General features: G+C 44.9%; 47 protein-coding genes and 3 tRNA genes (2 of these 50 cut by a window edge). 38 read left to right on the top strand and 12 right to left on the bottom strand.

What is annotated here, in order from left to right:
• A protein-coding gene (gene gndA / locus NYP55_RS03965) for an NADP-dependent phosphogluconate dehydrogenase (protein ID WP_102704790.1) crosses the window boundary here: on the top strand, window positions 1-1,454 show its 3' portion. Its footprint begins 7 nt before the window's first position; only the last 1,454 of its 1,461 coding nucleotides appear in the window; the start codon falls outside the window, past its left edge; its stop codon occupies window positions 1,452-1,454.
• 100 nt (window positions 1,455-1,554) lie between these two features.
• On the opposite strand, the gene pgl is transcribed toward gndA, so the two are convergent.
• Genes pgl through NYP55_RS03945 form a run of 4 tightly spaced genes read right to left on the bottom strand, consistent with a single transcriptional unit; the run spans window position 1,555 to window position 7,333 of the window.
• Window positions 1,555-2,376, bottom strand: coding sequence for a 6-phosphogluconolactonase (gene pgl, locus NYP55_RS03960; protein WP_102704789.1), 822 nt, complete (start codon window positions 2,374-2,376; stop codon window positions 1,555-1,557).
• 42 nt (window positions 2,377-2,418) lie between these two features.
• On the bottom strand, window positions 2,419-3,417 hold the full coding sequence (locus tag NYP55_RS03955) for a glucose-6-phosphate dehydrogenase assembly protein OpcA (protein WP_472781597.1): 999 nt from the start codon (window positions 3,415-3,417) through the stop codon (window positions 2,419-2,421).
• Entirely contained in the window at window positions 3,414-4,994 is a 1,581-nt protein-coding gene (zwf, locus tag NYP55_RS03950; protein ID WP_472781596.1) for a glucose-6-phosphate dehydrogenase, read from the bottom strand. Before zwf ends, NYP55_RS03955 begins: the two co-directional genes overlap by 4 nt.
• A gap of 56 nt (window positions 4,995-5,050) precedes the next feature.
• The gene (locus NYP55_RS03945) at window positions 5,051-7,333 is read right to left on the bottom strand and encodes an acyltransferase family protein (RefSeq protein WP_102704787.1); all 2,283 of its coding nucleotides are present in this window, start codon (window positions 7,331-7,333) and stop codon (window positions 5,051-5,053) included.
• A 641-nt stretch (window positions 7,334-7,974) separates the two neighbouring features.
• On the opposite strand from NYP55_RS03945, the gene NYP55_RS03940 reads away from it, so the two are divergent.
• Window positions 7,975-8,469, top strand: coding sequence for an inorganic diphosphatase (locus NYP55_RS03940; protein ID WP_004105658.1), 495 nt, complete (start codon window positions 7,975-7,977; stop codon window positions 8,467-8,469).
• A gap of 222 nt (window positions 8,470-8,691) precedes the next feature.
• Here the strand turns inward: NYP55_RS03940 and NYP55_RS03935 are convergent, their stop codons facing one another.
• Complete coding sequence (locus NYP55_RS03935) at window positions 8,692-9,417, bottom strand: beta-carotene 15,15'-monooxygenase (protein WP_415694986.1); 726 nt, start codon at window positions 9,415-9,417, stop codon at window positions 8,692-8,694.
• A 158-nt stretch (window positions 9,418-9,575) separates the two neighbouring features.
• On the opposite strand from NYP55_RS03935, the gene NYP55_RS03930 reads away from it, so the two are divergent.
• The 4 genes from NYP55_RS03930 to valS all read left to right on the top strand — a co-directional run bounded on the left by NYP55_RS03930 (window position 9,576) and on the right by valS (window position 15,665).
• On the top strand, window positions 9,576-10,391 hold the full coding sequence (locus NYP55_RS03930) for a winged helix-turn-helix domain-containing protein (RefSeq protein WP_472781595.1): 816 nt from the start codon (window positions 9,576-9,578) through the stop codon (window positions 10,389-10,391).
• A 94-nt stretch (window positions 10,392-10,485) separates the two neighbouring features.
• Entirely contained in the window at window positions 10,486-11,112 is a 627-nt protein-coding gene (nth, locus tag NYP55_RS03925; protein ID WP_032819379.1) for an endonuclease III, read from the top strand.
• Between the two features lie 125 nt (window positions 11,113-11,237).
• Complete coding sequence (locus NYP55_RS03920; protein WP_004131625.1) at window positions 11,238-12,821, top strand: ABC transporter substrate-binding protein; 1,584 nt, start codon at window positions 11,238-11,240, stop codon at window positions 12,819-12,821.
• A gap of 69 nt (window positions 12,822-12,890) precedes the next feature.
• On the top strand, window positions 12,891-15,665 hold the full coding sequence (valS, locus tag NYP55_RS03915) for a valine--tRNA ligase (protein ID WP_472781594.1): 2,775 nt from the start codon (window positions 12,891-12,893) through the stop codon (window positions 15,663-15,665).
• Between the two features lie 141 nt (window positions 15,666-15,806).
• Here valS and NYP55_RS03910 read toward each other — a convergent pair whose 3' ends face one another.
• The gene (locus NYP55_RS03910) at window positions 15,807-16,073 is read right to left on the bottom strand and encodes a type II toxin-antitoxin system RelE family toxin (RefSeq protein ID WP_012913788.1); all 267 of its coding nucleotides are present in this window, start codon (window positions 16,071-16,073) and stop codon (window positions 15,807-15,809) included.
• Window positions 16,057-16,293: a type II toxin-antitoxin system RelB family antitoxin gene (gene relB / locus NYP55_RS03905; RefSeq protein ID WP_115794039.1), complete on the bottom strand. Its 237-nt coding sequence runs from the start codon at window positions 16,291-16,293 to the stop codon at window positions 16,057-16,059. The genes NYP55_RS03910 and relB overlap by 17 nt, the downstream gene beginning before the upstream one ends.
• A 112-nt stretch (window positions 16,294-16,405) precedes the next feature.
• On the opposite strand from relB, the gene argS reads away from it, so the two are divergent.
• A complete protein-coding gene (gene argS, locus NYP55_RS03900) occupies window positions 16,406-18,202 on the top strand; it encodes an arginine--tRNA ligase (protein ID WP_472781593.1) in 1,797 nt (598 codons plus the stop codon).
• 230 nt (window positions 18,203-18,432) lie between these two features.
• Entirely contained in the window at window positions 18,433-19,947 is a 1,515-nt protein-coding gene (gene brnQ / locus NYP55_RS03895; RefSeq protein ID WP_016831951.1) for a branched-chain amino acid transport system II carrier protein, read from the top strand.
• 109 nt (window positions 19,948-20,056) lie between these two features.
• Here brnQ and NYP55_RS03890 read toward each other — a convergent pair whose 3' ends face one another.
• Complete coding sequence (locus NYP55_RS03890; protein WP_472781592.1) at window positions 20,057-20,404, bottom strand: phenylpyruvate tautomerase MIF-related protein; 348 nt, start codon at window positions 20,402-20,404, stop codon at window positions 20,057-20,059.
• Window positions 20,405-20,540: 136 nt separating this feature from the next.
• Here NYP55_RS03890 and NYP55_RS03885 point away from each other — a divergent pair, with 136 nt between their 5' ends.
• From NYP55_RS03885 to NYP55_RS03845, 9 genes are all read left to right on the top strand, one after another.
• A complete protein-coding gene (locus NYP55_RS03885; RefSeq protein WP_180947209.1) occupies window positions 20,541-21,050 on the top strand; it encodes a GtrA family protein in 510 nt (169 codons plus the stop codon).
• A 35-nt stretch (window positions 21,051-21,085) separates the two neighbouring features.
• The gene (locus NYP55_RS03880; protein WP_346284236.1) at window positions 21,086-21,718 is read left to right on the top strand and encodes a histidine phosphatase family protein; all 633 of its coding nucleotides are present in this window, start codon (window positions 21,086-21,088) and stop codon (window positions 21,716-21,718) included.
• Between the two features lie 92 nt (window positions 21,719-21,810).
• Window positions 21,811-22,767 carry a hypothetical protein gene (locus NYP55_RS03875; protein WP_101889533.1) on the top strand — a complete coding sequence of 319 codons (957 nt, stop codon included), beginning with the start codon at window positions 21,811-21,813 and terminating at the stop codon, window positions 22,765-22,767.
• Between the two features lie 27 nt (window positions 22,768-22,794).
• Complete coding sequence (gene gltX / locus NYP55_RS03870; RefSeq protein ID WP_472781591.1) at window positions 22,795-24,357, top strand: glutamate--tRNA ligase; 1,563 nt, start codon at window positions 22,795-22,797, stop codon at window positions 24,355-24,357.
• A 159-nt stretch (window positions 24,358-24,516) separates the two neighbouring features.
• Window positions 24,517-24,589 (top strand) — tRNA-Glu (locus NYP55_RS03865).
• Window positions 24,590-24,629: 40 nt separating this feature from the next.
• A tRNA-Gln gene (locus NYP55_RS03860) sits at window positions 24,630-24,701 on the top strand.
• A gap of 418 nt (window positions 24,702-25,119) precedes the next feature.
• Window positions 25,120-26,568 (top strand): metallophosphoesterase, encoded by a 1,449-nt coding sequence (locus tag NYP55_RS03855; RefSeq protein ID WP_472781590.1) that lies wholly within the window; start codon window positions 25,120-25,122, stop codon window positions 26,566-26,568.
• Window positions 26,569-26,667: 99 nt separating this feature from the next.
• The gene (gene murA, locus NYP55_RS03850) at window positions 26,668-28,026 is read left to right on the top strand and encodes a UDP-N-acetylglucosamine 1-carboxyvinyltransferase (protein WP_004133526.1); all 1,359 of its coding nucleotides are present in this window, start codon (window positions 26,668-26,670) and stop codon (window positions 28,024-28,026) included.
• Between the two features lie 184 nt (window positions 28,027-28,210).
• Window positions 28,211-30,304, top strand: a complete 2,094-nt coding sequence (locus NYP55_RS03845; RefSeq protein ID WP_472781589.1) for a serine/threonine protein kinase — start codon at window positions 28,211-28,213, stop codon at window positions 30,302-30,304.
• Window positions 30,305-30,354: 50 nt separating this feature from the next.
• Here NYP55_RS03845 and NYP55_RS03840 read toward each other — a convergent pair.
• A tRNA-Ala gene (locus tag NYP55_RS03840) sits at window positions 30,355-30,427 on the bottom strand.
• 111 nt (window positions 30,428-30,538) lie between these two features.
• On the bottom strand, window positions 30,539-31,234 hold the full coding sequence (locus NYP55_RS03835; protein ID WP_004131648.1) for a DedA family protein: 696 nt from the start codon (window positions 31,232-31,234) through the stop codon (window positions 30,539-30,541).
• A 195-nt stretch (window positions 31,235-31,429) separates the two neighbouring features.
• Between NYP55_RS03835 and NYP55_RS03830 the strand changes: the two genes are divergently transcribed.
• From NYP55_RS03830 to rplA, 20 genes are all read left to right on the top strand, one after another.
• Window positions 31,430-32,086, top strand: a complete 657-nt coding sequence (locus tag NYP55_RS03830; RefSeq protein ID WP_018636838.1) for a hypothetical protein — start codon at window positions 31,430-31,432, stop codon at window positions 32,084-32,086.
• A 120-nt stretch (window positions 32,087-32,206) separates the two neighbouring features.
• The gene (rpsO, locus tag NYP55_RS03825) at window positions 32,207-32,476 is read left to right on the top strand and encodes a 30S ribosomal protein S15 (RefSeq protein WP_004131651.1); all 270 of its coding nucleotides are present in this window, start codon (window positions 32,207-32,209) and stop codon (window positions 32,474-32,476) included.
• 472 nt (window positions 32,477-32,948) lie between these two features.
• The gene (locus tag NYP55_RS03820; RefSeq protein WP_472781588.1) at window positions 32,949-35,717 is read left to right on the top strand and encodes a polyribonucleotide nucleotidyltransferase; all 2,769 of its coding nucleotides are present in this window, start codon (window positions 32,949-32,951) and stop codon (window positions 35,715-35,717) included.
• 138 nt (window positions 35,718-35,855) lie between these two features.
• Window positions 35,856-36,719, top strand: a complete 864-nt coding sequence (locus tag NYP55_RS03815) for an aldo/keto reductase (RefSeq protein WP_415697419.1) — start codon at window positions 35,856-35,858, stop codon at window positions 36,717-36,719.
• Window positions 36,720-36,785: 66 nt separating this feature from the next.
• A complete protein-coding gene (locus NYP55_RS03810; protein WP_415697420.1) occupies window positions 36,786-37,751 on the top strand; it encodes a purine nucleoside phosphorylase YfiH/LACC1 family protein in 966 nt (321 codons plus the stop codon).
• Between the two features lie 49 nt (window positions 37,752-37,800).
• The gene (locus tag NYP55_RS03805) at window positions 37,801-38,484 is read left to right on the top strand and encodes a pyroglutamyl-peptidase I (protein WP_016636472.1); all 684 of its coding nucleotides are present in this window, start codon (window positions 37,801-37,803) and stop codon (window positions 38,482-38,484) included.
• Window positions 38,485-38,591: 107 nt separating this feature from the next.
• Window positions 38,592-39,983 carry a coiled-coil domain-containing protein gene (locus NYP55_RS03800; protein WP_472781587.1) on the top strand — a complete coding sequence of 464 codons (1,392 nt, stop codon included), beginning with the start codon at window positions 38,592-38,594 and terminating at the stop codon, window positions 39,981-39,983.
• 139 nt (window positions 39,984-40,122) lie between these two features.
• Complete coding sequence (locus tag NYP55_RS03795) at window positions 40,123-41,457, top strand: C1 family peptidase (protein ID WP_415697422.1); 1,335 nt, start codon at window positions 40,123-40,125, stop codon at window positions 41,455-41,457.
• Between the two features lie 625 nt (window positions 41,458-42,082).
• Window positions 42,083-43,267, top strand: a complete 1,185-nt coding sequence (locus NYP55_RS03790) for a 3-deoxy-7-phosphoheptulonate synthase (protein ID WP_248901391.1) — start codon at window positions 42,083-42,085, stop codon at window positions 43,265-43,267.
• A 128-nt stretch (window positions 43,268-43,395) separates the two neighbouring features.
• Window positions 43,396-43,887: a hypothetical protein gene (locus NYP55_RS03785; RefSeq protein WP_116689339.1), complete on the top strand. Its 492-nt coding sequence runs from the start codon at window positions 43,396-43,398 to the stop codon at window positions 43,885-43,887.
• Between the two features lie 40 nt (window positions 43,888-43,927).
• Window positions 43,928-44,629, top strand: coding sequence for a 5'-methylthioadenosine/S-adenosylhomocysteine nucleosidase (gene mtnN, locus NYP55_RS03780; protein WP_248901390.1), 702 nt, complete (start codon window positions 43,928-43,930; stop codon window positions 44,627-44,629).
• Between the two features lie 283 nt (window positions 44,630-44,912).
• Window positions 44,913-46,091, top strand: coding sequence for a phosphate ABC transporter substrate-binding protein PstS (gene pstS / locus NYP55_RS03775; RefSeq protein ID WP_248901536.1), 1,179 nt, complete (start codon window positions 44,913-44,915; stop codon window positions 46,089-46,091).
• Between the two features lie 94 nt (window positions 46,092-46,185).
• Window positions 46,186-47,172 (top strand): phosphate ABC transporter permease subunit PstC, encoded by a 987-nt coding sequence (pstC, locus tag NYP55_RS03770; protein WP_248901389.1) that lies wholly within the window; start codon window positions 46,186-46,188, stop codon window positions 47,170-47,172.
• The gene (pstA, locus tag NYP55_RS03765) at window positions 47,169-48,194 is read left to right on the top strand and encodes a phosphate ABC transporter permease PstA (protein WP_174191234.1); all 1,026 of its coding nucleotides are present in this window, start codon (window positions 47,169-47,171) and stop codon (window positions 48,192-48,194) included. Before pstC ends, pstA begins: the two co-directional genes overlap by 4 nt.
• A 69-nt stretch (window positions 48,195-48,263) precedes the next feature.
• Window positions 48,264-49,043: a phosphate ABC transporter ATP-binding protein PstB gene (gene pstB, locus NYP55_RS03760; protein WP_004131665.1), complete on the top strand. Its 780-nt coding sequence runs from the start codon at window positions 48,264-48,266 to the stop codon at window positions 49,041-49,043.
• Between the two features lie 307 nt (window positions 49,044-49,350).
• Complete coding sequence (locus tag NYP55_RS03755; protein ID WP_032816763.1) at window positions 49,351-50,745, top strand: NCS2 family permease; 1,395 nt, start codon at window positions 49,351-49,353, stop codon at window positions 50,743-50,745.
• A 438-nt stretch (window positions 50,746-51,183) separates the two neighbouring features.
• A complete protein-coding gene (gene rplJ / locus NYP55_RS03750; protein ID WP_004112001.1) occupies window positions 51,184-51,705 on the top strand; it encodes a 50S ribosomal protein L10 in 522 nt (173 codons plus the stop codon).
• Between the two features lie 96 nt (window positions 51,706-51,801).
• Window positions 51,802-52,185, top strand: coding sequence for a 50S ribosomal protein L7/L12 (gene rplL, locus NYP55_RS03745; protein WP_004112006.1), 384 nt, complete (start codon window positions 51,802-51,804; stop codon window positions 52,183-52,185).
• A gap of 558 nt (window positions 52,186-52,743) precedes the next feature.
• Entirely contained in the window at window positions 52,744-53,175 is a 432-nt protein-coding gene (gene rplK, locus NYP55_RS03740) for a 50S ribosomal protein L11 (RefSeq protein ID WP_004112010.1), read from the top strand.
• A 15-nt stretch (window positions 53,176-53,190) separates the two neighbouring features.
• A complete protein-coding gene (gene rplA / locus NYP55_RS03735) occupies window positions 53,191-53,886 on the top strand; it encodes a 50S ribosomal protein L1 (RefSeq protein ID WP_115794021.1) in 696 nt (231 codons plus the stop codon).
• A gap of 85 nt (window positions 53,887-53,971) precedes the next feature.
• On the opposite strand, the gene NYP55_RS03730 is transcribed toward rplA, so the two are convergent.
• Both NYP55_RS03730 and NYP55_RS03725 read right to left on the bottom strand, forming a co-directional pair.
• Window positions 53,972-55,069, bottom strand: a complete 1,098-nt coding sequence (locus tag NYP55_RS03730; RefSeq protein WP_248901387.1) for a helix-turn-helix domain-containing protein — start codon at window positions 55,067-55,069, stop codon at window positions 53,972-53,974.
• A 56-nt stretch (window positions 55,070-55,125) separates the two neighbouring features.
• Window positions 55,126-57,138, bottom strand: coding sequence for a DUF6020 family protein (locus tag NYP55_RS03725; protein WP_472781586.1), 2,013 nt, complete (start codon window positions 57,136-57,138; stop codon window positions 55,126-55,128).
• 280 nt (window positions 57,139-57,418) lie between these two features.
• Here NYP55_RS03725 and NYP55_RS03720 point away from each other — a divergent pair, with 280 nt between their 5' ends.
• A protein-coding gene (locus NYP55_RS03720) for a hypothetical protein (protein ID WP_472781585.1) crosses the window boundary here: on the top strand, window positions 57,419-57,671 show its 5' portion. It continues 2,165 nt past the right edge of the window; the window shows 253 of its 2,418 coding nt (coding positions 1-253); its start codon is at window positions 57,419-57,421; its stop codon lies beyond the right edge, outside the window.

The following is a 57,671-nucleotide window of genomic DNA, read 5'->3' as shown; positions in this document are numbered from 1 at the left end:
AAACTCAAGCTAGAGCAAATATTGGCGTTGTTGGCTTGGCTGCAATGGGATCGAATTTAGCGCGTAATCTTGCGCATCACGGAAATACTGTTGCTGTTTATAATCGTCATTATTCGCGCACAGAAACCTTGATGAATGAGCACGGCAGCGAAGGTGCTTTCGTTCCTGCTAAAACCGTTGAAGAATTTGTTGCTTCGCTTAAGCGCCCACGCACTGCAATCATTATGGTAAAAGCTGGCGCTCCTACAGATGCTGTTATTGAAGAGCTTGCAAATGCTATGGAGCCAGGAGATATTATTGTTGACGGCGGAAACTCCTACTTTGAAGACACGATTCGCCGAGAGAAAAACATTCGCGCGCGCGGCCTTCACTACGTTGGTTGCGGTGTTTCTGGCGGAGAAGAAGGTGCGCTTCGCGGTCCTTCGATGATGCCAGGAGGCACGGAAGAATCTTGGAAAACGCTTGGTCCTATTCTAAAGTCGATTGCAGCCGTTGCAGAAGGCGAGCCTTGCGTAACGCATATTGGCACCGATGGTGCTGGTCACTTTGTAAAGATGGTTCACAACGGCATTGAGTACTCCGATATGCAACTTATTGCCGAAAGCTACGATTTAATGCTTCGCGGTTTGGGCATGAAGTCCGAAGATATTGCAGATGTGTTTAGCGAGTGGAACAAGGGCGAGCTTGATTCTTATTTGATTGAGATTACGGCGGATGTGCTTCGCCAGAAAGACGCTAAGACTGGTAAGCCTTTGGTGGAGATGATGGTAGACCACGCTGGAATGAAGGGCACGGGTACTTGGACTGTGCAATCTGCGCTTTCGCTTGGAATCCCTGTAACTGGTATTGCAGAAGCTGTGTTCGCTCGCGGACTTTCAAGCCAGGTTGCTTTGCGTGAAGCTGCAGAAAACCAGGGTTTGACTGGTCCAGATATGCATTTTGATTTTAGCGATTCTGAGCGTAAGGCATTTATTGAGGATATTCGCCAAGCTTTGTACGCTTCTAAGATTGTTTCTTATGCGCAAGGATTTGACGAGATTGCTGCTGCTGCAATTGAGCATGATTGGAAGATTGACCAGGCTGGTGTTGCTCGCATTTGGCGCGGCGGATGCATTATTCGCGCGCAATTCTTAAACCGCGTTTCCGAGGCATTTGAATCTGGGCAGGCAAGTGTTTCCTTGCTTTTTGCGCCGTACTTTAAGGATGCTATTGAAAAGTCGCAAGCTGCTTGGCGCCGTGTTATTGCGCGCGCAGTGGAGCATGGTGTGCCTGTTCCAGCATTCTCCAGTTTGCTTGCATATTATGATGGCTTGCGATCAAAGCGTTTGCCAGCATCGCTTATTCAAGCTCAGCGCGATTTCTTCGGCGCGCACACATACGGACGCATTGACGAGCCAGGAGTATTTCACACTTTGTGGGCAGATCCTAATCGCCCAGAAGTAAAGCAAGATTAAATCAAATAATCTTTAGAACTAACAGGCCTCTGCGTTATTATGCATAGGCCTGTATTTTATTGTTCTAAATATTATGCACGATGTTAGAAGGCTATGCAGATTACTGGATTGCTGCTTGCAATGTTTCTGCGGTGGTTAGCCATGCGATTTCTTCACTTCCGTTAGCAAAGGAAGCAGGATAGTCTGGGTTATTGCTTCCAGAAAGCGCGTTCATTAAAGCTTTTCCTTTTTGCTCGCCAGCAGTTAAGAACCAAGTGCGGCGGCTATGAGCCAGAACGGGTGCGCTAAGCGTTAATCGCATTGGCGGCTGCTTAGGGGAGTGATTCACACCTAAAACTATGCGATCGCGATTGTGAATTTGCGGCAATCCTGGGAAAAGAGAAGCCATATGTGCGTCTGGCCCCATGCCAAGAATCGCCAAATCAAAGTGAGGCTCTGGCCCAAGTAATCCTATAATCTCTTCTTCGTAATCGCGTGCTGCCGCATCTAAAATAGCGTCATTTTCAGCATCGCTAGCATTTGCCACTTCTTGCGCATTGCGCTCATCTGCAGGCATTTCGTGAATATGAGACTCCTGCAAAACTTTGTGATCGCTAAGCATGCTAAGAAGTAGCTCGCGAGCCTTGCGCGCATTGCGATCGTCGCTGCTATAAGCTACAAAACGCTCATCTGCCCACCAAATATGCACATTAGACCAGTTGATTGCTGGAAGTAACGGATTGCTAGCTAACATTTGAAACATGCGAATCGAATCTGTTCCACCTGTTAGCAAAAGATGGAATGGCTTATTAAGATTTTCAACATTGTTCTGCCATTGCATAATCAAAGTTACAAATTTTTGTGCAGCAACAGCAGCTAAAATATCTTGATTGTCGTAGCCGTACACTGTTGCGTTATGCGCAAATCTAAAATCTTCAGCCATAATGAATCCTTTTATTACTTTTACTTGTTGTATTAGAGTTCGTTATCTTGCAAGTTCGTTACTCTGCATTGTGCAACAATTTGCGTGAATAAGCTGCGCATAAATCTCGTCTGGGTCAATTCTGCGTAATTCTTCACTTAAACAGTCTTGTAAAGAACGAATCGGCATAGAAATAGGCTGAGAAGCTTGCCCAGGGAGACTTATTATTGCTTGGCTGCTGCCGGAAGGTCGCACAAGCGAAAGCTCGCCATCTTGCCGCTTAAGACTTACTTCCGTAATTGCATTCGCGCTTGAATCTTCAACAATTTCTACAGGAACATTAAGTGAGATTTTTAGCCATTGCGCAAGCAAATGCAGTGGAACGTAATGCTTAGGGCCGCTAACTTTAACGCTAAGAATCGGCAAGTGAGGCGGTTGATCAAGCATAGAAGCCAGCATTGCACGCCAAGACGTAATGCGAGTCCAAGAAAGATCAACGTCTTTAGAAGACCAGTTTTTTCGCAGATTTTGTACAGTTTCAAGAGTGTTGCTGGCGCGTTGAGCGTCTGTGATTCTGCTGCTTGCCATAGCTCCAAGCAAGTCTTTAGCAGGATTTTCTGGAGCGTTTGTAGGCCACCATGCAACAATAGGCGCGTCTGGAACAAGAAGCGGAATAACAAGCGTATCTGGGTGGCGAACAAGGTCATTATGCGGATAGAGAATAATGATTTCGCCTGCTCCAGCATCTGCGCCAAATCGCACTTGAGCGTCTAAGTTCGGCGTTTCTTCTTCTTGATTGTTTTGATTTTCTTGATTTTTTTGATTTTGATTATGCAAACTTGCATTAGCGCTTTGCCAATCGCGAACAATCGCAATAACTCTGCAAGGGTGCTCGCGGCTGGCTGCATTTGCTGCGCCCAGTGCGTTTTCAAGCTCTTTAAGAGTGGTGTCAATAAGAAGAGTGAGCACGCGTCCAGTTGCGGATTCACCTCGTTCTTCGTGAAGCTCGTCGATTTTTGCGGATATTTTAGACGTGTTTGTGTTAGGAAGATTAATAATCATGGCAGCCTCCAATGGCGATTATTGCGAGCAAGCATTTGATCTGCCTCTTCAGGTCCCCAAGTTCCAGCACGGTATGGTTGCGGACGCGTGTTAAGCGAAGCCCAAAAATCTTCAATCGGATCCAAAATCTTCCAACTTAAATCAACCTCTTGCGTTGTTGGGAAAAGTGGTGGCTCGCCAAGTAAAACGTCTAAAATAAGGCGCTCGTAGGCTTCTGGAGAGTTTTCTGTAAAAGACCTTCCATAGCTAAAGTCCATAGAAACATCGCGAACTTCCATAGACGTTCCGCCTGGCACTTTTGCGCCAAATCGCATTGTTACGCCTTCGTCTGGTTGCACACGAATCACAATCGCATTGCTACCAAGTTCGCGAACAGCAGTAGTCTCAAAAGGTAAGTGTGGAGCTCGCTTAAAAATCACAGCAATCTCTGTAACGCGCTTGCCTAAGCGCTTGCCAGTTCGCAAGTAGAATGGCACTCCAGCCCATCGGCGAGTGTCTACGTCTAATCGCACAGCAGCATACGTTTCTGTAGTGCTATCTGGGCTAATTCCTTGCTCTTGCAAATATCCAATAGCCTTATATGACCCCTGCCAGCCTTCTGCGTATTGGCCTCTTGCAGTGTTTGCGCACAAATCTTTAGGCAGGCGTATAGCAGACAAGACTTTAGTTTTTTCTGCTGTTAAATCGCTAGCACTAAAGCTTACAGGCTCTTCCATAGCGGTGAGTGCCATTAGTTGAAGTAAGTGGTTTTGAATAACATCTCGCGCAGCGCCAATGCCGTCATAATATCCAGCTCTGCCACCTATGCCAATGTCTTCTGCCATAGTGATTTGCACGTGGTCAACATAATTAGCGTTCCAAATTGGCTCATACATTGCGTTTGCAAAGCGCAAAGCAAGCAGATTTTGCACAGTTTCTTTGCCTAAATAGTGGTCTATGCGGAACACGGAATTAGGGTCAAAAACCTCGGAAACTACGCGATCCAGCTCTTGTGCGCTTGCTAAATCGTGGCCAAATGGTTTTTCGATTATCACTCGTCGCCATGCGTTTTCGGAGGAGTGTGAAAGCCCCGATGCAGCCAATTGCTGCGCTACAACAGGGAAGCTGGATGGCGGAACCGACATGTAGAACGCGTGATTTCCGCGAGTTCCGCGATCTCTGTCTAGTTCGCTTACGGTTTTGCTTAATCGCTCGAAAGCGCTTGCGTCGTCGAATGTTCCGCGAACAAAACGTATGCCTTTTGCAAGATTAATCCAAGTGGATTCGCAAAATGGCGTACGGCAATGCTGTTGAATATTTTCTCGCACAAAGTTTACAAAATGCTCATCTGTCCAGTCGCGTCTGGCGAATCCCGTAAGGCCAAAGCCAGGAGGCAAAAGTCCGCGATTTGCTAAATCGTATACGGCTGGCATTAGCTTTTTTCTAGCTAAATCGCCCGTGATTCCAAATATAACAAGGCTGCACGGTCCTGCGATTTTAGCTAGTCGCAAGTCGCGCGGGTCTCGCAGAGGATTCTTCCAATCTGCAATCGAATCGCCCTTATTGCTTTGGGAAAATGGGGTTATTAACTCACTCATATATACCATCGTAATATTTTGACGTGATTTGGGCGGTTTGTTTTGCTAGTCGCAAGTCATCCGCCGCACACTGCTAGTCGTATCATTCGTGCGTATTGTGGTCCGCCAATAGGTGTTAAGTGTATTCCGTCGTCAGTTAGAAACTCGCTATGACCTGCACTCGTGCCATTCCAGTCAATAATTCCAACGTTTTTACGCTTTGATGCAAATGCGCGCAATTTTGCGTTCGTCTCGTCTTGCCAAGGTTGCGGCACGCGAGTTGTTACAAAGTACACGGGCTTTCCGCCAGTAATATTCACCATGTTTTGTAAAACTGACTCGTCTCTAGGCGGCCCGTTGGTTCCAAGTTCGTAGATTACAACACTTCCAGGGTGTTTTTCTGCTATGTCTTTTTGGTAGTCTTCGGCACCGTGGAAAATCTGCCTGCTAACTTTTCCGTCAATCCAAGCGTTTGGTAGAGCTTTTATAAGGTACGGTTTTGCGCCTTCGGTTACTGAGTCTCCAACCATTGTTATGTCTGCCGTGCAAACGTCTTGTTTTGAGTCAATTTTCCAAGGTTTTGTGTTTATGTTTGCTGGCACTTTTTCTGCGATTGGGTTTAGAACTCTATGCGCGCTTGGCTTTGTTGGAAGCATTTGTTTTGTTATATTTTGGCGCTTTCCGCCCACTTTTCTTTTTTGATTTTGATTTGATTTGTTGTTTGACTTTGTGTTTGTCTTGTTGTTTGAGTTATTGTTTGACTTTGAGCTTTGGCCTGACTCTGGCTTTTGCTTGCCATTTTGCGAATGAGTTTTATTGTTTTGTTCTTGACTCGTTAGTTCTGGTCTTAATTGTATTGCTCGCGCCTGCGCAATGCTGTTCCAGTTTAATGGCGCAGCAATTAGTACTATGCACGCTATTGCGCACACAGTAGTTGCAACTCTTCGTAGAACAAATGGAAGTCGAATGTTTTTGCTTTTAACGCTTAAAGTATCGCTAGAAAGATCAAGGTTTTTATTTTCATCTATAGAATCATCTATAGGATTATCTTTTGAATCATCCATCGAATTATCTTTTGCATTCTCTGATTTTGTGTTAACACTAAAAGTCATATATTTACTTGCAAATGGCATTTCAAAAATTCTGTAAAATACTTCACCTGCAGCAACAACAATCACGCATTGCAAAATCTGCTCAAATAGCGTTATATGCGTTGTTCTAGTTGCAGGATTTAAGACTTCGAGTATAGGAAAATGAACAAGATAAATCGCAAAAGATCTCTTGCCTAAGTAGCTTAACACGCTAGTGCCAAGTATCTTTGCGCAAATGTTGTTTTTTAGCATGCAAGCGTGCATTAAAATTGCGCAAACTATTGCAAAAAGTGCATAACCGCCGTACACAATCCACGTTTTTAGTCCGTCTTGTTTAATAAAGCAGAATAAAATAAATGCTAGTGCAGCAAATCCTACAATGGATTCTAAAATTGGCTGTCTGCCTTTGTTTTTGCCATTTTGCGAATCGTTTTCTTGGTTTTCAATTTGTTCTTTTTCGCTTTTGCTTCCAACAATGTAGCGGCACGCGTCTGAAATGATTTTTATAGCAGATTTTCCACTAAACCACGTGCAATACATTGCTAGAATCGCGCCGATTAAGAATTCACATGCGCGTGTATCTAAAGCGTAGTACACGCGTGCAATGGTTTGCCCTTCTCCATAAAGAATTGTTATTGCAATGTTTGTAAGCGCAGACACAATCGCAAGCGTTGCTGTAACAAGCATTCGCACGAACTTTGATTTAACTATTTTAAGAATTGCGCATAGAATAATAGGCCAGCAAATAAACATTTGCATAATAAGGCCTAAGTACCACAAATGCTTAATAGGAGAAGGCAGCCCCGATTGCTCAAAATACGAGACTTTTCGCAAAACATACGCCATGTTGCTGCTAAATGTTGCTCCGCTTAGAGCATCTGATTGCAACTTTGTTAAAAGGCTTGGCGAAAACAGCCACATAAGTGGTGCGCTTAGTGCAATAATGCCCAGCGTAGAAGGCCATATTCGTTTTATGCGTTTAAGCAAGTACTTAAAGTAGGCAATAAGTTTTGATTTTTTCTTCTGGCTTTCTTGGTTGCCATCTAAATGCGAATTTTTATTGTTATTCTCGCTGAACATTTTTAGCAAAGATACGGTGCTAAAGTATCCTGCCATAACAAGAAACATTGTTACGCCTAAAAAGCCGCCGTTGAATACAATTGGACGCAAGTGGAACGCTACAATTCCAATAATTGCGATCGCGCGCATGCCGTCTATTGCAGCGTTGCGTTTGTTTGCAGCGTTTGTTGCGTTGTTCAATTCTTTCATCTTGCCTACAACTTAATACGTGTTTGTTGTGTTTGTTGTGTTTTTGTATTCAGTTTTGTATTCAGTTTTACAAGTGTTTATGTTCGATTTTTCCCATTAGTATCGCGCCAAAACGTAGTCATATTATCTATGTATTAAGACACTAAAGACGCCTATAGCGTGTCTTAGGTTTTCCTTGATTTTTAGCATATTTTTGCCTGATTCACGAGAGTTTTTTTAATGTGAACTAAAATATTTTTCAAATGTTTTACTGTTTTTATTAATATTTTTTATTAATATTTTTCATATTTTTCTTTGTGTTTTTCTCATTGGTTAGTCGCCATTTTTCTGTGTTTATCTAAATCGCGCATTATTGCGCTTTGCTTCGATTTGCTTGTGCATATATCGTAAAGCGTATTGCGCACTATTTTTCACATGTCGCAAATATATTACACAAATATGTCTCGCATATATTCCGCATATAGTCTGTATATCTAACTGGTTCTGAATTGCTATCGTGCGCGTAGTGTTTTATATACTCTTTGCTGCGCGCTAAAGTTAGATTGAACAGTCTAAGTTAGATGTACAAACGTTAGATTGATAAACAAATGCTTAAACGTACTAATGTACTTAAGCATTAAGTTTTACGTTAAGGAGTAAAAATGGCAGAAACATTTAACGTTGTGGTAGAGATTCCACGCGGCTCTAAGAACAAGTACGAAGTTGATCACGAAACTGGTCGCGTATTTTTGGACCGTACCTTGTTCACTGCAATGGGCTACCCAGATGATTATGGCTACATTGATGGCACTTTGGGCGAAGACGGCGATCCGCTTGACGCTCTTGTTATGATTCCAAATTCCGTATTCCCTGGTTGCGTTGTTGAATGCCGCGCTGTTGGTTTGTATCACATGGTTGACGAAGCTGGCGGAGATGACAAGGTTTTGTGCGTGCCAGCAGACGTTCGCTTTGACGACATTAAAGATATTGATGACGTTAACGAGTATCACAAGGCAGAAATCAAGCACTTCTTTGAGCAATACAAGGCTTTGGAGCCAGGCAAGGAAGTTCTTCCTGGAGACTTCTGGGCTGGAGTTGAGCAAGCAGAGAAGGAAATCGTTGCAGCTCGCAAGCGTTTGGAAGAAAGCGAAAAGTAGTTCTTGCGATTAGTCGCAAGCTTCCAAGCGTTTTAACAACGTATCTATTAGTGTCTAACGCATTTTATGTGTTAGACACTTTTTAATATCTTTAATATCTTTAATATCTTTAATATCTTTAATAAGTAATTGCTATCTATAAAACATTGCTATCTATAAAACATATTGCGTGAAACAGTGTGTGAAACAGTGTGTGAAACAACTAGCATTAACTTTAATCGCTTACGCTACAAGCAACATTGCCAATCCAGCTCCGTAAACAACCATTCCGCACATCATAATTGGAATCAAAGCTGTTCCAATTTGTGGAAAAACTGTTCCAGCATTGTATTGCGCGTCTTTAATCCAAAGGTGAGAAAGGCCAGCCAAAACAATCACAACAAACAATCCAAGAATTGCCACTAACACGCCAAGTTCCAATACGCGTACAGAAAAAGTGAATTTAATAATTGACGGCAAGAAAAGCCATCCAGGCAAGGCTGCGCATGCAATACTTGCAGTAAGGCAATGAGATAGGTTTCGTACAAGATTAGACCTATCTTCTCTAAACATTTGTCTAGCAAAGCTAACAAATGTTGCTGCAACAAGAATTAGCGCAAAGTTTACCGCCCATCGCTCGTATGGTCTAATAGCAGCAACAAATTTGTGAATACTAACTTCTGATTCGCCATCAATCACGCTGCTTGGCAGCCATCCTTTTAAGGCCAAAGTTGCGCACCACATAGACGCTAATGATGCAAGAAAAGGAATAGCTTTATCGGCTGTAGAGCCTTTGAGTGGCCAAAAAGTTATTAAAGCAAGAAGAATAAGAATGCAAACCGTTAAAACTGCTTTTGTTGTTGCAAACGGAAGCATTGCAGCAGATGCTAAAAGAACTATAGCAACAAATTGAGTTACAGCAATCGTAATGTGACCATACATTTTGTTGCGCTGAATATTGTTGCTCATTGTACGCTCCTATCGCGTTTACACTGTGATTTACACCATTTTATATGCAAGCGTACACTTGCGCTTTTTGATTCTTCTTAAGCATGGATTACAATTCTTTTTTATAACAGCTTGATTTTGAATTTTAATTCAATTCTATGCGCTATGGAGGTGTCAATATGACGGATATTACATTGATGACCTCTTGTGCCGCGCCTGCAAAAGTTTTGCCATCGCTAACGCTTCTTTCGCATCGCGTGCGCGTAGTGCCAATGGAACCTTCTAGCATGCTTAAAATGCCCGAAGATACTATTCTTCTTGTTGATGCTAGAGAAGACTTATCTTTAGCAAAATCGCTGTGTTCTCTTGTGCGCGCGTCTAATTTAACAATGTCTATTATTCTAATTCTTGCCGAGGGCGGTTTTACAGTTGTAAACCCATCTTGGGGCGTTAACGATGTTATGCTAACAACTGCTTCTCCTGCAGAAGTAGAAGGAAGATTGCGCTTAGCTGCTAAAAAAGTTGTATCTGCAGATTCTGCTGCTGGCTCTACTGTTGCCGATTCTACTAGCGTTGAGGTTAACAGCAATGGTCAAATGTGCTCTGGAGATTTAGTTGTGGATACGCAAAGTTACACAGTTAGTTTGCACGGAAAGCCTATCGATTTAGCGTATAAAGAATTTGAGCTGCTTAAATATTTTGTTCAGCATCCTCGTAGAGTTTTTACGCGTGCACATTTACTTCAAGAGGTTTGGGGCTACGATTACTATGGCGGAACGCGAACGGTAGACGTTCATATTCGTAGGCTTCGTGCAAAGTTGGGCGTTGAATATGAGCATGTTATTGGAACAGTTAGAAATGTTGGATATCGTTTCGACCCATTAGAAGCTCAAGTTGACGAAGTAGAAAATGACGATTACGCACAAAATGGCAATAGTGCGGATGCTGGCGATTCGCGTGCCGAGGATTCAGGCGTTTCCAACGATTTAGACTAGGCTTATATTGGCTACAAATAACACGAATAAAATAAATAACACAATAGATAACACAAATAAAATCAATGCGGTAAATGTGATAAATAAAAACAAAATGCGCGAAGAATACAGGATTTTATGCGAAGAAATCCCAAATCCAAAATGTGCGCTAAATTTTACGAACCCATTTGAGCTTTTAATCGCAACTGTTCTTAGCGCGCAAACAACTGATAAGCGCGTAAATCTTGTTACAAGTAAGCTTTTTAAGGAATACCCAACGCCAGTCGATTTAGCAAAAGCGCAAATATACAACGTGCAAGAAATAATTCATTCGCTTGGATTTTATAGAGTAAAATCGCAACATATTATTGAGCTTTCGCAAAAACTTGTTAAAGATTTTAATGGCGTTGTGCCAAATAATATGGCAGATCTTACAAAGCTACCAGGCGTAGGAAGAAAAACAGCAAACGTTGTTTTAGGGAACGCTTTTAAGATTCCAGGATTTCCAGTAGATACGCATGTTATGCGCGTTACGTCAAGACTTGGCTGGGTGAGTGAGGCTAGTGCTAAGGCTAAAGATGCTGCAAAAATCGAGCGAGAAGTCACAGCTTGTTTTGCTCCAGAAGAATGGACTAATCTTTCACATCGTCTTATTTTGCACGGAAGAATGATTTGCATTGCTAGAAATCCGCGCTGCGGCGATTGCCCGCTTAGGTTTTTATGCCCCTCGGTTAGATTGTAGAAAATAAATTTGCACAAGATTAATGGCGTCTAGTAAACCCTTTTAGAATATTTTTAGACTATTTTTAGACTATTTTGTGCATAAATTCGGCAATCAAATTCAAACGGTGATATAAACTTTTAATCATGCCTGAATTTGAAAGATACTCATCTGCTTCACATGTGCGTAGTGCAAGATATGCGCATAAAACTAGACGAAGCACTAAACCATGGGTTGTATTTATTGTTTTAATCGGCATTCTATCTGCAATAATTTGGGGCGGATGGCGGTTTATAGATGGAAGATCTTTAATACCTACAAACATTTTTCCAGCGTCAAATTCAACTTTAACAATAGGATTACGAACGGCTCCAGCCTCGCTAGATATTAGAACAGACGATAGTGATTCCTTACAACAGGCACTTTTAGAGAACGTTTACGAAACACTTGTAAAACGAGACGAAAACAATGCTTTACGCCCAGGACTTGCGCAATCTTGGAGCGTTTCGAACGATGGATTGAATTATAAATTTAGGCTCCGCAGCGGAATTAAGTTTGCTAACGGAGACCCAATGGACTCAAGCTCCGTTCTTAAATCGCTTCAGCAAGGCATTACAAAGAATTATCCTGGCTACGAAAAGCTAACAAACATAACAAGCGTTTCTAATTCTGGGCCTAACGTTCTAGATATAACTCTTAAAACTCCAGACCCACTTTTGCCAAGGCGATTAGCTGGAAGAGCTGGAATTGTTTACAACACAAACATCTTTGTTAATTACGCTTCCGATGCTATTGGAACAGGTCCGTTTACAGTAAAGGGATATAACAAGGGTGGGGATCTCGTTCTTGCTAGAAACAACAATTATTGGGCGGGGCAAGCTGGATGCCAAAGCATAACTCTTAAGTATTTTAACGATGACACGTCTTTAGCAAACGCTGTTAAAGATGGCAGCGTGCAAATGGCAATTCCACTAGACGGAAATGAAAACAAGCGAATGGCTGCAATGCCAAACACTAAGTTGGTAAAGGGAAAAAGCACAAGATTAAGAATGTTTGCTTTTAACACGGGAATGTCATCTATGTTCTGCGATCAGCAAATTCGTAGAGCTGCAAGACACGTGATTGAGCCCAATGTTATTCTTGCTTCCGATCCTTTTGGAGGCCAGCTTGTTGGCGGTCCAATCGACCCTATGTCTCCAGGGTATGAAGATTTTAGTAATACGTATCCTCACGACGTTCAAAAAGCTTACGGTATGTACCACTACTTTGTTGCAGGATATTTGCGCGGAATCACAATGCTTGTTCCAACTGGAATGGCTAGCGTTTGCGATCAAATGGCAAAAAACTTAAGCTATGCAGGTGGATTCCCAGTAAAACTAGAAGAATTAGACCAAAGTGTAATCGATCAACGAATACGCGAAGGTAAATACGACTTAGCTCTTACTTGGACTAATCACACTCTTGACTCTGGAATGTATGCAGACACTAAGTCTAACTATTTGTTCCAAGATCACGCTTCGCAAAAGTATTTTGCAGACGCAATGAAGTCTACAAGTCCGCAAGAGTACGAAGAAAACATTAAAAAGTACGCTAAAGAATTGTGCGATTACGCGGTTTCGGGATGGTTGTACGCAAGGAATAGCGTTGTTGTTGCAAAGTCAAATGTGAGTGGATACCCTACTAACATGACCGATCAGCTGCTTCCTTTGCATGATGTGACTGTTAAATAGTGCTGGCTTAGTGAGTTCTTAGTGCTCTGTTATAGTGCGATGTCTCAGTGAGTTTCTAATATTCAGTTCATGAGTGAACAGGATAACACAGTAAAACACGCACATTTAACACCATTGCCTAATAAGGTTGGTGTTGATGGTCTTGAAGACAAATGGCGTAGCAATTGGGACGAAGCTGAGACTTACGCTTTCCACAATTCTCGCGACCGCAAGGCCGTGTATTCAATCGATACGCCGCCTCCAACGGTTAGTGGCCACTTGCACGTTGGTCACGTATTTTCTTACACGCATACGGATGTGATTGCGCGATATAAGCGCATGCAAGGCTTTGATGTGTTCTACCCAATGGGTTGGGACGATAATGGCTTGCCAACAGAGCGCCGCGTGCAAAACTATTACGGCGTGCGCGTAGATACTTCGCTTAAGTATGACCCTGATTTTAAGCCGCCATTTGAAGGTACTGAAGGCAAGAAGATTGAGGCAAAAGATCAGGTTCCTGTAAGTAGACAGAACTTTATTGAGCTTTGCGAGCGCCTAACTTCCCAAGATGAGAAGCTTTTTGAAGCTTTGTGGCGCAGGCTTGGTCTTTCTGTTGATTGGTCGCAAACCTACCACACTATTGGCGAGCAGCCTCGCAGAGTTGCGCAAAAAGCATTCTTGCGCAATCTTGCTCGCGGAGAAGCCTACCAAAAGGATGCTCCAGGCTTGTGGGATGTTACATTCCAGACTGCAGTTGCCCAGGCAGAGCTTGAAGCGCGCGAATACCCTGGTTTCTATCATAAGATTGCTTTCCGCTTTGAAGATGGTACGCCAATTTATATTGAGACTACGCGCCCAGAATTGCTTGCTGCTTGCACGTCTTTGATTGCACACCCAGACGATGAGCGTTACAAGAAGTACTTTGGCAAAGAAGTTTACTCGCCGCTGTTTAAGGTGAAGGTTCCGATTTTGGCTCATCCTGCTGCTCAAATGGACAAGGGCGCTGGCATTGCAATGTGCTGCACTTTTGGCGACGTAACAGACGTTGAGTGGTGGCGCGATTTGAGTTTGCCAACTCGACCAATCATTCAGCGAAACGGCCGCATTGTAATGACTACTCCTGATTGGATTACGGACGAGTCTGGCCGCGAAATGTTTGAGAAAATTGCTGGTAAAACCACGTTCTCTGCTCGCAAGGAAGTTGTTGAAGCTTTGCAAGCTGCTGGAGATATGGAAGGCGATCCAAAGCCAACAAAGCGTATGACGAACTTCTACGAAAAGGGCGATAAGCCTTTGGAAATCATCACTTCTCGCCAGTGGTATTTAAAGAACGGCGGTACGGACGAAAAGCTGAACGCTGAGCTTATTGAGCGCGGTAAGGAACTTAACTTCCATCCAGACTTTATGCGAGTGCGCTACGAGAATTGGGTTCATGGCTTGAATGGCGACTGGCTTATTTCTCGCCAGCGCTTCTTCGGCGTGCCATTCCCACTTTGGTACCCAGTAAATGAAAATGGTAAAGTGGATTACGAGCATCCTTTGACGCCTAGCGAAGACCGTTTGCCAATCGACCCAACTATTGACGTTCCAGAAGGCTTCGACGAGTCTCAGCGAGACCAGCCAAATGGCTTTACTGCTGAGCAGGATATTATGGATACTTGGGCTACATCTTCCTTAACTCCACAAATTGTGACTCGTTGGGAAGAGCCAGGTGAGGAAAATCAAGCTTTGTTTAAGGCTACTTTCCCAATGGATTTGCGTCCACAAGGCCAGGATATTATTCGTACTTGGCTGTTTAGTACGGTTGATCGCGCGCATCTTGAAAACGGCTGCTTGCCTTGGAAGCATGCTGCGCTTTCTGGCTGGATTCTAGACCCAGACCACAAGAAGATGTCTAAATCTAAGGGCAACGTTGTTGTGCCAAATAAGCCAATCGAAGAGTTTGGTGCGGATGCTGTGCGTTACTGGGCAACTTCTGCAAAGCTTGGTTTGGATGCAACTTACGACGAAGGTCAGATGAAGATTGGCCGTCGCCTTGCGATTAAGCTTTTGAACGCTACTAAGTTTGCGCTCGCGATTGGTCGCGAAGATGAGGAACATCAGGTTCTTGAGTCTGCCAGCGCGGATTGGGATTTTGCAGATGTTACGGAAGTTTTGGATCGCTCTGTTATGGCAAAGCTTGCATCCGTTATTCGTACAGCAACTGATGCGCTTGAATCTTATGAGCATTCTAAGGCTTTGGAAGCAATCGAAACCTTCTTCTGGGAATTCTGCGACGATTACATTGAGCTTGCAAAGAATCGTGCTTATGGAACTGCGGAATCCACTGGACGCACTCCAAGTGAATCTGCTGTAAAGTCTGCTCGCACAACTCTTGGTCTTGCACTCGACGCTTTGGCTCGCTTGCTTGCTCCTTACTTGCCTTACGCTACGGAAGAAGTGTGGAGCTGGATGCATGATGGCGAAGGTTCTGTGCATCGCGCAAGCTGGCCATGCGCTAAGGCGTATGAGGCTGCTGCAAACGGTGTTTCTGCAGACACTTTGGCTTACGCGGGCGAGGCTTTGGCTACTTTGCGCAAGATTAAGTCTGAGGCAAAAGTTTCTATGAAGACTCCTATTTTGCAAGTTACTTTGAATGTAGCGCAAAACGCTTATAAGGCTGTTGAGGAGACTTTGGGAGACGTTGCGGAAGCGGGACGCGTTACTGGAGAAGTAAAGCTTAACGCTGTTAAGGCTGCGGATGCTGGAGATTCTTCTGATTCTGATTCTGAATCTGAATCTGAATCTGCGGAATCTGATGCAGCTAATGTAAACGTTTCTGTTGCTCAAAGCGAACTCGGTGAAGCTCCTGCAAAAAAGAAGTAGTTTGCAAATAATTAAAAATGATTAATTGCAAGTAGCTAAAGTAGCTAATCGTAAGCTGCTTGCGATTAGTCGCAAAACAAAAGCGCTGGAAGTCAATCTTCGACTCCAGCGCTTTTTGTGTATTTAAGCACTTAAGAATAATCACTTGTTATAGATTCTACTGCGATGATCAATGTCCACAACAAAAACGGTCAGCACATTATTTTCAATTGCGCAAATTATTCTGTAATCCCTTACTCTATATCTCCAAAACCCCGAATAGTTGCCAGTTAGCGCTTTGCCTCTGATTCGAGGATTGTCGAGATTGCTAATTTCGCGAAGCTCCTTAACGATTTGCTTAGCAATTGTTTTGTCAATTTTCCCTAGCTGTTTTTCAGCCCTTTTAGATAAATTAATCTTCCAGATCAAGGCGCTTCACCACGTCGTCGAGTGGAGATGTTTCTAATTCTCCACGTTTGTATGCTTCAATATCTGCCATTAGTCCATATTCATGTTCAAGTTCATCGATTTGAGCTTCTAGTGCTTGATTCATGTAAAATGAACGAGTGCGGTGAGTGGTTTTAGCGAGCTGATCATAACGATCTAAAACGTTAGACGGTACTCTTAATCCTGTAATTGTTGCAGCCATTTCTAATCTCCATTGTAAAACATGTAAAACATATATTACCTTATATGCAGAATAACGCAATCCAATACGTTATAATCGCGAAGCATCGCGCGGTAACGCTAGACTGTAAACCATGAATCCAGAAAGCTTAAGTGAATTAATTGAAAAAATTGCTAAAGATTTAGTAGCAAGCGGTAAAGCTGGCAGTTTAACAGAAGATTTGATTCCTGCTGCCGAAAAACTTGCAGTTATGAGGCCAAAAGATCGCGCACACGGCGATTGGGCTACAAACGTTGCTATGCAGCTAGCTAAAAAAGCTGGTATGAAGCCTCACGATTTAGCGGAACTTTTTGCCGAGCGTTTGCAAGAAGCAGAAGGTATTGCGCGCGTAGAAGTGGCAGGCCCTGGCTTTATTAACATAACGCTTGATTCTGCTTCTGCAGCGGCAGTCGTAGACGAAGTCTTAAATCAGGGTGCTGATTTTGGCAAGAATACGCACTTGAGCGGCAAAACTTTGAATCTTGAGTTTGTTTCCGCAAATCCAACTGGCCCAATCCACATTGGTGGCACACGCTGGGCAGCAGTTGGCGATTCTATGGCTCGAGTTTTGGAAGCGAACGGCGCAAAAGTTGTGCGCGAATACTACTTCAACGATCACGGTGAGCAAATCAACCGTTTTGCAAAGTCTTTAGTTGCTGCAGCTCACGGCGAAGAAACGCCTGCAGACGGCTACAAAGGCGCGTATATTAACGAAATTGCGGACGCTGTTATAAAAGAAGCGAATGCGGACGGCGTTGACGTTCTTTCTTTGCCACGAATTGATCTTGGAAAAGATGAAGAAGGTTTGCCACTTGGCGAAGGCGATTCCGAGCAGCGAGAAGAGTTCCGCAAGCGCGCAGTGCCAATGATGTTTGCGGAAATTCGCAAGTCAATGCGTGATTTTCGTGTTGGTTTTGACGTGTGGTTCCACGAAAACAGCTTGTACGAGGACGGCGAAGTTGAGCGCGCTATTTCGGACTTGCGTTCTCGCGGAGATATTTTTGAAAAAGACGGCGCAACTTGGTTTGAATCCACCAAGCATGGCGACGATAAAGATCGCGTAATTATTAAGTCTGACGGAAATTACGCTTACTTTGCTGCAGATATTGCGTACTATCGTAACAAACGTCATCGCGAACAGAATCCTGCAGACGTAGCAATCTACATGCTTGGCGCGGATCATCACGGCTATATTGGCAGAATGATGGCAATGTGCGCGGCTTTTGGAGATAAGCCAGGCGAAAACATGCAGATTCTTATTGGCCAGATGGTAAATGTTATGAAGGATGGCAAGCCTGTGCGCATGAGCAAGCGCGCTGGAAACGTTATTACGATTGACGATTTAGTTGATGCAATTGGCGTTGACGCTTCGCGCTACTCTCTTGCTCGCACAGATTACAACACAAGCGTTGATATTGATTTGGATTTGCTTGCTTCCCACAGCAACGATAATCCTGTGTACTATGTGCAATATGCTCACGCGCGCAGTTGCAATGTGGCTCGTAACGCGGCAGACGCTGGAATTAGTGCAGATGGAGCCGATTTAAGCTTGCTTAATACTGAGGCAGACGGCGAAGTGTTGGCTGCTTTGGCGCAATGGCCTGCGGCTCTGGCGCAAGCTGGCGATTTGCGCGCTCCGCACCGCGTTGCGCATTATCTTGAGGATTTGGCCGCAAGCTACCACAAGTGGTACAACCTTGAGCGCGTAGTGCCAATGGAGTTGAGCGACCCAGAAAATCGCTTGCCAGAGGCAGAGCGTGAGGCTATTCGCATTGCAAAGTGCCCAGAGCCAGCACGTGCTGCAGCTCGACTTAAGCTTAACGCTGCTGTGCGCACAGTAATCGCCTCTGGCCTTGATTTGCTTGGTGTTTCTGCTCCAGACAAGATGTGATTTAGCGCATTTGCTATTATTGCGCATTTGCTTTTTATTTAGGACGCTAGCTTTTATGTTGGCGTCCTTTTATTTTGATTAGGAGACACGCGCGAAATTGCAAATTTTTGTCTATTAAGTACATGCGATTTATTAATATACCCCCTAATATTATTTTTCGGTTTCAGTTTTGTTATTCAATGCGTTAAATAATATGCTTAAACAATTTTCACCATATAGGAGGTGTAAGCATGAGCGTCACAACACAAAGTGTCAGCACAGACAGTGCCCCGAAAAAAAGGAACTTGACAATTATTGAATCCGCATACGTGGCGGTCATGTTGTTTGGCATGTTCTTTGGCGCTGGAAACCTTATTTTCCCAGTATTCCTTGGTGCTAACGCGGGAAACAATTCTGCTCCTGCAGCATTAGGCTTTATTGTTACTGGCGTTGGTTTGCCATTGTTAGGCGTTACGGCTCTTGCAATGAGTCGCGCAAACGGTCTTTTTGAACTTTCAAGCAAAGCTAGTAAAAAATACGGCATGTTCTTTACATGCGTTCTTTATTTAACAATTGGCCCGTTCTTTGCAATTCCGCGATGCGCAACAACTTCATACACTGTTGGCTTGGAGCGAATTATTCCGCAAGACGGAAATGGGCAATTGTACTTGTTCTTGTTCTCTGTAGTGTTCTTTGCGCTCGCGTTCTTCTTTGCTATGAAACCAAGCGGCATACTAACGTGGGTTGGTAAAGTTCTTACGCCAATCTTCCTTGTGTTCCTAGCGGTTTTGGTATTTACTGCACTATTTTCCCCTATAAGCGGTGCTTCTTCAGATGCTGCTCCTATGGGAAATTACGTTAATAAGTCATTCTTTACGGGATTCTTAGATGGCTACAACACAATGGATGCTTTAGCTAGCTTGGCATTTGGAATTGTGGTTGTTAGCACCATTCGCCAGTTTGGTGTAAAAGATCCTAAAGATGTGGCAGTAAATACTGCTCGCTCTGGATTCTTTAGCTGCTTGCTAATGGCTTTGATTTACGTTGCGATTGTTGTTGTTGGTGTGCGTAGCCGTGCTCTGTTCCCACCTGCGGAAAATGGTGGCGTAACTTTGGCACAAGTTGCACGCTACCATCTTGGAAATGCTGGCTTATTCGTGCTTGCTGCAACAGTAACGCTTGCCTGCTTAAAGACTGCGGTTGGATTAATCGTAAGCTGCTCGGAAACCTTCTCTAAGTTATTCCCTAAGGGTCCTAGCTACCGTGTTTGGGCTGTATTGATTACGCTTGTTTCGTTTGGTCTTGCAAACTTTGGATTGAGCGCAATCATCGAATACGCGGTTCCAGTATTAATGTTCTTGTATCCACTGTCAATCGTATTGATTCTTTTGGCTTTGTGTGGTCGACTTTTTGGAAATTCCAAGGTCGTGTATGCTTGGACACTTGGTTTTACTGGTGTTGCAGCTGTATTTGACTTTTTGAATAGTTTGCCAACAGCTTTGCGCAACGCATTGCATATGAACGATATGTTGATTGTTGCTCAAAACTGGTTGCCGTTCTCGGAATTTGGAATGGCTTGGGTTTGCCCTGCTGTTGTTGGATTTGTTGTTGGCTATGTTCGCATGGTTATATGTGACAACAAAGGTATGGAAGAAGTGGCTCGCGTAGCTGCTGGCCCAGATCTTGAAGGCAGCGTTGCTAATAGCGATGATTATTCTTCCAGCGAATCTGAGCTTGATGAACCTAGTTTTGGCAATCAATCCTAGTGACTAATTCATATTTATTTGTATAGATAGTTGCAATAATAAATAATCGCCATATTTTGGTGCGTATTTTACGTAACAAGATATGGCGATTTTTGTATAAAACTTGCGACTAGAAGTTGCCGCCGTTCCAGCCCCAGTCAGTTGTTGCAGTGTAGCGAATGTAAGTGCGATCTTGTGGTATTCCAAGCTCGCTCTCCAAAGCTGCCATAATTTGCTCAGTTAACTTTTCCCAAGCCGAACCAGGCACGCTAGAGCCAAAAACGTTCACTTCAACGTAAGCTGCAGGCTTAGAATTGTCTCCTGCAAAATAAATTGGCATGTTGTCTTCAAATGGGCACATAAGCCAATGTTCGCTTTTGCCTGGAACTGCGCTAATCGCCTTGCCGTACGCTGCTTTTAAGGCATCGCGCTGAGCAGGTGTAGTGCTTACAGAAACATGAGTGTGAATAACTGGCATAATCGCTCCTTTGCTAAATTTTATGAATTTTCTAAGTTTATAAACTTGTGTTACGCAACTTGTGTTACGCAATAATAAACCTGTGTTACGCAATAATTATAGTAAATTGTTAGCCTCCGCGTGTTTAATTGAATGTATGAAAAAACTTATTGAACAGGTTGTTAAGTTTGGAATCGTAGGCATTATTGCGCTGATTATTGACGTAGTGTTGCTAAATCTGCTTCTTCTTGTGCATCTTAATAACGTTGTTGCTGGAACAATATCTTTTATAATCTCACTTATTTTTAACTACATTGCCAGCATGAAGTACGTGTTTAAGCATCGCGAAGACATGGCTCGTTGGATGGAATTACTAATTTTTGTTATTTCTGCAGTTATTGGTTTGCTTATTAACGATGCGATTATTTGGCTTAGCACGCTTGGAATGTCGCAAGCTTTGCGCGGTACTGCGATTTACATGCTTCGCACAAACATTGGCAAGCTTATTGCAACAGTTGTTGTAGCTGTGTGGAATTTTGTTATTAGAAAGTGGCTTTTAGATGATACAAAGTCACAAAAACCTGATTATGATGCCGCTAAAGACAATACTTTTGCTCACAAGTTGGGCGAGTGGTCGCTAAGTCACACTCCAAAAGGCTGGAAGTAGGTTTGGAAATAGGTTTGGAAGTAGGTTTAGAAAATATGCCAGCTACGACTATTCATTTTGTGCGCCACGGAGAAGTGGAAAATCCAAATCACGTGCTTTACGAGAGACTCCCAGGATTTCACTTATCTAATCGCGGCTTAAAAATGGCTCGCGCTACAGCCAAATATATTGCGACTGTTCCGCAAATGCGCGGAATTAGTGCGATTTATTCGTCTCCTTTGGAGCGCACGCAAGAAACGGCGCAACAAATCGCAAACGCTTTGCAAATCAGCCCAATTATTTTAGACAATCGTCTAATCGAAGCGGAAAACAATTTTCGCGGAAAAAGAATCGGCTACGGCGAAGGCGCTTTGTGGAAAAACAACAATTGGAAGCTTGTATCTAACTTGTGGAAGCCGAGTTGGGGAGAATCCTACAAAAGCATCGCAGCTCGCGTTGGCGATTTTGCGAGTGAACAAGTGAAAAATCACCCAGGCGAACAAATCGTAGCTGTAACGCATGAATCGCCAATATGGTCTTATCGTCATCTGCTAGAAACTGGTCACGCGGAGCACAATATGCTTTTGCGCAAGACGGCTTTGGCGTCGATTACGTCGATTACATACGATTGCACAAATATGAATGTGCTTTCCATCACATATGTGGATCCTGCGGCGCGTGTGCAGTAGAACGTGTGGAATAATAAGCAGTAGACTTAAACATATGCATAAAAGATGCGTAGAAACCGTGTTTTTTACGGCTAATGCGAAGGAGCGTTATTATGGGTGATTCTGTAGAAAAGCTGGATTCAAAAGCTTTAGGCTTGCTTGAGTCTGCTGCAAAGAAGGCCGCGGATTTGACTAAATTGTGGCCTTTAAGCGAGGCTCGCTATTTAGATAATGACGCAAAATATGCGGAAAACCTGGAAGTTAGGGCGATTCGCGCTATTGCACGAATTATTACGGATTTAGATGTTACTGTTCCAGATGCAGAGTTTGTGTATGAAGGTGCGGATGTGATTCCAGGGCGCCCACAAGAGATAGTTGACGCGCTTTTGGCAGCAGCAAACGCTTACGACGATATGGATTTATGCTACGACCCAGATTATAGCGAAGCGCAAGAAGAGCTAGAAAATAACACGAATGATGTTAGCGCTATTTTCAACAAGCTTGAGTCCAATCTTTCTAACGATGTTAATGCAATCAACGGTGCTGCGGATTCTTTAAGCGTTGCAGGGAATTGGAGCGTTGAGAGCTTGCAAGATGCGTTTAGATGCGCAAAACAAGAGTGTGATTTTTGCGGACTTAATTCTGTAGAATCGCAAAAAATTACGGCAATACTTTCTATTCTTAAAAGTCTTATTAAAAAAACCAGTAACATTTACGAAACTTTGCCTATATTCCTATATATTAACGAGGTGTGCGAGTGTGCTGGAATTCCTCGAATGATGTTTAAGGATGATCAGTGGCGTGCGCTTGTTGATTGCGCAAAAAGTGGTAAGACTGGCGATGATGGCGATGATGGCGAAAATAGTAAAAATAGTATGAGCGCGCTGGTTGAATTTGCGGCTCCATTGCTTGAGCGTGAATGGTCAAAGCATAAGGAAGACGTTCTTTGGGACCCAGAAGAAGCTAAGAAGCTTGCAAAAGAAGAAGACGATAGAAAGTCTCGCGAAGCTCTTGCTGCTAAGTTTGCGCATGTGGAAGGTAATAAGGAATCAACTCAAGCGCTTGACTAGATAGGCACGTCCGTAACGCGCGGCACAATGGAACCTATGACTGATACAGAGGAAACTCAAGAAGTTGCTAATAATGCAACAAAATCCACAAAGCCTGAACTTCCAAAGAATGTTCGCGTGCGTTTTTGCCCTTCGCCAACTGGTACGCCTCACGTAGGTATGGTTCGTACCGCGCTGTTTAACTGGGCAGAGGCTCGCCACACGCATGGCAAGTTGCTTTTCCGCATTGAAGACACAGATAATGAGCGCGATAGCGAGGAAAGCTATCAGCAGATTATTGAGGCTCTTCGTTGGCTAAATATTGATTGGGACGAGGGCATTGATGTTGGCGGAGATAACGGGCCATACCGCCAGTCCCAGCGTCTGGAAATTTATAAAGACGTAGCGAAAAAGCTTTTCGATGCAGGATACGCTTACGAATCCTTCTCTACTCCAGAAGAGATTAAGGAGCGCAATATTGCTGCTGGCCGTCCAGCTGAGTTTGGTTACGATGGCTACGATCGCAATCTTACGGAAGAGCAGAAGCAAGCTTTCCGCGATGAAGGCCGCAAGCCTGCGCTTCGCTTGAAGATGCCAAATGAAGACATTACTTTTAACGATTTAATTCGTGGCGAAATCACTTTTAAGGCGGGTTCTGTTCCAGATTATGTGATTGTGCGCCCGAATGGCGATCCGCTTTACACGCTTACGAACCCTGTTGACGATGCGTTGATGGATGTAAACGTGGTTTTGCGCGGTGAAGATATTCTTAGCTCCACGCCTCGCCAGATTGTGCTTTACCGTTATCTTATGGAAATGGGAATTGCTAAGGAAACTCCGCTTTACGGCCATATGCCTTACGTTATGGGCGAAGGCAAGAAGAAGCTTTCTAAGCGAGACCCTGAGTCCAACTTGTTCTTGCATAGAGATAACGGCTTTATTCCAGAAGGCTTGCTGAACTACTTGGCTTTGCTTGGCTGGTCTATTGCGCCTGATCGCGATGTGTTCACTATGGACGAGATGATTGAAAAGTTCGATGTGCGCGATGTTAAAGCAAACCCTGCACACTTCGACTTAGACAAAGCAATTTCCATTAACGCTGAGCATATTCGCATGCTTGAGCCTCAAGATTTTTTGAATCGTTCTGTGCCTTACTTGCATAAGGATGGCGTAGTTAGTGCGGATTCTTGGGATGCGTTGACTAGTCGCGAGCGCGGGGTGCTTAGCGCTGCCGCTCCTCTTGTTCAGCCTCGCGTGCGATTGCTTGGTGAAGTTGCTGGCATGGTTTCTAGCCTGTTAAGCGAAGATGGCTACATTGAGCCAGATGATGATGCTCGTAAGCAGCTTAAGGAATCTGCTGGCGAGGTTCTTGATGCTGCGCTCGCTGCTTTGAATGGCGTTGATGCTTCTGATTGGCATACGGATTCCTTGCACGAGCTTTTGAACAAGAAGCTTGTTGAGGAAGCTGGATACAAGCCGCGATTGGCGTTTGGCCCTGTGCGAGTGGCTCTTTCTGGCCGCCGCGTTTCTCCTCCGCTTTTCGAATCCATGGAAATCGTGGGCAAAGACGTGACTTTGGCTCGCTTGGCTGGATTGCGTGAGCATTTGTAAAAATGATTAAGCTTAATGCTGTTTTGCCCCCATGCTTGTTGATTTTTGACTTGCATGGGGGCATTTTGTAGCTGATGCGACACGCCGCTAGTTGCATATACTTGCGTTATGTTGTAAAGTCGACATTTGTTGCGTCTAGAGGCGTAGCAAATAAATTAAGCCCCCGTCGTCTAGCGGCCTAGGACTACGCCCTCTCACGGCGCCAACACCGGTTCAAATCCGGTCGGGGGTACAAAGACGGAACGGTTCCAAGAGCCGCGAAGCCTGCCAATTGGGGTATGGTGTAATTGGCAACACAGGTGATTCTGGTTCATCCATTCTTGGTTCGAGTCCAGGTACCCCAGCGAATAGCTCTCGTAATCGCGGGGGCTTTTTCTTTTTCAACTTCCGCAAATGAATCTTACGAAAATCCCACTCAAAGCTTACACAAAACAAAACCCCGAGTGATTGGCTCGGGGTTTGAAAGAAGAGAAGAAGAGAGGTTCAGTTATTAGTTCTACATCACTGATTATTGTGATTTATTTCGTTTATGCTTTATATCTAACCACTCTTTTCTTAATGCGAATAGGTTATTAGCTTAAAGTTATCTTAAAATATTGTAAAAAAACGCTATTTTTGCGGCGTTTTGCGGCGTTTTGCGGTGTTTTGCTGTGTTTTGCGTCGTCTTACCTTGTTTTGCGTTATCTTGAATAATCATTAATGATTTTTAGTGTTTTGCCGTGTTTTGTTGATACGCCAGATGCTGTGCCGTATGCTTGAACTATGTTAGAAATTGCAGAATCTGATAAAAGCGACTCTAAGATTTTGAAAAGCAGCCTAAATGAGCAGGAGACTTTTCAAAATGCTAAGTCGTCAAGTTTTGCTAAGTCGTCTAATGCCTCTAATACGTCTAATTTGTCTAATTCGTATAGCGCATCTGATTCGTCAAAGCTTCCAACATCCGTCTCTGCAAGATTAGGTAAGTTGCAATTTCATCTTTCGGGAAAATTCCGCGTTTTACAGTTTGCAGATGTTCAAGATGCGCCAAAAATCAGCAAAGATACGATTAAGCTTATAGAGTCTGCTTGCGATGCAGTTAAGCCAGATATTGTGATTTTTAGTGGCAATCAGATTGCAGGGTATGCTAAAGATTTTGCGAACACTTTTGTGCGAAGACGCTGGGATGAGTCGCAAGATAACCGTGGAGCAGATGCGCGCAAGTCGCATGAAAAAGATTTGCAAGATACGCGCAAAAAAGTCTTAGAGCATATTAAGCGCATGGTAAAGCCTTTAGAAGAACGCTCAATTCCTTGGGCTCTAACGTACGGGAATCACGATTTTCAGTGCGGATTAAGCAACGCGGAGCTGGATTCTTTGTATCAAGAGTTTTCGGGATGCTTGAATCGCCAGCAAACCGATGAAGCATTTTCTAGCGGATCCGCAATGTCTCTTCCAAAAAGCATTTTGCCAAAGCAAATCATATTTCCTTGCAAAGCAGGAACTTTTGCTTTGCCTGTTATGGACGTAAATCAAGAAAAAGTCGTATTTTCTATTGTTCTTGTAGATTCTGGCGATTACGAAAAGCGTGGTGGTTACGGAAGTCCTTCTAGTAATGCACTTGACTTTTTAGCGGATTTGCCAAACTTTTTGCCGCCAAAATTCTGCGTTTTTCAGCATTTTCCGCTTCCGCAATACTACGATTTACTACGCGAAGTTCCTAAAGATTGCGCTGCTAAAGAAAACGCTATCGAAGGCTACAGGCGTTTTGCTGGAAAATACTACGCTTTAGACGATAATCGCGTTTTGCCAGATGGGTATCTTGGAGAAGGCGTGAGCTGCCCAGATAAAGACAGTGGGGAATACAATATTTTGCAAAAGATTGGTGCTTTTGCTTTTTGCGCAGGGCACGATCACAGAAACGCGTTTGCTGGCAGGTGCGAGGATTCTGGCATGCTTCTAATGGCCACTGCAACGTGCGGATTTGCGTCTTATGGGCCAGTGGCTTCTAAATGCGGAGCAAGGCTTCTTGAGTTCGACATTCGTCACCCTTATGAGCCTAGAACGCAAATGCTGGAATTCGGCGATTTAGTTGGCAAAGCATCGTCTAAAAAAGCGTACACATATGGATTAAACGCGGATTGTAGTCACGATTTGCCAGAAGTGGACCTATTGCAAAAGCCTTCACTTTTTGCAAGGATTTTAAGAAGGTGGCGGTCTATAGTTGCAAAATAGCGTGCGATTATTGTGCGATTGCAACGTCATTTACATGCGATTGGCACGCGTATCGGTATTATAGTTAATTAGTTTTAGTTGCAAACGAAAGAGGTAAATGTGTCTGCGCAAAACACGGCTGAACATAACGAAAGCGGCATCGACGCTGCAGACGTTTTACATGTAGAAGGTGGCAAGCCGCTTAACGGAACGATTAAAGTTCGTGGCGCAAAAAACTTTGTTAGCAAGGCGATGGTTGCAGCGCTCCTAGCTCCTGGAAAATCCGTGTTAAAGAATGTTCCAGAGATTAGAGATGTTCACGTTGTTTCGGATTTGCTTCGATTGCACGGTGTAAATGTAAGCGTTGATGGTGCTGCAGGCGTTGTTAGCATCGACGCAAGCAACGTTCAACTTGCAGACGTTGCCGACGTAGACACGTTATCGGGGTCTTCTCGTATTCCGATTCTTTTTTCTGGCCCGCTTCTTCACAGGCTTGGCGAGGCTTTTATTCCAGCGCTTGGCGGCTGCAATATTGGTGGGCGTCCTATAGACTTCCATCTTGAAACTTTGCGCAAGCTCGGCGCAAATGTAAACAAAGACCACGAAGACGGTATTCACATTACTGCTCCAAACGGTTTGCACGGAACTAAAATCCACCTTCCTTACCCTTCGGTTGGTGCTACTGAGCAAACTCTTCTTGCTGCTGTTCTTGCAGAAGGAAAAACGGAGCTTTCGGGTGCAGCAATCGAGCCAGAGATTATGGATTTGGTGGCCGTTTTGCAAAAAATGGGCGCAATCATCTCTGTAGACGTTGATCGCACGTTTAGAATTGAGGGCGTTGATAAGCTTCAAGGTTACAATCACACTGCTTTAACAGATAGGATTGAGGCGGCATCTTGGGCTTCGGCAGCGCTTGCGACTCACGGAGATGTGTTTATTAAAGGCGCAACTCAGCCAGAAATGATGACATTCTTAAACGTGTTCCGCAAAGTTGGCGGCCAGTTTGACGTTGCAGATAATGGTATTCGATTCTGGCATCCAGGCGGAGACTTGCATCCAGTTGCTATTGAAACCGACGTTCATCCTGGTTTTATGACAGATTGGCAGCAGCCGCTTGTTGTTGCTTTAACGCAAGCTAAAGGTTTGAGCATTGTGCATGAAACAGTGTATGAGAATCGTTTTGGCTTTACAAAGCCGCTTGTGCAAATGGGTGCTATGATTCAGCTGTATCGCGAGTGCCTTGGCTCGCTTCCTTGTCGATTCCAGCAGCGCAATTACAAGCATTCTGCTGTGATTTTTGGACCAACACCTCTTACTGGTCAAGATATTGATGTTCCAGATTTGCGTGGTGGCTTTAGTCATCTTATTGCAGCTCTTACAGCTAAGGGGCCATCTAACGTTAAGGGTATTTCGCTTATTGACCGCGGTTATGCAGACTTTAGAGGAAAGCTCACTGCTCTTGGCGCAGACATTGATTGATTAGTGTGATTAATACTAGCAATGCAAGCAATGTAAGCAATGTGGATAACTTTTCCCTTATTTTTCTAGGACTTTGATGGCTTTGGTACACATTTTCCATTAAGTCTTTTCTTTGCATGAATTAGTGCATAGAGTTTAGCGCACAGGATTATTATCGGTTTGATTTTATGAAAGTGCGGTAAATATGGTTTGTGTAGGTGGAAAATATCAGCTTTTGGGAAAGCTTGGTTCGGGCGGAACTTCTAGCGTTTATCTTGCTGTAGATAATGTTTTACACAAAAAATGGGCTGTTAAAGAAACGTCTAATGAGAATTTAGATAGTGATAAAAAAGCTTTGATTTTGCAATCGCTTCGAGCAGAAGTCGAGGTTTTGAATCATTGCAATCATCCTTGTATTCCTAGAATCGTTGATTTTTTTGAGGAAAATGGCAGAGCGTACGCAGTTCGCGACTATGTTGAGGGAAGTTCGCTAAAAACGATTATTGCGCAAAGCGGAGTTATTAGCCCTAGTCAAGTATGCGCTTTAGGAATCCAGCTATGCGAATTATTGCAATACCTTCACTCGTTAAATCCAGCTGTTGTTTATTGCGACTTAAAACCTTCTAACGTTATGATTTCTAATGATTCTAGTGTGCATCTAATTGATTTTGGCTCTGCATTAGAGCTTAAAGGCGAAGATGGTGTTTTGGTGCAACCAAGTCGATTTAAGCAAGATGCGCGTTTTGCAACATGTGGATTTGCAGCTCCCGAGCTTTTTGAGCAGGATGCTAAAATCGGCGTTTTTACAGACGTTTATGCGCTTGGAGCAACGTTGTTTTACGCGCTTACGGGTACATGCTATTGCGAGAGTTCCAATTGTTCTGATTCCTCTTTAAGTTTTAACAATTCCGATTTTTCTAGTTTTTCTAGTAATCAGACTTTAGATTTTAAGGATTCTAATAAATCTCATCCGCTTACTAACTTCGATTTGAGCTGCGACGATTGCGATAGTGGTGTGCGCTATGTGTTAATGCGCGCATTGGCGCATAATCCAAAGGACCGATACGAAGATTGTGCGGAGTTTTCTCAAGCGTTAAAAGATTGTTTAGAAGATTTAGAATTTGGCGAAAAAGTTGAGTCAAATATGGGAGAATCTGGTCTTGTTTTGCGCAATAAAGAACGTGCGAGAGGTGCGCAAACTCGCAAAAAATATGATGCAAGTCGTAGCAGCCATGCTCTCTCGCGATTGCGCGTAGAAAGTGGTAATCAAAATATTGGCAAAAGACACAAGAAAAATGGTGTTAAAAATGGTGTTAAAAATGGCAAGAAAAATATTTTTAAGATTGTTTGTTGCGCCTTAATGGCATTTATTGGATGTATTGTTTTTGCATTTGCTTGTAAATCCGTAATAACAAACGCAAGTAGAGCAAAAGTAAGCGAACTGCGCTCATATGTAAAAAGCGGCAATATCCCTACAAAAAACAAGAACGCTAGCAACATAACAAGCAGTGTACAAGAATATAAAAAGTACATGTCTAAGGCTGCAAAATCAACAGATTCTAAGCAAATTGTTGAATATGTTAACAAAGCTATGTCTTTACAAGTAAAGCTTTTTAATGCAAATGTTCAGCCTATATCCATTCAGCCAGCGTTGCGACTTTTAGTAAACCAGATTGAAGATTTTCGATGGAGTGCAAGCGAAAGAGAAGATTTTACGTCGTTTGTTAATAAGTACAAGTCGGATCTTAAAAAATCCGAAGATTGGTATGAATTATGCTTATCTGTTGGAAAAGCGTATTGGTATTACGGTGTTAAAGATAAAGAAGAATCAAGTAGTGCGAATAGAAAGGAACGTATTGAACAGTCTGCAAAGTGGTTTGAAGAGGCGCTAAAGGGTGTTAAGGCAAAGGATTATGAGTCAGCGTTAATGTATTCCACGCTTGGCAAAGGCTACTTAGATCTTACAAACTATTCGCAAGCTAAGCCAAAGCCTAAAGTGCGAGAGTATGCTGGAAAGTTGCGCGCTTTTGTTGAAAATGCAAAGAAAAACGAAAATGAGATTGTAAAAATAGATGCAAGTGAGATTGTGTTTGAGTCCCTGAACTCTTGGAGTGCGCAATTTAAGGCAGATGGCGTAAATCAAGATATTATTGAAAAGATTTTTGACGATGCGTTGGATTTAGCGCGGTCTTTGAAGTCGCAAAATAAAAACGTTGATAACAGAGTTAAGAGCATAATGAGCCAGGCAGATCCGCTAATCGATTCGATTGAAAACGCATTCGATAACAGCGGTGCTTAGGATTTGCAAAGAAAAAGCCCACTGCGGTGGAATGAATGCAGTGGGCTTAGTGGAGCTAATGGTAATCGAAACCACGACCTCTTCGATGCGAACGAAGCGCTCTACCAACTGAGCTATAGCCCCAATGTTTTACACAACTCTGCACACTGTACTACAAAATGCGTAAAAGTACAACGCTAGAAGTGATGGAGTGTTGTAAAACACGATTAATTTTGCTTAAGTTATTTTGTTAAGCTAATTCTGGTGCGCTTCGTTTTCTAAGCGTTTTTTGGCTTTGTTGGCAGCGTGAGCTTTGTAAAGCCCAATAAAAGTTGGAACAAGAGAAATAAGCAAAATCGCCACTATAACAAGCTCAAAATTCTTTTGAACAAAAGGAATATTGCCAAAGAAGTAGCCGAGAAGAGTAAAAAGCGATGACCACACTATTCCGCCAAGAACAGAAAAAGGAGTAAAACGAGTCCAGCGCATGCCAGAAATGCCAGAAATAAATGGCATAAATGTGCGTATAAATGGGAAGAATCTGCCTAAGAACACGGCAATTGGTCCCCACTTATCAATCATTTGCTCTGTTTTAGCAATGCGTTCTGGTGTTAAGGCCTTAACTTTGCCTGATTCAACGATTCGCCTGCCAAAAAAGTGGCCAATAAAGTAGTTGCATTGGTCACCAATAATGGGCGCAATCCAAACAACGGCGAGCAAAATCGCAAGTGGAAGCGAGCTTTTACCTGTTTGTGCATCTGGTGCTGCAAAGAATCCAGCAGCAAAAAGCAAGGAATCGCCAGGCAAGAATGGGAAGAATACAACGCCTGTTTCAATAAAAATGATTAGAAAAATCAATCCTAGTGCGGGTGCAGTTCCCATAGCAATCCAGCCAGCTATAGCAGAGCGCGGATCTTTAAGAAGGTTAAGAATAAAGTGAATAAAACCCATGTGTGTACCTAAATCTGTTTGTGATTGCGCATTTTGTTGCAATCGCGTGGAGTATCATTATATTGCACGCTTTAGATAGGGGAATGTGGCTGGTAAGGTATTCACTAAGATTTGCCGTTACTAGATTTGTTGTAACAAATTTAATCTAGTCTAATCAGCACTAAGAGTTTAGCACGTTAAAGGAGAGTGCAAGAGATGGATCAGCGTAAAGCAAACGCTAATGCTGCTAATGCTAACGCAGATGAAACCCTTGAGTTGCCTGGCGAATTGGAGTCGGAGCTTTCTATAGCAGATATCTCCAAGCTCCACTCAAATCCTAAGCGTTGGGTGCTTTATTTTGCGATTCTTCTTGTAGCGGTTGTTGTTCCTTATTGGGCAGGTAGAACTTTGGCAGTTCAACACACTGCTTGGGTTGTTAAGAATTTTTCTGGATTATCTGCGCAGGGAGTTGTGTTTATTGCTTGGGTTACAACAGTTGCAACCGCTACAGCTTTGGCAATGGCGCTAATTGAGTCTAGTAGATGGCTTTGGCGATTCTTGTTTGTTGTTTTTCTAACGATTGAACAATTTATTAGCGGATTATGCTTGTTGCGCTTAAGTTTTTGGTATTCAACATACGTTGTTTATGGGTCAGCAAGTGGACTTGCAAATGCTGCAAATCTTGGAATAATCTCTGCTGGATTTGGCGTTGCTGTTTATGCGATTTTGTTTGTTGGATTGCTTGTAATGGTTCCTAAAAAGTCGCGATTAAACGTTTTGACTCGCAGCTGGGCTTCGTTCATAATGTTTTACGCTATAGAAGTTCTTGCGATTCTTGTAGTGATTTTTGGCGGATTTATTACTGCTATGTAGGCTTTATAAGCTTGTTTGGGCATAGTTGTAAAATCGAAACTCGGCGTGTAACGCCCGCGGATTTGCAAGCGCTGTATTAAAGGATGCGGCACCGCGCAGTAACTACATAAGGAGGACGCCGTGGCATTAACGGCTGAAGATAAGAAGAACATTATCAACGAATACGCAACGCACGAGGGTGACACGGGTTCCCCAGAGGTTCAGGTTGCTTTGCTCAGCAAGCGCATCTCCGACCTTACCGATCACTTGAAGGAGCACAAGCATGATCACCACTCTCGTCGTGGTATGATGCTCATGATTGGTGACCGTCGTCGTCTTCTTGATTACTTGAAGCGCGTAGACATTAATCGCTATCGTTCTTTGATTGATCGACTCGGATTGCGTCGATAAGTCTTTTTGCCCGAGCGTAAGCTCGGGCTTTTGTATTTATGCATTTGTATTTATGCGTATTGTTTATGCGATTCTAGTGAATTTAGTGTGTTTGAAGTAGAATTAAAAAGCTTGATTAAATGGCTGAATTTGAGGTTTGAAGATTTAAGTTTGAAGATTTAGGATTAACGATTTAGATTATAAGCTAAATGATTTAAGAATAATTGATTTAAGGTTAAACGATTAAGATTTAAGTGATTTAAGATTTAAGCGATTTAGTTTTAGCAAGTTCTTAAGTTTGCAGGATTTATAACTGAAGAATAAAACATAATTGAATATGGATGATTGAAGTAACCGAAACAAAAAACTACGAAATGTTGGTTATGCATTTTGCAAAGATTCGCGCGTATGTTAGGCAAAGGTAACAAAAAAGCGAGTCTGCCAATGACGACGCATGTTGGTTGATTAGGTAAGTTAAGAAAAGGAGGAACCCGTGGAGGGTCCCGAAATTAAGGCTGTAGAAGCCGTTATTGATAATGGTTCATTTGGAAAGCGCACGCTGCGTTTTGAAACAGGTCGCCTCGCTCAGCAGGCGGATGGTGCTGTTGCCGCATACTTGGATGACGATTCCATGATTTTGTCGACGACGACTGCAGGATCTAGTCCAAAAGAAAACTACGACTTCTTCCCACTGACTGTTGATGTGGAAGAAAAAATGTACGCTGCTGGTAAGATTCCAGGATCTTTCTTCCGCAGAGAAGGCCGCCCGTCAAATGAGGCAACGCTTGCGTGCCGTATTATTGACCGCCCATTGCGCCCACTTTTCCCACACACTTTGCGTAACGAAGTGCAAGTTGTAGAAACGATTTTGGCAATTAATCCAGATGATGCTTACGACGTTATTGCTTTGAACGCTGCATCTGCTTCTACTATGATTTCTGGTTTGCCATTTGAAGGCCCAGTTTCTGGTGTGCGTTTGGCTTTGATTGATGGCCAGTGGGTTGCATTCCCTCGTTGGAGTGAGCGTGAGCGTGCTGTATTTGAGATTGTTGTTGCTGGTCGCGTTATTGAAAATGGCGATGTTGCGATTGCAATGATCGAAGCTGGCGCTGGTAAGAATGCTTGGAATTTGATTTATAATGAGGGTCAAATTAAGCCAGATGAGGAAGTTGTAGCTGGAGGCTTAGAAGCCGCAAAGCCGTTCATTAAGGTTATTTGCGAAGCGCAAAATGAGTTGAAGCGAATTGCGTCTAAGGAAACCAAGGAATTCCAGCTGTTCCCAGAGTATACGGATGAGCTTTATGCAAGAATCGATGAGATTGCTCATGCAGATTTGAACGAGGCTCTTTCTATTGCAGAAAAGCTTCCACGCCAAGACCGCATTGCGGAAATTAAAGAAGGCGTGCGCGAGGCGATTGCGCAAGAGTTTACCGATATGGACGAAGCCGAGAAAGAAAAGGAACTCGGCAATGCGTTCAAGGAGTTGCAGCGCCAGATTGTTCGTCGTCGTATTTTGACGGAAGATTACCGTATTGACGGCCGCGGCTTGCGCGATATTCGTACGCTTAGTGCAGAAGTTGATATTGTTCCTCGCGTTCATGGTTCGGCGCTCTTCCAGCGCGGCGAAACCCAGATTTTGGGCGTAACTACTTTGAACATGCTTAAGATGGAGCAGCAAGTGGATGCGCTTTCTGGCCCACAAACCAAGCGCTACATGCACAACTACGAGATGCCTCCATACTCCACTGGCGAAACGGGTCGCGTTGGTTCTCCAAAGCGCCGCGAGATTGGTCATGGTGCTTTGGCAGAGAAGGCTTTGGTGCCAGTTTTGCCAAGTCGCGAAGAGTTCCCATATGCTATTCGTCAAGTATCGGAAGCTATTGGTTCCAACGGCTCTACATCTATGGGCTCCGTGTGCGCGTCTACGCTTTCCTTGCTCGCTGCTGGCGTTCCTTTGAAGGCTCCAGTTGCTGGCATTGCTATGGGCTTGGTTTCGGGAGACGTTGATGGCAAGCACATCTTTAAGACTTTGACCGATATTCTTGGCGCAGAAGATGCGTTTGGAGATATGGACTTTAAGGTTGCTGGTACGTCTGAATTTATTACTGCTTTGCAGCTTGATACTAAGCTTGATGGCATTCCAGCAGACATTTTGGCTGCTGCTTTGCAGCAAGCTCACGAGGCGCGCACTACGATTCTTGAAGTGATTAACGAGTGCATTGATTGCCCAGCAGAGATGAGCCCATTTGCTCCACGCATTATTACAACTACGATTCCTGTAGATAAGATTGGCGAAGTGATTGGCCCTAAGGGCAAGATGATTAACCAGATTCAAGAAGAAACTGGTGCCGAGATTGCTATTGAAGATGACGGTACTGTGTACATCTCTTCCGAAGGTGGCGAAGCTGCTCAAAAGGCTAAGGAAATCATTGATTCTATTGCAAATCCACGTATTCCAAAGGCTGGCGAGACTTTTACTGGCAAGGTTGTTAAGACTACGAGCTTTGGTGCTTTCGTAAACTTGACTCCTGGAAGCGACGGCTTATTGCATATTTCCCAGATTCGTAATCTTGCTAACGGTGAGCGCATCGACACCGTTGAAGATGTGCTTAAAGAGGGAGATACCGTAGAGGTAATCGTGCAAAGCGTAGACGAGCGCGGCAAGATTTCTTTGGCAATTCCAGGTTTTGAAAATCAAGAGTCTTCAGCACCAGCACCTCGTGAAAATCGTGGTCGTGGATCTCGCGAAGATCGAGAAGATAGGGATGATCGCAGAAGTGACCGTAGGCGTGCTCCACGCGACGATAGGGATGATCGTGGAGATAGAGGAGATAGAGGAGATAGAGGAGATCGTCCTCGCCGCCGTAGCGTTCGCGACGACCGCGATTCGCGTTATGACGATAGGGAAAATCGTTCGGATCGTTCCAGCCGCTACGATGAGCGCTCTTCTAGAAGGGATGATCGCAGAAGCGATCGCTACGATAACAACGATTATGAAGACCGTCCTAGCCGCCGCGCTCCTCGCGACGACCGATACGACGAGCGAGATGATAGTGCAAGTGAGCGCGCAGAGCGTTCCGATCGTTCCGACGACCGCGCAGAGCGTCCTCGCCGTGGATCGGATCGCAGAGTGAGCGACCGCAATTTGCGCTACGCTGCAGACGACGACCACTACGATGAGTATCGCGCTGCTCGCGAGGAGCGCGCAGAACGCCCTCGTCGCAGAATCCGCCGCGATTTTGACCCATTTGACGAGGATTAATCGCAAGCTAATCGCAAGATAAAGATGCAAGCGCATAAGCGCCTAGTCATATAAAATAAAAAATCTAAATGCCTTCAAGTTGCTTTTGCGCTTGGGGGCATTTTGAAACATTTTTTGAAACATTTGAACAGGAGAAAAATGGCCATGAATCGCACTATAGGATCGTTCAACACTACAGCTATTGGCTTTGGTGAGATGCCATTAACGATTGAAAACAATCTTGGGCACAGTATGGGCATTGAAACAATCCACGCTGCTCTAAACGCTGGATGCACGCATATAGATACGGCATGGGCGTATTATTGCTCGGGCGGTGAGGAGCAGACTGGCGAAAAGCTTGTGCGCGAGGCGTTGGATAGCTGGAATGGAGACAAGTCCTCGATTCTTGTTGCAACAAAAGTCGGTCACTTCCGCAACTTTACAGATGGCAAGCCAACGTGGGGTAAAGATGGAAAGCCAGAGCATTTGATTGTGCACGCTAAAGAGTCGGCAATGGCTCTTGGCGTAGATACGATTGATTTGCTTTACTTCCACAGGCCAGATCCGCAAGTTCCATACAACGAGTCGATTGAAGCAATGCAACAGCTGCTCGATGAGGGAGTCGCGCGAGAAATCGGCATTTCTAACGCATCTGTTGAGCAGATTGACATTGCGCGTGGGATTTTGGGAGAAAAGCTTGTTGCTGTTCAAAATCAGTATTCGCCAGTGCATTTAGAAAACGAAGACACGTTGCAATATTGCAAGAAGCTTGGAATTGCGTTTGTTTGCTGGAGTCCGCTTGGAGGGTTCCGTCACCCGTATGACGAGCATCTTTTTGACCCATTCCGTAAAGTGGCGGATGCTCATAACGTTAGTTATCAGCAGGTTGTTTTGGCTTGGGAGCTTGCCAAGGGCAGCAATGTTTTTGTTATTCCAGGCGCGCATAGGCCAGCTACGATTTTAGATAGCTTAAAGGCTGCAGATTTGCAATTAAGCGATGAAGAATTAGCTTATTTGGGTTAGTTTAATTTTGATTAACTTTTACATCAAATAAGACAAAACGAATAAGACAAAACGAAAGCGAATAATATGCAAGAAACTAGCGTAGCAGGAATGCCACTTGCACACGAAGACGAAGACGGCTTGCCAATTCCAGTGACAATTCCAGTGCCACTTGGAGCGCGCGCTCATGCTGTTTTTACAACGCGATTAGGTGGAATTTCCGAAGGTGCGTTTGCTTCGCTTAATTTAGGAGGCAAAGCTGGCGACGATGCTAAATCTGTGTTTAGCAACCGTTGTGCTTTGCAACGCGCGCTTAAATCTGACTTGTGTCTTGTTAGCCAAGTTCACGGAAATAGTGTTTTTGATGCAGATCCAATAGTTGATTCGTGGAACACTCCGTACGGTTTTGATGCTACAGGTTTTGCAGATTCACACGCTAGAATCGAAGCAGATGCGCAAGTTTCAACTGCTTGCTCGCTTGCTTTAGGAATGTTTGCTGCAGATTGCTTGCCAGTTTTGCTTGCAGATAGTGAATCTGGCGTAATTGCTGCAGCACATTGTGGCAGAAAAGGCTTAATGGCTGGCGTGCTTGATTCTGTTATTGAAGCGATGTGCGAAAAGGGAGCCGATCGCTCGAATATAACAGCTGTTTTGGGGCCATGCATTTGTGGTGATTGCTACGAAGTTGGCGAAGAAATCGCGCGCGACTTTGAACGCCGATACCCACAAACTGTAACGCAAACGCGTTTTGGTGGACTTGGAATTGATATTGCAGAAGCTGCTCGCATTGATTTAGCGCTTGCAGGAGTTGCAAATATTGTTGACGCTTTGCCGCGCGTTACTGCTGCCACACAATATTTGGCTAAAGACGAAGAGTTGCAAACGATTTGTAAGGTAGACGGCGAAGGCGAAGCGCTGGAAAGTCGCCTTAAGGCGTTGCAAAACCCAATGTGTACGCTGGAAAATCCATTATGGTATTCTCACAGACGCGCATGTCTTGCAGGAAAATCTCACGAAGGACGATTGCTTGCGCTTGTAGTTAAAGACAAGTAAAAGCTATTGTTAGAAATCTATTGTTGGAAAGCTGTAGAAAGCTATTGTTATGAATCAAATTAACGTAGTGATTTCTGGGTTTGGACCATACGAGGATTTAGAAATAAATCCGTCGCACGAAGTGCCACTGGCGCTCGAGCACGCCAAAAATGGCGATTTAGCATCGGATTTTAATCTTCCAGAAGATGTTAGCGTAAAAATTACGTCTGTAATGTTGCCAATCAGTTTTGCAAACGCTTGGCCGCATCTTTTAGAAACGATTAACGCGCAAGACGCGGATATTGTGATTGCAACAGGTGTAAAACACGCGGCTCGTGGAGTGCAACTAGAACGATGTGCTACAAACATAATGGATGCGAATAAGCCAGACGTAGATAACCACACTCCTCAAAGCGTGCAAATCGTTGAAAATGGGCCTGCTGCGTACTGGACTAGGCTGCCGCTAAGAATGATTCTAAACGATTTTGCTCATAGTGGGATTGCGTCTACGCTAAGCTCGGATGCAGGAACATATGTTTGCAATTCGCTGTTTTATAGATTGCTAGATTGGGCGTCGAATAATTCTAAAAAGCGCATAATCGCAGGGTTTGTAAGTTTTCCGCCAGTGGTTGCGTTGCATGATGCACGCCACGGGCTGCCATTAGACGCGCAAATAAAAGCTGGAAAAAGCATAATTTGCGAAGCTGTAAATTACTATATGAAACCTTCGTCTTCGGGAATATTGCTCAAGTAATTCGCGCGACACGCTCGAGTGTTTTAGCAACTAAAGTGATAGCGTTATTGCTGATGGAGTGTGCACGATAAGTAGTAGTCGTGCGGGGGTTTGTGAAAGGAATAAACATGGTGCCAGATCGTTTCCCAACTGCTTTGCGAGGGTACGACAAAGATAAAGTCAACGAAGCCTTTACCAACTATGAGCGCACAATATCGCGTTTGCGTGAACAAGTGCGATCTAGTGACGAATCTATTCTTCAATTGCAAGCACAATTGCAAGAAGAAAAAAATAATGTAAAACGCGCAAAAAGCGGAAATACTTTTGCATCTTTGGGCGCAAATGCGCAACAATTACTTGCTTCGGCAGAGCAAACTAGTGCGCAATTAATTGAGCGTGCAAAGCAAGACGCTGCGTCTATTAAAAAGACGGCTCAAGCTCAGGCAGGAACTTTACTGAATAATGCAAAATTAGACGCGGAACATTTGCTTCAAGAAGCGCAAACTAAGGCAGATACGCTGCTTTCTACGGCAAGCAATAAGGCAAATCAGATGACGAGCGCTGCGAAAGAGGATTCAGAGCGTTTGCGCGAAACAACGAGTAAAGATGTTAATGCACAAAAAGATGCTGCAACGCTAGAAATCAGCAATGCGCGTGAAGAGCACACGAAGCGAATGGCATCCGAAAAATCCGAGCAAGAACGTGCAATTGCACAGCTGAAGGCGGATGCAGCGCAAAAAATCGCGGAACAAAGGTCGGCTGCAAACGCGGAAATCGCACATGCTAAAGCAGAAACGAATGATCAAATTGAATCGGCTTTAGCAGAGGCGAATAAGAAGCTTGCAGATATGCAAGAGCGCGCAACAAAGATGATGGCGGATGCTCAGCGCAAGGCTGGAGAAATCACGGATGCTGCAGCTGCAAAGGCTCAGGAGATTGCGGACGAAGCGCAAGTTGAGCGCACACGTACACTGAGCCAAGTTAGTGCAGAAGTTGAGCAAATTAGAAACGACATTGCAGCTCAACAAGAAGAGGCCACAAAAAAGGTGAACGAGCTTATTTCTGGTCTAAAAGAGCGTGAGCGTGCTGCGCAAGAAGAGGCAGACGCGCTTGTTGCGCGCGCAAAAACTGTGCATCAAGATGCGGATGATTATGCTGCTCAAGCGCATAAGGATGCGGATGCTCAGGCTGCGCAAATCGTTCGCAAAGCTATGCAAGATGCTACGTCTCAGGTGGAAGAGCGCAGGGCGGCAGCTCAAAAGGAGCTTGACGGCATGACGGCGCGCTTAACGCAATTACAGCATAGGGAAGCGCAAATCACGCAGCGCGTTACTGAGCTTAGGTCTTTGTTTGCAAACGCATTCTCGGGATTTGATTTTGGAGATGTTGCTTCTGGACAGGGGCATTCTGGCGATTCTACAGATGTGGATGCTTCGGAGCATAGAGATGCGTATGCTCAAAAGCAGGCTAGAAAAGATGCTCAGGCTCAAGTGGAAGAGGCAATTGCGCAGGAGTCGTGAGCTTCTGGCGTGATTTGCGCTGCGTGATTTGCGCAGAAAAGTCGCGGAAAAGTCGCAAGCAGACGCAAGATTTGCGAAAAAAGCTAAAATAAACTATAAAAAATAAACATAAAACAAGGAAAACAAGAAAGGTTATACAGTGACTGAGATCTGTGAATTAAGTGCCGAAGCTTTGCAAGGTTTGCGTGACGATTTTGACGCAAATCCATTGAATCGTTTGGCAATGAACGGCGTTACGGCTGCAGGAATCGATAAAGTGGCGCGAAACTACGACCGCGCTCGCCTGCTGCAGCGCCGATTCTCAACGGTTGTGGATAATGGCGATGCAAGGCATCAAGATCATTCTGGTCGCTGCTGGCTATTTAGCTCTTTGAATGTTGCGCGATTTGTTGCTAAAAAATCGCTTAAAGTTAAGGATTTTGAGTTCTCGCAGAACTACGCAATGTACTTCGACAAGCTTGAGCGAATCAACTACTTCTTAAATGACGTTGCGGCTCTTGTTCGCTCTGGCGAGCCTTCTGATTCGCGTTTGTTGCAGCATTTGCTCAGTGACGTTATGGGCGACGGCGGCCAGTGGACTATGGCTATGAACGTCTACAAGAAGTATGGTGCTGTTCCTAAGGATTTGTATCCAGAAACAGAGTCTTCTAAAGACACTGGAGATATGAATACTCAGCTTAAAAAGCTCTTGCACACAGCTGTGGCTCATATGTATGCCAATGCTGCAGATATTGACAATATTATTGAGACGACTATGGCTGCGGGTCATAGGATTCTTACAATTCACTTGGGTGAGCCACCAAAGAGCTTCGATTGGGAGTGGACGGACGAGGACGGAAAGTTCCATCGCGATGGCGAAATTACTCCAGTTGAGTTTTGGAAGAAGTACGTTACTGCTGGTTTGGAAGACTACGTTTGCTTGGTGGACGATCCGCGTGCGGAGCATCCAAAGGGCAAGAAGATTGCGATTGAGCACTTGGGCAATGTTGCTGGCGGAGATGCTACTGAATATTTGAACGTGCCAAACCAGTTTATGAAGGATTGCGTGCGTAAGATTCTTGTTGAGCAGGGTATTCCAGTTTGGTTTGGTGCGGATTGCCACCCTATGATGGATCGCGATAATGGCGCGTGGGCTACGGATTTGTTTGAGTACAATCGCGTTTATGGCGTTGATTTTGACTTGAACAAGGAGCAGCGCGTGCGTTTTGCTGATTCTGCTATGAATCATGCTATGGCGTTTGCTGGAGTTGATGTTGCGGATGACGGCACGACTACTCGCCGCTGGCGCGTGGAGAACTCTTGGGGCGCGGATATTGCGGACAAGGGTTACTTTACGATGAGTGACGATTGGTTCACTGAGTACGTGTACGAGGTTGCTGTGCCTAAGGCTCTTTTGCTAGAGGAATATAAGAAAGCACTTGAAGAACCAGCAATTGTTTTGCCAGCGTGGGACCCAATGGGCGCATTAGCCTAGCTTGAAATCATTAGGATTTCAAGCTACTCTAATGCGCCCGAGCTGCTTAGAGCAGAAGCATTGCTTCTGCTGCAGCGAGGACAGTCGCGCGCTTAGACCGCGCGACTGTTGTGGCCTAGGCTAATTTCACTAGGAAATTAGCCTAATCGAGCGCGCCGCGTTCGCTATTTGCAAAAAGCACGGTGTGCTTTTTGCGCGAACGCGGCCTGCTGCGTCTCGATTGACGCAGCAGGTGCCACACCAAGTGTGGTTTAGCCTACTCGAGTGCGCCCGAGCCGCGTGAGTTATTTTCCGCTTTTTGTACCAAATTTGGCCTAATTTGGTACAAAAAGCGGAAGTTTTTCCCGAGTTTGTACGTGTTTTTGGTCAAAAATGGTACAAAGTGCGGAGTTGTTTTCCGGGTTTTGTATGTGTTTTAGGCCAAATTTGGTACAAAAAGCGGAAAGGCGGTTCGTCGCGCCTGCGAGGAGAGAAATACTCAAACCTCGCGCAACATCAAATAGGAGAGTTGCGCTACGCTCTAAGCTCGAAGGTAGGTCGGAGCAACTACATAAACTTGTAGTGCTTTGTAATTGCGTCAAATCTTGCCGCATTGAGCGCAGCTTATTTTATAGGATGGTGACAAATGGAATCTACGCCTGATCAGCGCATTTCAAGCGCAGTCAAGCAAGCTGTTGAAAACGGCATGAATCCGCTTGACTCGTCTAAATTCGAGCGCTGGGAAGACCAGGTTGGCGTAGATCGTATAATCAACCGTCGCGTGTTGGAGTTGGAGCCGCTTCCCACTCCTGCTCAAGTTCTTGGCGAGTTGCCGCTTTCTCCGTATGCGCAAGATATTGTTGCCGAGTCACGCGATGAGATTCGCGAATGCCTTAACGGAGATGACGATCGCTTGCTTGTAATCGTTGGGCCTTGCTCGGTTCACGACCCCGCTGCGGCTCTTGACTACGCGTCTCGTTTGGCTGATTTGCGCGCAAAGCTCGAAGGCGAGCTTTTGATTGTTATGCGTGTTTACTTTGAAAAGCCGCGCACAACAGTTGGCTGGAAGGGATTGATTAACGACCCAGATATTGACGGCACGCACGATATCCACAAGGGTTTGCTTTTGGCGCGTCGCACGCTTCTTGGCGTTTTGGACGCTGGTTTGGCTGCAGCAACCGAGTTTTTGGAGCCGACTAGCCCGCAGTTTATTGCGGATGCGGTTAGCTGGGGGGCGATTGGCGCGCGCAACACGGAATCGCAGATTCATCGCCAGCTTGCTAGCGGTCTTTCTATGCCAGTCGGATTTAAGAACGCTACGGATGGCTCTGTTACAGCCGCCGTCAATGGTTGCCTAGCTGCCAGCCAGCATCACACTTTCTTTGGAATTGACCATCTTGGACGCGCGTGCGCTGTGCAAACGCTTGGAAACCCTGATTGTCATGTTGTTTTGCGCGGCTCTAGCAAGGGTCCAAACTACGATGCGGCTTCTGTTGCGGCGGCCGTTGCGTCGGTTCGTTTGAGGCTCGGCGCGGATTGCGTGGCGTCTAATGGCGTTGTAATCGATTGCTCGCACGGAAATTCTGGCAAAGATGAGAATCGCCAGATTCAAGTTGTGCAAGATATTGCGGATCGATTTGCTCACGGCGAAAAGGGCATTAAAGGCGTTATGATGGAAAGCTTCTTGCAAGGCGGAAACCAAGATCCTGCGCCTTTGAGCGAGCTTGAATACGGAAAGTCTATTACAGATCGATGCATTTCTTGGGAAGATACTGCGCGATTGCTTAACACTCTTGCGCAGTCTGTTTCTTCTCGCCGACTTAAGTCTTGATTTTGCCGATTTTGTTGCTTTAATCGGCGTGTCGAGCTACAAAAAGCGGAAATGAAAGTGTGCAAACATGCTACAGTAAGACTAATAAGACTATAAATAGTCAGCATTTTTGAACAAAGGAGTGCAAAATGTGCGAATCGCCAGCCCCTGAGTACAACAATATTCCCCAAGATAAAGATGGCGTTTTAAGCCGCGCTCTTCCAATTGCGCGATACGCGATTTTTGCGCTTTTGCTTGCTGGCGCATTTCTTCTGGCGTTTGCGTGGTATCGCGGCACTCACAGCAAAGGCTACACTGTTGTTGCCTGTTCTGCACTATGGTTTAGCGTTATTGTTCCGTTTATTACGTTGATTGTGCTTTGCGTTTTTGTGCGCGGATGGCGTCTTATTGTTGGCTCTACGATTTGCGTTTTGCTAATAGCGTCTTTCTTTGGGTTTATTGCGCTTCAAAATCAAATCATGGAGTTTTTGAATGTTCCCGCTACAAATCCTTGGTTTGAATTCACGTGCAGCGCTTCGCTAAAAATTGCAACCGTGTCTTTTGTTATTATGTGTTGTGTAAGCGTATTTTTGATTAGACGCAACGCAACGCGCGAGATTAAATACAACGCGCGAGATTAAATACAGCACATACGATTAAGACTAAAGGATGATTTGACGAATGCCTAAGTTTACAAAAATTGCCATTATTGGCGCTATGGAAGAAGAAGTTGCGCACATTTCCGCTTCTCTTAGCAATGTTAAGCATAATAAGGCAGCCAGCTTAGACGTATCTTGTGGCGTGCTTGAATGCGAAGATGGCGGAAAAATCGAAGTGGCTGCAACGGTTGGCGGAATGGGACTTGTAAATGCCGCTGCAACCGCACAGTATTTAATTGATACGTACAAGCCGCAGGCCGTAATCTTTTCGGGAATTGCGGGAAATCTTAATAAAAATTTGCATACAAATGATGTTGTTCTTGGAAAAACATTAAGATATTTAGACACTGACATGCGCATGATTAATCAGTGGAAGCCGTTTACAAACGAATATCATTCAGACGATTATCTTCTTAAAACTGCAGACAGCGTTTTAACAAAGATGGGCATTAACCACATTTTGGGAACAATCGCATCTGGCGGATATTTTGTAGACACGCCCGAAAAAGTGGCGGAAGTTATTGAGGCGACTCAAGCAGATGCTGTAGAAATGGAAGGCGCTGCGATTCTTCACGTTGCTGCAAGAAACGACGTTCCAGCGCTAGTTGTGCGCGCAATGAGCGACAATGCAGACACAAAATACGAGGAGTTCCACACTTTCGACATATCGGAATACGCGGATACTGCTGCAAAAATGACAGTAAATATTGTTAGGAATTTGTAGAGTTCAACACGCCGATGTGGTCGCCGACGCGCAGCATCGCCAAACAAAAGGCGAGTAGCGCTAAATGCCGCCATTTTTTGAGTGCAATCAGATTTTGGCGGCAAGGTTTTTACCCCACTCTTAAGATTGGCATCGTTAATAGAAGAAAAAAGGTAATAAGAAATAAAAGATGCCAGTTTTAAACATTAGTTTAAATAGTTAAGAGGAAAATTTGCGGTAGGTTATACGAGAAACGCAGATTGACTGGCATAATGGCAATTCTTCTTGAAAGGAAATGAAGAATATGCGTAAAAATGCAGTAAATAATGCAGTAGAAAATCAATCAATAAAGTCTAACACAAAGTGGAATATGCGCGCGATTGCAGCAGGATTGTTAGCGTCCGCAACTTTAGTGAGCTTTGCGGCTTGCGGAGATAATGTTCCTGCAAGTAGTTCGCAATCGTCCACAAATACTAGCGCAAAAATCGTAGGAAACTTCCAAGGTTCGGGTGCGTCTTCCCAGCAGGTTGCTGTAGAAGCGTGGATTGCAGGATTCCAATCCAAAAATCCTGGCGCAAAAATAGCATATAATCCAACTGGCTCGGGTGCAGGAGTTACAACATTTATGACGGGAGCAACAGCTTGGGCTGGATCCGATAAATCGTTAAGCGACGACGAGTTAGAAAAATCAAAGTCGGTTTGCGCTAATGGCACTACGGCTTTCGACGTTCCAGTATACGTTTCTCCAATCGCAGTAATCTTTAATCTAAAAGGCGTTTCGGATGCTGGAAAACACATAAATATGGACGCTTCTACAATCGCAAAAATCTTCGACGGCAAGATTACGCGTTGGAATGACGATGCTATTAAATCGCAAAATCCAAAGCTAAAGCTACCAGATAAGCCGATTACAGTTGTTCACAGGTCCGATAAGTCTGGTACAACGCAGAACTTCTTAAGCTACATAAAAGACGTTGCACCAAGCGATTGGGCCTACGATCTTAGCGAAAATTGGCCAAATAGCGTAGGCCAGGGCGCAAAAGGCACGTCTGGTGTTGTTTCCACAATCCGCATGGCAGACGGAGCAATTGGATACGCGGACTTCTCGCAAGTTGGAAAGCTTGGAACTGTTGCAGTAAAAGTGGGAGATTCTTACAACCAGATTAGCCCAGAAGGTGGCTCTATAACCGTTAACGATTCAAAGGTTGACGAAGATGCTGCAGCAAAATCAAAGCACCGCGTTGTTGTTAAAATAAACCACAAAACAGAAGAAAAAGGTGCTTATCCGATTGTGCTAGTTTCTTACGATATTGTGTGCGGTGCTTACAAAGATGCTGCAACTGCACGATTTGCAAAGTCTTGGCTTAGCTACGTTACTAGCAAAGATGGCCAGGCTGCGGCTAAAGATGCTGCTGGAACTGCGCCTTTGCCAGAAAAGCTTATGGGAAGGATTAACAAGTCGATTCAGTCGATAGGCAAGTAAAAATAGCATTTTGCAAAGATTTTAGAGTAGTTAATATAGTAGTCAATATATTGCTGCTGATAGCATTTATATAATGACTACAAAAGGAGCATGAGTGAGTTCTAAACAAAGAACTGAAATCAGTAAAGATGCGCACAAAAGTGGCCATTTTGCAGGTGGTTTTGCAGGTGGTTTTGCAGACCGCTTGTTCAAAAGCGTAGCTCTTGCTTGCGGATTGCTGATTTTAATGGTGCTTACAGCTGTTGCATTGTTCCTGCTGTTTCAAGCGTGGCCTATTATAGGCGCAAACAAAAACCAAGTAAGTCAAGTATTTTTGGACTTTACGGGTGGCAAAGCGCACGATTTTCTAGGCTACGTAGCGCCAATGGTTTTTGGAACTGTTCTTATGTCTGCGCTCGCTCTGCTCCTTGCTTTCTTTGTTTCGATTGGAATCGCGCTGTTTATAAGCCACTATGCTCCGCCAAAAATGGTGCCGCTTTTAAGTGGTGTAGTCGACTTGCTTGCTGCGATTCCGTCCGTAATCTACGGTCTTTGGGGTGGATTGGTGCTAGTGCCATCCATATACCCGTTCTGGAAGTTTATCTCTCACATCTTTGGCTGGATTCCGCTTTTTGCAGGCCCTGCTGCAAGCCCTTCGCGTAGTGCTGCAACCGTTAGCATTGTTCTGGCAGTTATGATTTTGCCGATTATAACTTCTATGGCGCGAGACATTTTCCAGCAAGCTCCGCGATTGCAACAAGAAGGTGCGCTCGCGCTTGGTGCAACAAAGTGGGAGATGATAAAGCTAGCGGTTTTGCCGTTTGCAAAGTCGGGAATTGTTTCCGCATCTATGCTTGGTCTTGGTCGCGCTTTGGGCGAAACAATGGCAGTTCTTATGATTTTGTCTCCAGGATTCACCTTTAAATTCAACATTTTGCAAGCTTCGCAAAACCAAACAATTGCAGCAAATATAGCAGCGCAATACCCAGAAGCAAACGGATTGGGTGTTAGTGCGCTTATTGCTACAGGCTTGGTGCTGTTTGTTATTTCATTCGCTGTAAACCTTATTGCTCGCAAAATCACGGGAAAGGCGAGTGTATGATGCAAAATTCGCAATCGTTACAAGCTGGCTCTGCTGGAGTTGACCATACTGTTGGCGCAAGCAGCGAATCTCCAAAAATCGACTTTAACAAGTTCCGCCCAACGCGCTCTAGAATCGCAAGTCGTAAGCGAAAAGACTTGTTTATGCGCGTGCTAATCTTTTTGTCTTTTGTAGTTGCGCTAATTCCGCTTCTTTCTTTGCTTTTAACTACTATTGTAAACGGCATTAAGCGGCTAAACCTTGACTTTTTAACACATAATATGACTTATGTTGTTGGCGGCGCTGCTACTGGCACTGGCGGCTATGGCGGTATTTTGCACGCCATTATTGGAACGTTGGAGATTACGCTTGGCGCAATGGCAATTTCGATTCCGATTGGAATTATGTGCTCCGTGTATTTGATTGAGTACGCGCGAGGCAGCCGCCTTGCTAGGGTGATTAATCTTGTTGTAGACGTTATGAGCGGAATCCCTTCGATTGTGGCTGGCTTGTTTGCGTTTTCTAGCTTTACGATTTTTGTAGGCCCTGGAACAATCAACGGTTTTGAAGGGTCGGTTGCGCTTTCGCTGCTTATGCTGCCAACTGTTGTTAAGTCGTGTCAAGAAATGTTAAAAATTGTGCCAAACGATTTAAGAGAAGCGGCGCTTGCTCTAGGTGTTACAAAGCAGCGAATGATTACAAAAATTGTGTTGCGAACCGCGTTGCCTGGCATTGTTTCTGGCTGTATTCTTGCGGTTGCGCGCGTGGTTGGCGAGACGGCTCCTCTTTTAATGGCAGCTGGGTTTATTGCATCCACGAATTTCAATCTTTTTGACGGGCAAATGACTACTTTGCCAGTGTACGTTTACCAGGAATATTCCAAGCTTTCGGCGAATTGCCCAGCTAACGCGCCATCTTCGTGCGTTACTACGATTCCGATGGAGCGTGCGTGGGCGGCGGCGCTTGCTTTGATTGTGGTTGTTTTGCTGCTGAATATTATTGGGCGAGTTGTAGCGCGCGTGTTCTCAGTAAAGGCGAAATAAAGCGAAGTGAATCAAGGTAAATCAAAGTAAAGCAAAGTAAGACGAAGGATTTTAGAAAGTGAGGCGCAAATGGGTCAGCGCATTGATGTTAAGCATTTGAACATTTACTATGGTGATTTTCTAGCAGTAGAAGACGTTAACATAAGCATTGAGCCAAACAAGGTTACGGCTTTTATTGGGCCTTCGGGATGCGGAAAATCAACGGTTTTGCGCACTCTAGACCGCATGCACGAGATTACTCCAGGCGCTCGCGTAGAAGGTCAGGTGTTGCTTGAAGGCCGCGATTTGTATGGCAAAGATGTGGATCCTGTGGCCGTTCGCCGAGATGTTGGAATGGTGTTCCAGCGCCCAAATCCTTTCCCAACAATGTCTATTCGAGAAAACGTTCTTGCAGGAGTTCGCTTAAACAATCGCCATATTTCAAAGCAAGACGCCGACGACCTAGTTGAGTGGGCTTTGCGTGGCGCGAATTTGTGGAACGAGGTTAAAGATAGACTCGATAAGCCAGGAATCGGGCTTTCTGGCGGCCAGCAGCAACGACTTTGTATTGCGCGAGCCGTGGCTGTGCATCCGCAAGTGCTTCTTATGGACGAGCCTTGCTCCGCTCTTGACCCTATTTCTACGCTTGCTGTGGAAGATTTGATTAACGAGCTTAAGCGTGATTACACGATTGTGATTGTAACGCACAATATGCAGCAGGCAGCGCGCGTGGCCGACTACACCGCGTTCTTTAACCTTAAGGCGGTTGGAAAACCAGGACATCTTGAGTATTTTGCAGATACAACCACTATGTTCAACAATCCGCGCAATGCAGAGGCGGAACGCTACATTTCTGGCAGATTTGGGTGATTTTTGCATTTGTGTTTTGCGTTTGTGTGATTCCTTGCACACTTGCATTGCATGATTCTTTGCATGATTTTCTTTGGTCAGCACGTGCGCGTAAGGTCGAACCTGTTCGGTTGTTCAAAGTTCTATGAGTCGTTTCTAATTCTCGCTAGCTTTCTAGAGTGTTTGTTCGGCTTGTGCTTTGCGCGCCGAGCGAGTCGCAGTAACCTCTGCGTGAATGCCCAAATGTAATTGCGTCCGCGATTGCTCAAGTGCTCTCGCCACGCTTTTTATGGTCTTTTGCGCTGTAAAACCAAGGAACAGAGAGTTTATGGAAAAGTTCTTCCATCTCAAAGAAAACGGCACGAATGTATCAACGGAGATCACTGCAGGTCTCACTACATTCTTTGCAATGTCGTACATTATTGTTGTAAACCCAATGATTTTAAGCCAAACTGGCATGCCTAAGGGTGGCGTTTTCCTCGCTACAATCATCGCAGCAATTATTGGCACGCTTGTTATGGGCTTGTTTGCTAACGTGCCTTACGCTCAAGCTGCTGGCATGGGTCTTAACGCATTCTTCACATACACAGTGTGCTTTGGCTTGCATTTTACGTGGCAAGAAGCCATGTGTATGGTGTTCTTGTGCGGTTTAATTAACATTATTATTACCGTTACCAAGATTCGTAAGATGATTATTCGTGCTATCCCAACTTCGTTGCAACACGCGATTGGTGGTGGCATTGGTTTATTCGTTGCATACGTTGGCATTATGAGCGTTGGCTTAATCACCTTTACTTCTAAAGATCCTGCAGCCGCCGCTAAGAGCAAGCCAACCGCTGCTATTCCAGGCCTTGCTGTTATTAATAATCCTATTTTGTGGCTATTCCTTATTGGACTTGTTTTGGCTATTGTTCTTACCGTTCTTAAGGTTCGCGCAAGCTTGCTTATTACGATTATTGCAACCTCTTTGATTGGTATTCCGCTTGGCTTAACTTCGCTAAATAATGCCGTTTCTGTTACGGATGCTTTTGCCCAGCTTCCAACCACCTTTGGTGCTATTTTTGGCCCGCAAGGTTTCCCTGCTCTCTTCTCTAATCCAGCACGCATTCCGCTTGTTTTGGTAACTATTTTCGCCTTCTCTATGTCGGATACTTTCGACACTTTGGGAACGTTTATTGGTACAGGCCGCAGAACTGGCATTTTCTCGGAGGCAGATGAGAAGGCTTTGGAAAACGGCTCTGGCTTTAGCTCCAAGATGGATCGCGCGCTGTTTGCTGATTCGATTGCAACTTCGGTTGGCGCAATTTGCGGTACTTCCAACACAACTACTTACGTTGAGTCTGCTGCTGGTATTGGTGCTGGTGGCCGCACTGGTTTGACTTCTGTAGTTGTTTCCGTGTGCTTTGCGCTTTCGATTGTTCTTGCGCCATTTGCTAGCGCTGTTCCTGCAGCTGCTACGGCTGGCGTGCTTGTAGTTGTAGGCTGCATGATGGCAAGCTCGCTGAAGGAGATTGCTTGGGACGATATTTCCGAAGCAATTCCTGCGTTCTTCGCTGCCGTGTTTATGGCGTTCTCTTACTCGATTTCTTACGGCATTGCCGCTGGATTCATCATGTACTGCTTAGTTATGACTTGCAAGAAGCGTGCTAAAGACGTTCATCCAATGCTTTGGATTGTTTCGCTTTTGTTCATTCTTGACTTTGTTGCTAACGCAGTTTTGTAAATCTGTTAGTTAGATATTAGTTAAGTTAGATATTAGTTAGATATTAATTTAATTAATTATTTTAAGAGCGTATTTGATGCGTACGGTTGCTTGCGATTTTTCCGCGTTAGTTTGGGATAAGTCGCCAGCAACCGCGCGTGTTGAGTACGCTCTTAAATGATCTTAAATAAAAATAAATTATAAAGTTTGCGAAAAAATATTGACATTGTCGCGTGTGGATATTAAACTGGCCCAACGTAAACCACAGACCGTTGGTGGAGTCGCAAGATTCCTGAAAATGATGTGTCATGCCAGCACAGGTTGAGCAGTGATTGTTGCAATTGACTTGCGATTTTTCACAAACTTTTTAACACTATGTGTTTTTTGGATGCTCTGCCGTGCGCAGGGCTTTTTTGATATGTTATTTCCATTCCAGCGGCCAATTTAGGAAGGAACGCCATGAAGAGGCCCGAAAAGGAAGCGGTAGTTGCAGAGCTTACGGATTTGTTCCGTAACGCCGACGCTGTCTACCTTACCGAGTACCGCGGGCTTACAGTTCCGCAGATTTCTTCTCTGCGCGAAAAGCTAGGCCGCGATACTTCCTACTCTGTGGCTAAGAATACGCTTGCTCGCATTGCCGCTAAGGAAGCGGGCATTGAAGGTCTTGATGAGCTTCTTGCTGGCCCAACTGCAATCACCTTTGTAAAGGGCGATTTCATTGAGGCTGCTAAGACCTTGCGTGATTTTGCCAAAGAGAATAAGACCCTCGTCATCAAGGGCGGTTTCGCAGATGGAACCGTTTACGATGCCGAAGGCGCCAAGCAGCTGGCAGACCTCAAGTCTCGCCCAGAATTGCTTTCCGAGATGGCTGGCGCGCTCAAGGGCACCATGTCCAAGGCCGCCTACCTGTTCAACGCTTTGCCAACCAAGGCAGTGCGTACTATCGACGCTTTGCGCGAGAAGCAGGAAAAGGCCGCTTGATTCCCTTGCAGCTTGCTGCATGAGACCAAAAAATAATAAAAATGTTATGGCTCTAAGGCACAAGGTGTGTCTGGCCAAGTAAGAAAGGAAGCCATTATGGCTAAGCTCACTAGCGAAGAGCTTCTTGAAGCTTTCGGTGAAATGACCCTCGTCGAGCTTTCTGAGTTCGTCAAGGCCTTTGAAGAGAAGTTCGATGTTGAGGCTGCTGCTCCTGTAGCTGCTGTTGCTGCTGCTCCAGCCGCTGCCGCTGGCGCTGCTGAGGAAGAGAAGGACGAGTTTGACGTTGTTCTCGCTTCTGCAGGTGCTCAGAAGGTTGCCGTCATCAAGGCTGTTAAGGCTTTGACTGGCCTCGGCTTGAAGGAAGCTAAGGACATTGTTGACAATGCTCCAAAGCCAGTTCTCGAGAAGGCTAAGAAGGAAGATGCCGACAAGGCTAAGGCTGCTCTCGAAGAAGCCGGCGCAACTGTTGAACTTAAGTAGTTCTAGGCTCTTTTGTTAACGCGGGCGGCTGGCTGCTAGTGCAATTTGCTAATGCGCTAGTCGCGAATGCGTTTTGAATGCGGCAAGGTTTTCGTGGTTTTCACGGATTCCTTGCCGCATTTTGCGTTCCGACCTGCCTTTTCGCTTAGAGCGTAGCGCGAAAAGGTAATTCGGAGCGCTGAGCTTGCTTAAGGTTGAAAGCACAGTGTGCTTTCAACGCAAGCGAAGACGTGAGCGCAGCTAATCTGCGCGAACAACTACCTGCCTTGTAGTGCGTTTGTATCAAAAAACACCGAAATTCAGTACAATCGCACTACAGTTTTGCGTGTATGTGTAGTGTGTTTGTATGACGACACGCCGTATTTTAGGTACAATCGCACTACATCTTGTGTCACCAAATCGTCGCGGCAAAGTGGCATAATAGGAAAGCTTGTGACTGGAGGAGTAATCCGCTAGCACAGCACAGCAATATAAGTTGCGGGAGGATCCTTAAAACGGCTTAATATCAACGTTTTAGGGCGCCGATTTAACCGCTTCAAAAGAAAGAAGAACCATATTATGGCTCCAAAAAAGAAAGTCTCTGCGCTTATTAAGCTCGAGATTCAGGCTGGTAAAGCAAATCCAGCCCCACCACTGGGTCCTGCATTAGGCTCCCACGGCGTAAACATCATGGACTTCTGCAAGGCCTATAACGACCAGACGAAGGACAAGATGGGTCAGATCGTTCCAGTAGAAATTACTGTTTACGAAGATCGTTCCTTTACATTTATTCTTAAGACTCCACCAGCTGCTGCTTTGTTGCTTAAGGCTGCTGGCATTCCTAAGGGCACCGAGAACCCATTGACCCACAAGGTTGGCTCTGTAACTAAGGCTCAGGTGCGCGAAATCGCCGAAATCAAGATGCCAGATCTCTCTGCACGAGATGTTGAAGCTGGTATGAAGATTATCGCGGGCACTGCTCGCTCGATGGGTATTACCGTTACCGACTGAAAGTGAGTGGAAAAAATGGTGAAGCGTTCTAAGAAGTATCGTGAAGCGGCTGAGAAGATTGACCGCAACAACCTTTATACCCCAGCTGAGGCTATTGCTTTGCTTAAGAGCATGCCAAAGTACGCTTTTGACGAGTCTGCTGAGGCTGTTATGCGCCTTAATGTGGATCCTCGCAAGGCAGATCAGTTGGTTCGTGGCGTTGTAAACTTGCCTAATGGCACTGGTAAAACCGCTAAGGTTTTGGTGTTTGCTCGTGGCCCAAAGGCTACTGAGGCTCAAGAAGCTGGCGCAGACATTGTTGGCGATGACGAGCTTATCGAGAAGGTTGCCGGTGGCTTCCTTGACTTCGATGCCGTTGTTGCAACCCCAGACATGATGGGCAAGGTTGGTCGCCTTGGTCGTGTGCTTGGTCCTCGTAGCTTGATGCCAAATCCTAAGACTGGCACCGTTACAATGGATGTTGCAAAGGCTGTTGCCGATATTAAGGGCGGTAAGATTGAGTTCCGCGTTGATCGTCAGGGCAATCTTTCCTTCCTGTTTGGCAAGCTTTCCTTCGACGATAAGGCTCTTGAAGAGAACTTCAAGGCTGTTGCCGATGAGATTCGCCGCTTGAAGCCTACAACCATCAAGGGTCGTTACATCACTAAGGTAACGATTACCTCTACAATGGCTCCTGGCGTTCCAGTGGATATTGCAAGCATTGCTGCGTGATTTTAGCCAAGCATAGCTGAGTAATTTTTTAGCGCTGAAAATAGTGTGTTCTTTTTTAGAGCACATTGTTTTCGGCGCTTTTGCTTTAGAGCGCAGAATCGCGAATGCGCCCAATCGTAATCGCAGTTTGCAAAACGTATGCTTCTCGTGGATCGGTGGCGTCCCATCCTGTTGTTTGCGCAACTTTGCGCAAGCGGTATCGTATTGTGTTTGGATGCACGTTAAGATTGTGCGAAGTTTGATCCAGCGCGCCGCCAAATCGCAAGAAAGCGTCTACTGTTTGCAAAGTCGGGTCATCTGGGTTGTACGGCGCCAAGCTTTGATACACCTTGGTGTACAAGGTTTCTACGGCAGTTTCGTCGCCTATAAGTGCGCGCTCTGGAAGAACGTCGTCGCAGCGGATTATTTGCGGTAAATGCGTTACAGATGGCGCAACGGCAAGCGCTGCTAGGGTTGCTGTGATTTCTTTGCATATTTTTTGCGCGCCGACTACAACTTCGCTTATGCAAACGGGTTTTCCCGACTTTGCAAACACTTCGCACATCTTGTTTAATGCTGTTGGATTTGGGTTTTCTCTTAGCGCAAGAATGATTATGTGCGAAGGCGCTGCATCTTTGCGCGAGACGCTTTCTTGCGATTTTCCGCCGATTTTCCACGTTTTTGCACGCGCGCTAATGGCGTCTAGCTGCACTCTGTCAACTATTGCATCGTATGCGCCGCATGCGCCAAGTTGCGTCCATATTGCGCGTCTTAAAGAGTCTGTGTTGTTCTGCGCCGCATGCGCGCCTGCGTTTTGCGGTGTTGGATTTGGGTTGTCGTCGTTTGAGTTCAATTCCGTTTTATACGTGCCTGCAATCGCCACGAATCGCGTATTTTCTTGCCATTGCAAGAGGTGCATTAGCGCGCTTACGCGACTATCTGCAATGCCGTTCATAAGGCACGTTCCGATTAGCGCGTGCAATCGCAAGCGCGTTGCCGCGTCAAAAATTTTGCCGTCTCGAATGTCAAAAATTCCGAGTGCATCTTCGCTTTTTGGAGCGCATGGCATTGGCGTAAAGTTTGGTGTGGAACTTGGTGTAAAGCCTTGTGCGCTAGATTCTTCGGCAGATTCGCATGCTTCACTGCGTTCGTCATCTGGCTTTACGCTTGTAAGAATTGTAAGAAAGTCAGCGTTTTCGTCCATTCACTCCCTCAATTCTTGTGCGAATCCTCGTGTGTCTTGTAGTGTGTATTGTTGTGCTAATCCTCGCGCGTACTATCATTCACCAAATCGCAATTTATTTTATCACTTTGACGGCATGTGTTATCGCACGTATTACGGCATGAGCTGCAAGCGCTATCCCTTATAAACATTAGAACCGTAAAGAAGAACACAAACGCAATCGGCAGCATGTGTCGCTCAAAATTGTTTGCAGGAGCTAGCACCATTACGCCCATCAAAAGCGCAAGAGGCGCGTGCAAAACCAGCGTTTTCCACCTGCGCAATGCTATTTCGGCAACGCCAATCAGCAGCGTTGCAACAACATACAAGTTTCCGTGAATAATCCACCCAAGAATCGGCGTATTACTCCACGATTCGGCGCTGCTCGATACAGTGCCACGCCACTCTGGCAGCCAGTAGCGAATCCACTCGGAATTCTTTATATTCTCGGTGTTTACGTAGTATTCTGGTCCAACATAAGGCACGTCTAGAATGTCGAAGTAGCCGTACGACTTTGCTAGCAGCGCATCCGTTGCAACAATCGGGCTGTGTGTAATCATAAGCAACCATGCGTGGTTAAACTTTTTCATGTCGTCTTTTGTAATATAACGCCAACGGTAGCTCACTTTTTTAGACTGCAAGCCAGAAGATTTTACAGGATCCGCGTCTTGAGGAGTGTACGCTTCTGCAGTTTGACTAAGATTAAAAATTGGCGATATTGCGCGCTTTGCTGCATGCGGTATGCTTTTTGGATCTAGCTTTGCGATTCTTGCGATTTGCTGAAGTTGCACTCCGCGGCTTTCGATTGGGTCGCCATTTATAATCGCGCCGCTAGAAATGGCAAGCATAATTGCGCCGTGTATAAGAATTGTTGGGAGCAGAATGCATAAAACCCATATTTTCCAACGTTTTCTGTTAGATATAATCAGCAACACAAATTGAATCGCAAGAATGTACCACGCGTATTTTGCGGCAATTAGCATAATGCACACGCTGATTATTAATTCGACGATTGTGTGTGCGGCTGGTTTTTGCTTGAATTCCAGGCGATTAAGCTCGTACATTATTCCAAACCACCACACAAATGCAAACGCGAACAGTGGCGATTTTGTAAGCGAAATCGTTGAAAACACTACAAGTGGGCTGAATAAAAATGTGATTATTACTGCTGCGCGCAAGGCGATTGGTGTTGATGCGATTGGTGTTGATGTGCATACAGCTTGCGATTCGCTTGTTTTACCCTTAGCCCACGGCGTGTTTAAGAATCGGTTTGCGGTTGCAGCGCAACAAAATGCCGCGAGCACAAATTGCATAACGGCAAGAAGCACGATTCCTGCATCGTTCGATTCGGTAAAATAGCGCGAGACTGCGGCTGTAGCTCCGTAGATAAGCGTTAAAACAATGTTGTGCTGGTCGCTTAAATACGTAGGTTTTGCAGGCCAAAGATAGTGTGCTGTTGGGTAAATGTCTGCTGGAACAAAGCTAAAGAATCCAATGTATGGCTGTTTTAAGCCAGTAACTTGATTCCACGCCCAGCTGTATTCGCGGATTTGCGAGCAAATGTCGGCTCCGTAGGCAGCGAGTAGTGTTACGGGCGCCCACAGCCAGCCGATAATCAGCGTTAGGAAAATGTTTCGTTTTCGGCAGGTTGAGCGGTAAAAACACCACTTTGCAGCGCGTTTTGCGTTAAAAAATGCGGTGCGTAGGGTTGTTGCGATTTTTGATTTCGATTGTTTTGGCTGTGATTTTTCTGGCGATAATTCTGCTTGTGATGATTTTTCTTGCGATGCTTTTGCGCGTATAAATCTTGCGATTTTTGGCATAACTTCGTTTTTGCCAAAATAAATAAGAACCCTCAAAATTGCGTAATATGCGCAAAATGCGATTACAAAAATCAGCGCATTTAGCCAATTAAAATCTGTTAAACACCCTTGAGCGCGGTAGATTACACCAAGACTTGTGCAGGTTGCAAGGAAGATGCATGTAAAAACGATTAGCGAGTTTGCGGCGATTTTGCTTGCCGCTTTTGTGCTCGTGTTAATGCGTTTCATGTTCCACCTATACATCTATACACTCGTGTTTTACTTGCACTCTAATTATACCCGCTATAATCGCTTGCGCTCCAATCTGCCTTTTCGCGCTACGCTTTAAGCGAAAAGGCAGGTTGTCGCGCGAATCGCACTTGATGTTTTCATAGGGGGGGGGGTATATTATTAATGGCTTATGATAAGTGCCCATTTACTGGCCGTAGTTAGCAGATGATTATTTAATCTGTAAGTTTTGCAGTTTGCTTTGCAAGCTTAGTAAATACGCGGAGAGGGAGGTGTGCCGATGCGTAATTTACATTGCGGTGGCCATTTCCTTCGATTATTGCGCTCAATTTGCGCTAAAGCAGCGTGCGCTCGCCGTGCGATTGTTGCGCTTTTTGTTGTTGTTGCTACTATTCTTGCTACTTTTATGATTGCTCCGACTTATGCTTTAAGCGCTGGCGAAGGTGCTGGTGAGAAAGTTAGCGCTGAGAAGGTTGTTGATGCGCAGTCTGGTTCTGCTAAGAGTGAGGGAGAGAATAAGCAGCAGCCTAATC

The organism is Gardnerella sp. c10Ua_31, from assembly GCF_055700915.1.
The sequence above is the reverse complement of the archived record's forward strand: the minus strand, read 5'-3'. Positions and strand labels throughout refer to the sequence as shown.

Bases quoted from the DNA above. Each gene is read 5' to 3' on its own strand.
- NYP55_RS03830 (WP_018636838.1), top strand. From the start codon at position 31,430: ATGGATCAGCGTAAAGCAAACGCTAATGCTGCTAATGCTAACGCAGAT.
- NYP55_RS03920 (WP_004131625.1), top strand. From the start codon at position 11,238: ATGCCTGAATTTGAAAGATACTCATCTGCTTCACATGTGCGTAGTGCA.
- NYP55_RS03785 (WP_116689339.1), top strand. From the start codon at position 43,396: ATGTGCGAATCGCCAGCCCCTGAGTACAACAATATTCCCCAAGATAAA.
- NYP55_RS03880 (WP_346284236.1), top strand. From the start codon at position 21,086: ATGCCAGCTACGACTATTCATTTTGTGCGCCACGGAGAAGTGGAAAAT.
- NYP55_RS03805 (WP_016636472.1), top strand. From the start codon at position 37,801: ATGAATCAAATTAACGTAGTGATTTCTGGGTTTGGACCATACGAGGAT.
- pstA (WP_174191234.1), top strand. From the start codon at position 47,169: ATGATGCAAAATTCGCAATCGTTACAAGCTGGCTCTGCTGGAGTTGAC.
- rplL (WP_004112006.1), top strand. From the start codon at position 51,802: ATGGCTAAGCTCACTAGCGAAGAGCTTCTTGAAGCTTTCGGTGAAATG.
- rplA (WP_115794021.1), top strand. From the start codon at position 53,191: ATGGTGAAGCGTTCTAAGAAGTATCGTGAAGCGGCTGAGAAGATTGAC.
- zwf (WP_472781596.1), bottom strand. From the start codon at position 4,994: ATGAGTGAGTTAATAACCCCATTTTCCCAAAGCAATAAGGGCGATTCG.
- pstB (WP_004131665.1), top strand. From the start codon at position 48,264: ATGGGTCAGCGCATTGATGTTAAGCATTTGAACATTTACTATGGTGAT.
- NYP55_RS03755 (WP_032816763.1), top strand. From the start codon at position 49,351: ATGGAAAAGTTCTTCCATCTCAAAGAAAACGGCACGAATGTATCAACG.
- NYP55_RS03845 (WP_472781589.1), top strand. From the start codon at position 28,211: ATGGTTTGTGTAGGTGGAAAATATCAGCTTTTGGGAAAGCTTGGTTCG.
- NYP55_RS03835 (WP_004131648.1), bottom strand. From the start codon at position 31,234: ATGGGTTTTATTCACTTTATTCTTAACCTTCTTAAAGATCCGCGCTCT.
- NYP55_RS03725 (WP_472781586.1), bottom strand. From the start codon at position 57,138: ATGAAACGCATTAACACGAGCACAAAAGCGGCAAGCAAAATCGCCGCA.
- NYP55_RS03855 (WP_472781590.1), top strand. From the start codon at position 25,120: ATGTTAGAAATTGCAGAATCTGATAAAAGCGACTCTAAGATTTTGAAA.
- rplJ (WP_004112001.1), top strand. From the start codon at position 51,184: ATGAAGAGGCCCGAAAAGGAAGCGGTAGTTGCAGAGCTTACGGATTTG.
- rplK (WP_004112010.1), top strand. From the start codon at position 52,744: ATGGCTCCAAAAAAGAAAGTCTCTGCGCTTATTAAGCTCGAGATTCAG.
- NYP55_RS03730 (WP_248901387.1), bottom strand. From the start codon at position 55,069: ATGGACGAAAACGCTGACTTTCTTACAATTCTTACAAGCGTAAAGCCA.
- NYP55_RS03790 (WP_248901391.1), top strand. From the start codon at position 42,083: ATGGAATCTACGCCTGATCAGCGCATTTCAAGCGCAGTCAAGCAAGCT.
- pstS (WP_248901536.1), top strand. From the start codon at position 44,913: ATGCGTAAAAATGCAGTAAATAATGCAGTAGAAAATCAATCAATAAAG.
- NYP55_RS03930 (WP_472781595.1), top strand. From the start codon at position 9,576: ATGACGGATATTACATTGATGACCTCTTGTGCCGCGCCTGCAAAAGTT.
- valS (WP_472781594.1), top strand. From the start codon at position 12,891: ATGAGTGAACAGGATAACACAGTAAAACACGCACATTTAACACCATTG.
- NYP55_RS03935 (WP_415694986.1), bottom strand. From the start codon at position 9,417: ATGAGCAACAATATTCAGCGCAACAAAATGTATGGTCACATTACGATT.
- argS (WP_472781593.1), top strand. From the start codon at position 16,406: ATGAATCCAGAAAGCTTAAGTGAATTAATTGAAAAAATTGCTAAAGAT.
- NYP55_RS03815 (WP_415697419.1), top strand. From the start codon at position 35,856: ATGGCCATGAATCGCACTATAGGATCGTTCAACACTACAGCTATTGGC.
- relB (WP_115794039.1), bottom strand. From the start codon at position 16,293: ATGGCTGCAACAATTACAGGATTAAGAGTACCGTCTAACGTTTTAGAT.
- NYP55_RS03940 (WP_004105658.1), top strand. From the start codon at position 7,975: ATGGCAGAAACATTTAACGTTGTGGTAGAGATTCCACGCGGCTCTAAG.
- NYP55_RS03800 (WP_472781587.1), top strand. From the start codon at position 38,592: ATGGTGCCAGATCGTTTCCCAACTGCTTTGCGAGGGTACGACAAAGAT.
- brnQ (WP_016831951.1), top strand. From the start codon at position 18,433: ATGAGCGTCACAACACAAAGTGTCAGCACAGACAGTGCCCCGAAAAAA.
- NYP55_RS03875 (WP_101889533.1), top strand. From the start codon at position 21,811: ATGGGTGATTCTGTAGAAAAGCTGGATTCAAAAGCTTTAGGCTTGCTT.
- nth (WP_032819379.1), top strand. From the start codon at position 10,486: ATGCGCGAAGAATACAGGATTTTATGCGAAGAAATCCCAAATCCAAAA.
- NYP55_RS03810 (WP_415697420.1), top strand. From the start codon at position 36,786: ATGCAAGAAACTAGCGTAGCAGGAATGCCACTTGCACACGAAGACGAA.
- pgl (WP_102704789.1), bottom strand. From the start codon at position 2,376: ATGGCTGAAGATTTTAGATTTGCGCATAACGCAACAGTGTACGGCTAC.
- NYP55_RS03945 (WP_102704787.1), bottom strand. From the start codon at position 7,333: ATGAAAGAATTGAACAACGCAACAAACGCTGCAAACAAACGCAACGCT.
- NYP55_RS03955 (WP_472781597.1), bottom strand. From the start codon at position 3,417: ATGATTATTAATCTTCCTAACACAAACACGTCTAAAATATCCGCAAAA.
- mtnN (WP_248901390.1), top strand. From the start codon at position 43,928: ATGCCTAAGTTTACAAAAATTGCCATTATTGGCGCTATGGAAGAAGAA.
- NYP55_RS03890 (WP_472781592.1), bottom strand. From the start codon at position 20,404: ATGCCAGTTATTCACACTCATGTTTCTGTAAGCACTACACCTGCTCAG.
- gltX (WP_472781591.1), top strand. From the start codon at position 22,795: ATGGAACCTATGACTGATACAGAGGAAACTCAAGAAGTTGCTAATAAT.
- NYP55_RS03885 (WP_180947209.1), top strand. From the start codon at position 20,541: ATGAAAAAACTTATTGAACAGGTTGTTAAGTTTGGAATCGTAGGCATT.